This is a genomic window from Arthrobacter sp. Y3223151, from assembly GCF_059091125.1.
On record NZ_JBNHGI010000005.1, the window covers coordinates 169,739 to 226,085 of the forward strand.

The following is a 56,347-nucleotide window of genomic DNA, read 5'->3' on the forward strand; positions in this document are numbered from 1 at the left end:
GGCGCTTGAGCGGGGTGAACCGCCAGTCTTCCTCGCGTCCCGTCAGCGTGCCGAAGTCCTCGGCCTTGTACGAGGTCAGGCGGCCGGCGCGGGAGCTGTCCGGAACGCCGACGCCGCCTCCGTGGCTGTGGCTCTTGGCGCTGTCGCCGGCCAGCGGGCCGGCGGCGGCGTTGGCCGGGGAGAGATTTTCGCCTTCCTCCGTGAATCCGTCGATGGCCGGAGCACCGATACGTGCCTTCTCAGTGATCTCAGTCATTAACCTACGGATCCTTCCATCTGCAGTTCAATCAAGCGGTTCAGCTCGAGGGCGTATTCCATCGGCAGCTCGCGGGCGATCGGTTCGATGAAGCCGCGCACGATCATCGCCATGGCTTCGTCTTCGGCCATGCCTCGCGTCATCAGGTAGAACAGCTGCTCTTCGCTGACCCGGGACACGGTCGCCTCGTGGCCCATGGTGACGTCGTCCTCGCGGACGTCGATGTACGGGTAGGTGTCCGAGCGCGAGATGGTGTCCACCAGCAGGGCGTCGCAGACCACACTGTTCTTGGTGTTCTTCGCGCCCTCGCGCACCTGGACCAGGCCGCGGTAGGCCGAGCGGCCGCCGCCGCGGGCCACGGACTTGGCCACGATCGCGCTGGACGTGTTCGGCGCAATGTGGACCATCTTCGAGCCGGTGTCCTGGTGCTGGCCCGCGCCGGCGAAGGCGATGGACAGCGTTTCGCCCTTGGCGTGCTCACCGGTGAGGTAGACCGCCGGGTACTTCATGGTGACCTTGGAGCCGATGTTGCCGTCGACCCACTCCATGGTGGCGCCCTCGTGGGCGATGGCCCGCTTGGTCACCAGGTTGTACACGTTGTTCGACCAGTTCTGAATCGTCGTGTACCGGACGCGCGCGCCCTTCTTCACGATGATCTCGACGACGGCGGAGTGCAGCGAGTCCGAGCTGTAGATCGGCGCCGTGCAGCCCTCGATGTAATGCACGTAGGAGTCTTCGTCGGCGATGATCAGCGTGCGCTCGAACTGGCCCATGTTCTCGGTGTTGATCCGGAAGTAGGCCTGCAGCGGGATATCGACGTGGACGCCCTTGGGGACGTAGACGAAGGAGCCGCCGGACCAGACGGCGGTGTTCAGCGAGGCGAACTTGTTGTCGCCCACCGGGATGACCGAGCCGAAGTACTCCTGGAAGATCTCCGGGTGTTCCTTCAGGCCGGTGTCGGTGTCCAGGAAGATCACGCCCTGGGCTTCCAGGTCTTCGCGCAGCTGGTGGTAGACGACCTCGGACTCGTACTGGGCGGCGACGCCGGAAACCAGGCGCTCACGCTCGGCCTCGGGGATGCCCAGCTTTTCGTAGGTGACCCGGATGTCCTCGGGCAGGTCCTCCCACGTCTTGGCCTGCTTCTCCGTGGACCGGACAAAGTACTTGATGTTGTCGAAGTCGATGCCGGACAGGTCGGCGCCCCAGGTGGGCATCGGCTTGCGGTCGAAGTACTTCAAGCCCTTCAAACGCAGGTCCAGCATCCACTGCGGCTCGCCCTTCTTGGCGGAGATGTCGCGGACCACTTCTTCATTCAGGCCGCGGCGTGCGTTGGCGCCGGCGGTGTCGGCGTCGGACCAGCCGTATTCGTAGGTCCCGATGCCATGCAGCTCGGGGTTCTTTTCCAGGATTTCGGAAATGGTGGTGTCGGCTACGTCGGTCGTCCCGACCGCGTTCCTCATGCTCTGATCCACTTGGTCCGTCATCACGGCCTCTCTTGCAGATTGATGGATACTCGTCTCGTGCCTGTCGCCGGTTCGACGGGTCGAACCTCAGACCTTGTTCGACCCACCGGGATGTGGGTCGTACACACATGTCCCCCGCTGGCCAGCGTGGACAGTCGCCTGACATCCACCCCGAGCAGCCGGGAGAAAACTTCGGTTTCGCTGTCGCAGAAGTCAGGGAAGTCTGCGGCCAGCTGCTGCACCGGGCAGTGCCCCTGGCACAGCTGAACGGCCAGCATGGTGCTGTGCGGCGCCTGGGTTCCCACCACGTTGGTGGATCCGACGAAGCCGTCGGCGCTCAGCGCCTCCGCCAGCGCCTTGGCCCGCTCTTCGATTCCGGGCCCTGCGGCCTCTACCACCGGGCGGTAGCGTTCTTCCATGTCCCGGTAGCGGTTCCGCGCGAACTCGGCGACCGCCTCGCGGCCGGCGGCCTCGCCCAGGGCCGCCAAAGCGGTACGCGCGATATCCAGGTAGTCGTTGCCGAGCCGGGTCTGGCCCTGCCGGCTCAGCACATACTTGCGGGCCGGGCGGCCGGCACCGGTGGCCGAATTCGCGGTGAGCTTGACCTCGATCAGGCCCTTGCGGGACAGGGCGTCCAGATGGCGCCGCACGGCGGCGGGAGTGAAGCCCAGGATCTCGCCGAGCCCGGCGGCGCTGACGGGTCCGTGTTCCAAAACGGCATTCAACACCCGGTCCCGGGTCCGCTCCTCGGACTCCGGTGCCTGGGCACGCAAAGAAGCACTACTGGTCATGGAATACACAACACAATCATGACGTATTCTATTCCGCGCTACCAGTAAGGCAGGCCTTAGCGGAGCGTGCTCTGCGTCGACCGCTCTACGTCCCGTAGAATGTTCGGGTGCCTACCTCCGAACCCTGCCTGGATATCCAGGGACTCGTGAAAGATCTGGGACCGGTGGAGGCCCTGGACAACAAGATGATCCGCGTGATCGACGGGGTCCACCTGCGCGCCTATCCCGGGCAGGTCACGGCACTGCTCGGGCCCAACGGCGCGGGCAAGACCACCACCTTAGCCTGCGCGCAGGGCCTGATGCGCCCCAACGGCGGGACGGTCCGCCTGCTCGGCCAGGACCCCTACCAGGCGGGAGCCGAGCTGCGCAGCCGGGTCGGCGTCATGCTGCAGGAAGGCGGCCTGCCGCAGGCCATCCGGCCGCTGGCCCTGCTCCAGCACGTTGCCGGGATGTACCAGGACCCCCGCAGCGTGGACGAACTGGCGGAGCGGCTGGGCATCAACGGTTTCGCCAACACACCCATCCGCAGGCTCTCCGGCGGGCAGAAACAGCGGGTCGCGCTGGCCGCCGCCCTGATCGGCGATCCGGAGGTCCTCTTCCTGGACGAACCGAGCGCTGGCCTGGATCCGCAGTCCCGGGCCGTGGTGTTCGAGCTGATCCAGGAACTCCGGGCCGAGGGCCTGGCAATCATCCTCACCACGCATCTCATGGACGACGCCCAGCGGCTGGCCGACTACGTCTTCATCATCGATGCCGGCAGGACCGTGGTGCATGGCACGGTGGCCGAACTCACGGCAGCCACGGATGAGAGCGCCGGCGTCGAACGCCTGCTGACCTTCGATGCCGCTCCGGGCCTGTCCTTCGCCCTGCCCGAGCCGTTCTCCGCCGTCGAGAACGTTCCCGGCCGCTACATGGTGGCCGGCCACATAACCCCCGCGGTGCTGGCCGCCCTGGCGGCGGAGTGGGCGGCCCACAATGTCATGCCGGCGTCCATCCACATGGCACCGCGGTCACTGGAAGATGTCTTCCTCGATATTTCCGGGAAGGACCTGCGATGAGCGCACCCGCCGCCTTGATCCGCCGGATCGCCCTGCAGGGCCGCTACGAGACGTTGGGCATGCTGCGCAACGGCGAGCAGTTGCTGATCGCCATCATCCTGCCGCTCCTGGCGCTCATCGGCCTGACCGTCACGCCGCTGCTGGACACCTTCACGGACAACAGGATCGCCATGGCCGCCCCGGGCGTCCTGGCCTTGTGCACGGTATCCACGGCCCTGACCGGCCAGGGAATCGCCACCGGCTTCGACCGCCGCTACGGCGTCCTGCGCTTCCTGTCCACCACCCCGTTGGGACAGAGCGGCCTGATCGTGGGAAAGATCCTCGCCGTGCTGGCCATCATGGTTATCCAAGTGGTGGTGGTGGGCGGGACAGCCCTCCTCTTCCTCGGATGGCAGCCCGCGCTCGGCGGCCTCCTGCCGGCGGCCGCGCAGCTGGTGCTCGGTGCCGCGGCTTTCACCTCGCTGGGCCTCCTGATCGCCGGTACCGTCCGGCCGGAAGCCACGCTGGCGATCACCAACCTGCTGTGGGTGCTGTTGGCGGCGGCCGGCGGTATCCTCTTTCCGGTGGCCAGTTGGCCCGACGTTTTCGAGCCGGCCGCCCACGTGCTGCCTTCGACCGCCTTGGGCGACGCCCTGCGCAGCGCGCTGATCGACGCGCAGTTCAATCTCACCGCCTCAATCGTGCTGCTGGCCTGGACCGTAGTGGCCAGCCTTGCCGCCATCCGCTGGTTTAAATGGAGCTAAGTCAATGACCACCGCCACCCCGAAGTCCCGCGACCTCAAGGATCGGCTGCCCGTCTCGGTCACTCGAACCGTGCACGGGCTGGCCATCGCCTCGCTGGTATCGCAGATGGGCATCATCATCACCGGCGGCGCCGTGCGGTTGACCAAGTCCGGCCTGGGCTGCTCCGAGTGGCCCAACTGCGTGCCCGGTTCGATGACGCCGACGCCGGAGATGGGCATCCACGGGCTGATCGAGTTCGGCAACCGCACGCTGACGTTCATCCTGGTCATCATCGCCGTGGCCATGCTCGTGTCGCTGTGGCGGATGCGCCGTTCACACCGCACCCTGTTCGGCCTGGCGGTTGCCCTGCTGTGCGTCATTCCGGTGCAGGCCCTGATCGGCGGCATCACCGTGTGGACCGACCTTAATCCGTGGGTGGTGAGCCTGCACTTCCTGGCCTCGGCGGCACTGGTGGCCGTCGCCACGCTGCTGGTGAACCGCACCGGCATGTACCTGCGCGGCCGCTCCGCCGTGGCTGTCGCCCCGGTCCCGCGGATCCAGGCGACCCTGGGCTGGACCATCGCCGCTACCTCCGCTGCCTCCATCGTGCTGGGCACGATCGTGACCGGCACCGGCCCGCATGCCGGCGACGCCAGTGCCCCGCGGCACGACTTCAGCGCGGACCTGGTCACGCGGATCCACGTGGTGCCGGTCTACCTGCTGGTCGCGGCCGTCGTGCTGGCGCTGGTGCTCGCCTACCGCCGCGCCACTTCCGCGCAACTGCGTACCGCCCTGTGGTGGCTGGCCGCCGTGGTCGTGCTGCAAGGCGGCATCGGTTACCTCCAGCACTTCACCGGCCTGCCCGTCGGCCTCGTGCTGCTGCACATGCTCGGTTCCGCCCTGCTGACCGTCGCAGCCACGAACGTCTGGGACCGTTCGACGGGCAAGTTCCCGCTCTAGTCCGGCCGTGCGGCGGGCAAGTTCCCGCTCCAGTCCGGCCGTGGCGGCGGGCAAGTTCCCGCTCCAGTCCGGCCGGGCGGCGGCGCCGGCGCTACTGTCCGGCCGGCGCCCGGTGAGCCGGGCGGAACGCCTCGATCTCCTCCAGGAGGCGCGCGAGTTCGCGGCGGCTGCTCCCGGGCAACGGGTGCAGCGGCAGCCGCGGATCGCCCGCGTCGATCCCGGCGGCCCTCGCCAATGAGTAGAGATTGCTGAGCGGTCGCAACGACCCGAAATAGGCCATCAGCGGAGCCAACGCGGCGCGTGCCGCGGCCGCGGTTTCCTCATCGCCGGCCAGCACGGCGTCGCGCAGCACCCGGTAATGCGCCGGCAGCACGGCAATCGGCCCGCCGTGCCAGGCATCGGCCGCGAAGCCGGCGTCGGCGATCAGCGCGTCGCCGCTCATGCCGTGGCTGAAGTCGCCGGCCTCGACCGGCAGCAGGCCCCGGAGTCCTTCATATCGGCCCCGGAATACTTCGACGGAGGGTGCCGATTCTTTCACGGCCACGATGTTGGGTTCCGCGGCCAGCTCGGCCACGAGGTCCAGGCTGAAGCTGAACTGCGTGGTCCGGGGATTGCTGTACAGGCAGACGGGGAGGCCGGACCGGCGGGCGGCCGCAACGCACTGGGCCGCCACTTCCTCGTCCGTCAGGGGATAGTAGGACACCGTGGAAACCAGGAGGCCGTCGGCACCGGCCGCGTTGGCGTCGTCGATGTTCTGCAGGAGTTCACGGGTGCCCACCGCACTCACGCCGACGCACACCGGCAGCCCGGGCCGGACCGCCTTCACCGCCTCCACCGCCGCCGTGACGACTTCCCGTCGTTCCGTGCGGTCCAGATACGCGAAGTTGCCCGAACTGCCCAGCACCGTGATCGCGTCGACGGGCGCCTCGCTCACGGCCGCGATATGGCGGATCAGCTCCGGAAGGTTGACGCCGCCGTCGTGATGGAAGGGGGTCACCGGATAGGCAATCAGGCCGCGGAAGGGATTCATGCCGCAATCTTAGGGCAGCGCGGGCAGCAGAGCCGCCGCTTAGGGCGGCCCGGGCAGCAGGGAACGCTTCCCCGGCGGCTCCGCCGGGAGGCCGCAGGCCGGCGTCGGGCGGGTTGCGCCTAGCCGAAGACGGGACCGCCGATAAAGGGATCCAGGGCCAGGGCCAGGAACAGCACCGTGAGGTAGCTGATGGAACCATGGAACACGCGCATGGCGCTCTTGTTCGTGACGGCGGTGCTTTCGGTTCCGCGCTTGGTCAGCGCGTAGAGCCGGTGCGATTCGTAGACGAACCAGGAACCGCTGAGCAGTGCCACGATGGTGTAGACCCAGCCGGCCCCGCCGACCGGAGCCAGCAGCAGCGAGCAGACCAGGGTGGCCCAGGCATAGAGGACAACCTGGACGGAGACCTGCCGTGCGCTGGCGATCGCGCCGAGCATCGGCACGTTGGCCGCGTTGTAGTCGTCGCTGTATTTCATGGACAGCGGCCAGTAGTGCGGGGGCGTCCACAGGAAGATGACCATGAACAGGATCACCGCCGGCCAGGCCACCGTGTTGGTCACCGCTGCCCAGGCGATGAGCACGGGGAAGCACCCGGCGGCGCCGCCCCAGACGATGTTCTGCGAGGTGCGGCGCTTGAGGATCAGGGTGTAGATCACGACGTAGAAGAAGATCGCGCCGACGCCCAGCATGCCGGCCAGCGGATTCGCCCCGAACCAGAGGAGCGCCACGGCCACCACGGCGAGCACCCAGGAGAACACCAGCGCCTCGCGGGGAGTCAGTTCCCCGGTCACGAGCGGGCGGTTCTCGGTCCGGTGCATGAGCTTGTCCATGTCCCGGTCGATGTAGCAGTTGAAGGAGCCGGCCGCGCCGGCGGCGAGGGCACCGCCGACCATCGTGGCAGCCATTAGCCAGAGGTCGGGGAACCCGCCCTGGGCGAAGATCATGGTGGGCAGGGTGGTCACCAGCAGAAGTTCCATCACGCGGGGCTTCGTGAGCGACAGGTAGGCCTTGGCCTTGCGCGAGAAGCCGGGCTTGGCCGGAACGGCCAACGCCTGGTCCGGAACGGTCTGGATATTCAAGGAAAAACCACTCAGTTCTGCTGGAGTTCGTCTGACACACGAAAGCGCCCAGCCGTTAAGGACGGGCCAAGGTGCACCTACATCATACTCCTTCTATGTCTCGTAGAAACCGGTTTCCTGCTCGGGGAAACCGGTTTCGCCCGCCCGCGCCGAAACCCGCCCGGGCGCGAGGCGTCCGCCGCCGTCTGACGGTGCCCGTCTGTGACTGCGGGCACTGCACAGCGTCCTGCGCATTGCAGACGCAACGGATAGAGTGGGGAAGGAGCGCCAATCCGCGGTTATCGGCGCAACAAGCTTGAGGCAGTAACAACGGCGAATGGCCCAATCGGTCCGCGGCTGCGGCTACTTACCGGACCGTCGGCTGCCGCCTAGACGCAGATCAGAAAGGGGCCCACCCGGTGCCACACATGGAAGATCAGGAATTGTCCTGGACATCGCTGGACCAGCGGGCGGTGGACACGGTGCGTGTCCTCGCGGCCGATGCAGTGGAGAAGGTCGGCAACGGCCACCCCGGCACCGCCATGAGCCTGGCCCCGGCCGCGTACCTGATCTTCCAGAAGTTCATGCGCCACGACCCCACCGATCCGCAGTGGGTGGGCCGCGACCGGTTCGTCCTCTCCCCCGGCCACACCTCGCTGACGCTGTACATCCAGCTGTTCCTCTCCGGCTACGGCCTGGAACTGGAGGATCTGAAGGCGCTGCGGACCTGGGGATCGCTCACGCCGGGCCACCCCGAGTACAAGCACACCCCGGGTGTCGAAATCACCACCGGTCCGCTGGGCCAGGGACTCGCCTCCGCCGTCGGCTTCGCCTACGCGCAGCGCCGCACCCGCGGTTTGTACGACGCCGATGCTGCCGCCGGCGAGAGCCCGTTCGACCACACCGTCTGGGTGATCGCGTCCGACGGCGACCTGCAGGAGGGCGTCACCTCGGAGGCCTCCTCCCTGGCCGGCCACCAGGAGCTGGGCAACCTGGTGGTGCTCTACGACGACAACAAGATCTCCATCGAAGACGACACCGACATCGCCTTCAGCGAAGACGTGCTCAAGCGGTACGAGGCGTACGGCTGGCACACCCAGCGGGTCGACTGGACCGCGACCGGCGAGTACGTCGAAGACGTCCCGGCCCTGTTCGAGGCCTTGAAGGCCGCGAAGGCCGAGACCTCCCGCCCCTCGATCATCTCGCTGCGCACCATCATCGGCTGGCCCGCCCCCAAGAAGCAGAACACCGGCAAGATCCACGGCTCCGCCCTGGGCGCCGAGGAGGTCGCCGCCGTCAAGGAGGTGCTCGGCTTCGATCCGGAGCAGAATTTCGCGGTCGAGCCGGAGGTCCTGGATCACGCCCGGCAGGTGGCCGTGCGCGGCAAGCAGGCCCGCGCGGACTGGGAGACCGGCTACCAGGCCTGGCGCGAGGCCAACCCGGAGAACGCCGCGCTGCTGGACCGTGTGCAGGCGTCCGAGTTGCCGGACGGCTGGGAGTCGGCGCTGCCCGAGTTCCCGGCCGGCAAGGACGTCTCGACCCGGGCCGCCTCCGGCAAGGTGCTCAACGCCATCGGCCCGGTGCTGCCGGAGCTGTGGGGCGGTTCGGCGGACCTGGCCGAGTCCAACAACACCACGATCGAAGGCTCCCCGTCGTTCGTTCCCGAGTCGCGGCAGACCGACATGTGGTCCGGCGGGCCGTACGGCAGGGTGCTGCACTTCGGCATCCGCGAGCATGCGGCCGCCTCCATCGTGAACGGGATTGTGCTCAGCTCCAACACCCGCGCCTTCTCGGGCACGTTCCTGATCTTCAGCGACTACCAGCGGCCGGCCATCCGGCTGGGCGCCCTGATGGGCGTTCCCTCGATCTACGTGTGGACCCACGATTCCATCGGGCTGGGTGAAGACGGACCGACCCACCAGCCGGTGGAGCAGCTGGCGAGCCTGCGTGCCATTCCGGGCCTCGACGTCGTCCGCCCGGCCGATGCCAACGAGGTGGCTCAGGCCTGGAAGGCGGTGCTGGAGAACCACAGCAACCCGGCCGGCATTGTCCTCACCCGGCAGAACCTGCCCGTCTACGAGCGCGGCGAGAACGGTTTCGCCTCCGCCGAGAACGTGGCGAAGGGCGCCTACGTGCTGGCCGAGGCGCAGTCCGACGGCGCGGACACGACGCCGCAGGTGATCCTGCTCGCCACCGGTTCCGAGGTGCAGCTGGCCGTCCAGGCCCGCGAGACGCTGCAGGCCGACGGCATCGCCACCCGTGTGGTCTCCGTCCCCTGCCTCGAGTGGTTCAACCGGCAGGACCCCGCCTACCGCGAGTCCGTGCTCCCGGCCGGCATCAAGGCCCGCGTGTCGGTGGAAGCCGGCATCGCGCAGTGCTGGGACGGCCTGGTCGGCGACGCCGGCCGCAGCGTGTCCCTGGAGCACTACGGCGCCTCTGCCGACTACAAGACCCTGTTCCGCGAATTCGGACTCACGGCCGAGGCTGTTGTCGAGGCCGCCCGCGATTCGCTCTCCCAGACCACCGATTCCTAAGGAGGACGCAATGTCCAACCCGAATACCCAGGCACTCTCCGATGCGGGCGTTTCCATCTGGCTCGACGACCTTTCGCGGGAGCGGATCAACTCCGGGACCCTGAAGGCCCTGATCGACGAACGGAACGTGGTGGGCGTCACCACCAACCCCTCCATCTTCGCCGCCGCCCTGCAGGACGGCCGCAGCTACGAAGCGCAGGTCCAGCAACTGGCCGCCGACGGCGCGGACGTGGATACGGCGGTCTTCGCCATCACCACGTCCGACGTGGCCGAGGCCTGCGACCTGTTCTCCCCGCTCGCCGCCGATACGGAGGGCGTGGACGGCCGCGTGTCGATCGAGGTGGATCCGCGGCTGGCCCGTGACGCGCACGGCACGGCCGCCGAGGCGCAGCATCTGCACAAGGCCGTGGGCCGCACCAATGCCTTCATCAAGATCCCGGCCACCAGCGAAGGCCTGGAGGCCATCACCGAGACACTCGCGCTCGGCATCAGCGTCAACGTGACGCTGATCTTCTCGCTGCAGCGCTACCGCGAAGTGATCAACGCCTTCATGCTGGGCCTGGAGCAGGCCAAGGAAAACGGCAAGGACCTGTCGACCATCCACTCGGTGGCTTCGTTCTTCGTCTCCCGCGTCGATACCGAGATCGACAAGCGCCTGGACGCCGCCGGGTCCGCGGAGGCCGCCGCGTTGAAGGGCAAGGCCGGCGTCGCCAACGCCCGCCTGGCGTACCAGATCTACGAGGAGCAGTTCGCAACAGAACGGTGGCAGGTGCTGGCCGCCGCCGGCGGCCGGCCGCAGCGGCCGCTGTGGGCCTCCACCGGCGTGAAGAACCCGGACTACCCGGACACCCTGTACGTCACCGAACTGGTGGCCCCGAACGTGGTCAACACCATGCCGGAGCCGACGCTGGAAGCCCTCGCCGACCACGGGAAGGTCGAGGGAGACCGGGTCACCGGCACCTACGCGGAAGCGAACAAGGTGCTCGACGACATCGCGCAGGCCGGCATCTCCTACAACGAGGTGGTGGAACTGCTCGAGGAGGAGGGCCTGGAGAAGTTCGTGGCCAGTTGGCAGCAGTTGCGGGAGACCGTCCAGAACGCCCTCGACTCGGTGCACGGAGCCCGGCAGTCATGAGCTCGCTGGCTTTCGAGGCGTCGGGAGCCGCACTGGCCGCCGTCCGCCGCCATATCGACACGCTGGTGGAGGACCGCGTCGCTTCCCGCATCGCGACCCAGGACAACACCCTGTGGGGCCCGGAGGCGGAAGCCGAGGCGGCCGTCCGCCTCGGCTGGGTCGATGCGGCGGCGCTGTCCCGGCCGCTGGTTCCGGAAATCCTGGAGTTGCGCAAGGAGCTTGCGGCCGAGGGCGTGACGCGCTTTGTGCTGGCCGGCATGGGCGGCTCCTCGCTGGCACCGGAAGTGATCGCCAATACCGCCGGCGTGGAACTCACCGTGCTCGACAGCACGGACCCCCAGCAGGTGGGTGCCGCGCTGGCCGAACGGCTGGCCGACACCGCCATCATCGTGTCCTCCAAGTCCGGTTCCACGCTGGAAACCGATTCCCAGCGCCGCGTCTTCGAGCAGGCGTTCACCGACGCCGGGTTGGACGCCGCCTCGCGCATCATCGTGGTCACCGATCCCGGCTCCCCGCTGGATGAGGCGGCGCGGGAAGCCGGGTACCGTGCGGTGTTCAACGCCGACCCCAACGTCGGCGGACGGTACTCCGCGCTGACCGCGTTCGGGCTGGTCCCTGCCGGACTGGCCGGCGTGGACATCGAGAGGCTGCTCGACGACGCCGAAGAGGCCGCCGAGGTGCTCTCCGAGGATTCCGCCGACAACATGGCCCTGGCCCTGGGCGCGGCGCTGGCCGGCACCGAGCCGCTGCGCAACAAGATAGCCATCGCCGACGACGGTTCCGGGATCGTCGGCTTCGCCGACTGGGCCGAGCAGTTGGTGGCCGAGTCCACCGGCAAGCTGGGAACCGGACTGCTGCCGGTGGTGGTCAACGCCGGCGATCCGGAGACCGTCTCCGGAGCCAAGGATGTGCTCGTGGTCCGGCTGGTCTCCCCCGATCACGAGGTGACGGTCGGAGCCGACGAGGTTGCCGTGGGCGGGAGCCTGGGCAGCCAACTGCTGCTGTGGGAATACGCCACGGCCGTGGCCGGCCGCCTGCTGGGCATCAACCCCTTCGACCAGCCGGACGTCGAGGCGGCGAAGGTCGCGGCACGCGGGCTGCTGGACGAACGCCCGGCCGCGGCGCTGCCCGACTTCACCGACGGCGCCGTCCAGGTGCGCGGCAGCGGCCTGGCCATGGGTGCGTCGCTGGACGACGCGCTGCGCGGCCTGCTGGGCCAACTGGGGCCGGACGGCTACGTGAGCGTGCAGGCCTACCTTGACCGCTTCGGCCAGGCCGAGTTGGAACGCGTCCGGCCCCTGCTGGCCGAGGCGACCGGACGGCCCGTGACATTCGGCTGGGGCCCGCGGTTCCTGCACTCCACCGGGCAGTTCCACAAGGGCGGACCGGGCATTGGCGTCTACCTGCAGCTGACCGGCGAGGCCGCGACGGACATCCCCATCCCGGGACGCGAGTTCAGCTTCGGCGAACTGATCGATGCCCAGGCCGCCGGCGACGCCAACGTGCTGCGGGAGGGCGGCCGCCCCGTCCTGCGCCTGCATCTGGCTGACCGGGCCGCCGGCGTGCGCCAGGTGATGGACGCGGTGTCCCGACTGGCTGGAAAGCAGTAATGGCCCCTTCCGAACGACGGCGGCGTCCGGCCAACCCGCTCCGGGATCCGCGCGACCGCCGGCTCGACCGCATTGCCGGCCCCTGTTCGCTGGTGCTGTTCGGGGTCACCGGAGACCTTGCCCGCAAAAAGCTCATGCCGGCGGTCTACGACCTGGCCAATCGCGGGCTGCTGCCGCCGAGCTTCGCGCTGGTCGGTTTTGCCCGCAGGCCATGGGACGACGACGAGTTCGCGGCCCAGGTGAAGGAATCCGTGCAGCGGCATGCCCGCACCCCGTTCCGCGAGGACATCTGGACCCACCTGGCGGCGGGCATCCGGTTCGTCCAGGGTGCCTTCGACGACGAGGATGCCTTTGAGCAGCTCCGCGGCACCCTGGAAGAGCTCGACGAGCAGCGCGGGACGCAGGGCAACCACGCGTTCTACCTCTCGATTCCGCCCAAGGCCTTCGAGCAGGTGTGCAAGATGCTCTCCTCGCACGGCCTGGCCCAGGCACCCGAGGAAGCTGACGGCACGCCCTGGCGGCGGGTTGTCATCGAGAAGCCCTTCGGGCATGACCTGCAGTCCGCACGCGAACTGAACAACATCGTCGAATCGGTCTTCCCGCCGGACGCGGTGTTCAGGATCGACCACTATCTGGGCAAGGAGACCGTCCAGAACATCCTGGCCCTGCGCTTCGCCAACCAGCTGTTTGAGCCGCTCTGGAACGCGAACTACGTGGACCACGTGCAGATCACCATGGCGGAAGACATCGGGATCGGCGGCCGCGCAGGCTATTACGACGGCGTCGGGGCGGCGCGCGACGTCATCCAGAACCACCTGCTCCAGTTGCTCGCCCTGACCGCCATGGAGGAACCCATTTCCTTCAACGCGGAGGACCTGCGGACGGAGAAGGAAAAGGTGCTGGCCGCCGTCAAGCTCCCCGAGGACCTGTCAGCCCATTCGGCCCGCGGCCAGTACACCGGCGGGTGGCAGGGCGGTGAGAGAGTGGCCGGCTATCTGGAGGAAGAAGGCTTCAACCCGGACTCGGTCACCGAGACCTATGCGGCGCTGCGGCTGGACATCCACACCCGCCGCTGGGCCGGCGTGCCGTTCTACCTGCGTGCCGGCAAGCGCCTGGGCCGCCGGGTCACGGAGATTGCGGTGGTGTTCAAACGCGCGCCGAACCTGCTGTTCCCCAACCACCACGAGGACGACTTCGGCCAAAACGCAGTGGTGATCCGTGTCCAGCCGGACGAAGGAGTCACCATGCGCTTCGGGTCCAAGGTGCCCGGCACGCAAATGGAGGTCCGGGACGTCACCATGGACTTCGGCTACGGGCACGCGTTCACCGAGTCCAGTCCGGAGGCCTACGAACGGCTGATCCTGGACGTACTGCTCGGCGAGCCGCCGCTGTTCCCCCGCCACCAGGAAGTCGAGCTGTCCTGGAAGATCCTGGACCCGTTCGAGGAGTACTGGGCCAACAGCCGCACCCGGCCGGAGCCCTACTCCCCCGGCAGCTGGGGACCGGCGTCGGCCGACGAGCTGCTGGCCCGCGACGGACGCACTTGGAGAAGGCCGTGATTAAAGAGCTCAAGGACACCACCACGTCGAAGGTCTCGAAGGAAATCGTGGCCATGCGGGAGCAAGGCGGCGTTGTGGCTCTGGGGCGGGTGCTGACCCTGGTGGTCGTGACCTCGCTCGGTTACGAAGAAGAGGCCATCTTCGCCGCCAACGCCGCGAGCCGGGAACATCCCTGCCGGATCATCGCCCTGGTGGATGCCGGGTCGGAGGCGGAGACCAAGCTGGATGCCCAGATCCGGGTCGGCGGCGATGCCGGAGCGGCCGAAGTGGTGGTGCTGTACGGCTACGGCCAGCTGGCAGCCGAGAGCGAGTCCCTTGTGGCCGCGCTGCTGCTGCCCGACGCCCCGATCGTGGCCTGGTGGCCGCACGGCATGCCGAAGGATGCTTCGCGCACGTCCATCGGCCGGATTGCGCACCGCCGCATCACGGATTCAGACAAGGAGCCGGACCCGCAGCAGGCGCTGTTCAGCCTGCGCGAGACCCATACCGCCGGCGACACGGACCTGGCCTGGACGCGGCTGACCAGTTGGCGCGTCCAGCTGGCCGCCGTCTTTGACCAGCTGGAACCTGCCCCGGTCACCTCGGTTGCCGTGGAGGGCGCCTCGGACTCCCCCAGCACCGTCCTCTTGGCGGCGTGGCTGACGCTGGCCCTGAACGCGCCGGTGACCATCGTGGAGGACACGGCGGGGACCGGCATCAGGGGCGTGCGCATTTCACGGACGACCGGCGACATCCAGATCCTGCGTCCCGGCCCGTCGGTGGCCGAACTGATCATGCCCGGCCTGCCGGTGCAGCGTATTACGCTGCCGCGCCGCCCCCTGGAGGAATGCCTGGCCGAGGAACTGCGCCGGCTGGACCCGGACGAAGTGTTCGGCGAGGTGCTGATTCACGGATTGCCCCGAACCAATTTGAGGAGCGTGCGCCGCAGTGACCGCTGAACCACACGTCATAGTCCACTCCGACACCGCCGCCGTCGCCGGCTCGGTGGCCCGGAGGCTGGTAGAGCGCCTGGCGGCGGCCCAGGCCGGCCGCGGCGAGGCCACCGTGGTGCTCACGGGCGGCAGCCTGGGCATCAACACCTTGAAGGCGGTAGCCGCCGTCGACGCCCCCGCCGGCTTCGATTGGTCCAAGGTGAACATCTGGTGGGGCGACGAGCGGTTCGTCCCCAAGGACAGCCCGGACCGCAACGAACGGCAGGCACGCGAAGCGCTGCTGGACGCGCTCCCCCTTGACCCGGCCCGGGTACACCCCTTCGGTGTACCCGGCGAACACGCCGACCCGAACGCGGCGGCCGTGGCCTATTCCGCGGCGCTGCGGCAGGCCGCGGCCGAAGAGGGCACCAGCGGCCCGGTGCCGAAATTCGACGTGCTGTTGCTGGGCGTGGGGCCGGATGCGCACATCGCATCGCTGTTCCCCGAGATGGGCGGCATCCGCGAGGAAGAGCGGTCCGTGATCGGCGAGACCGATGCGCCGAAACCACCTCCGGAGCGCGTGTCCCTGACGCTCCCGACGATCAACTCCGCGGACGAGGTCTGGCTGGTGGTGGGCGGCCAGGACAAGGCCGGCGCCGTGGGACTCGCCCTGGCCGGCGCCAACCCGGTGCAGGTTCCCGCCGCCGGTGCCCGCGGGCGCAAGCGCACCGTGTGGCTGCTGGACCGGGACGCCGCGTCCAAGCTGCCCGACTCGCTGCTGTCCGCGGCCGAAAGAGGCGAAGGCTGACAGCGGCTGCTCCGGGCGGCGGCCGGCCCGGCCGGTTCGACCGCTAGCGCGCCTCCCGACGCCGTCGCCGCAACTTCTCGAGCGCCTGTTCCACCACGGCCTCCGCCTCGTCCGGGCTGCGCCGTTCCTTCGCGTACTCCAGGTGGCTCTTGTAGGGCTCGTCGCTGCTGCGGGCTTCGGTGATGTACCCGCCCGGTTCCCTGGCCGCCGTCTGGCCGCAGTGCGGGCAGTCCCACGACGGCGGGATGTCGGCTTCGCTCAGATTGGCGAACACCGGCGTGGTCTCGTGTCCCCTCGGACACCAATACGTGACGGGAACCTTGGTCACCGGAACTACCGTCCGCCCGGTCACGGCCTGCCAGCCTGCGAGCCCGGCACCCGACTCGGAACCCACCCGGACCGCGCGGAAAGAATTCGACGGATCAACCATGTTTGCTCCCCCGCTGAGAAGAATCGATGCCCCCTGCATCGGGCACCAGTCTACGGGTCGAACAGCGAAGGGTTAAGGGGTCGGGCGAAGTCGTCGGCCCGTCGAACCCAGAGAGCGGAGCCCCAGGCGGTGCCGGGCCCCGAAAGCGTCGGTCAGGATTCCGCGCTGAAACGCATCATGAGGCCCAGGGCCACGATGACCGCGCCCCAGACGAGCCCCAGGACGACCGTGAACCGGTTGAGGTTGCGCTCCGCCACGCCGGACGATCCCAGGCTGGTGGTCATGCCGCCGCCGAACATGTCGGACATGCCGCCGCCGCGCCCCTTGTGGAGCAGGATGAGCAGGGTCAGCAGCAGGCTCGTGATGCCGAGCAGGATTTGCAGCGTGATCTTCAGAGCTTCCACAGTGGCCTTTCGTCAGCTGTCGGGATATCCCAGTGGCGGGCAGACATCACTTTGTCAGCAGGTGTTGTTCGAACCTGACAATATTAGCAAATTCGCCTGCGTCCAGGCTGGCGCCACCGACCAACACGCCGTCCACGTCGCGCTCGTTCAGGATCGCGGCCGCGTTTGACGCCTTCACGGAGCCGCCGTAGAGCAAACGCACCCCGGCCGCCACGCTGTCGTCGAAGAGGACGGCCATTTCCGCGCGGATGGCGGCGCACATCTCCTGGGCGTCCTCGGGGCCGGCCACTTCCCCGGTGCCGATCGCCCACACCGGCTCATAGGCGATGACCAGCCGGGCGGCCTGCCCGGCGTCCAGGCCTGCCACATCCGCCCGCAGCTGGCCCAGCGTATGCTCCACGTGGTTCCCGGCCTGGCGCACCGCGAGGCCTTCGCCGACGCACAGCACCGGGGTCAGCTTGTGCCGGTAGGCCGCCTTGAGCTTCCCGTTCAGCAGCGCGTCGTCTTCGCCGTGGATCTCGCGCCGCTCGGAATGCCCGACCAGCACATACCGGCAGCCCAGCTTGGCCAGGAACTGTCCGGAGATGTCACCGGTGTAGGCGCCGGCATCGTGCGGCGAGAGGTCCTGGGCGCCGTAGACGAGCTTCAGGTCGTCGCCGTTGACCAGCGTCTGCACGCCGCGCAGATCGGTGAACGGCGGGAAGACGGCGACCTCGACCCGGGCATAGTCGTGCCGGGCATCGCTGAGCGTCCATTCCAGTTTCTGCAAGAGGGTGATGCCCTGGACATGGTCCATGTTCATCTTCCAGTTGCCGGCGATCAGCGGGGTGCGGTCGAACTTTCCGTTGGTCGAGCTGGTCACTGAGGTCTCCATCTGTCGGGGGCGCCGCGGTGGACGCCGTGCTGAGCGGTGGGGCGGGGCCGTGCGGAGGCGCCCGGTGGCGCCTTGCGGCGGCGCCGTGGGCCTGGGTGATGCCGGCATCTCCTGCCGCCCGGGGGCGGCAGGAGATGCCGCTCGATCAGTTCTCCAGTGCCGCCAGGCCGGGCAGGGTCTTGCCCTCGAGATATTCGAGGCTGGCGCCGCCGCCGGTGGAAATGTGTCCGAAGGCGCCGTCGTCAAAGCCGAGGGCGCGGACGGCGGCGGCGGAATCGCCTCCGCCGACGACGGTGAAGCCGTCGCTCCCGGTGAGGGCCTTGGCCACCGTGCGGGTGCCGTTGGCGAACGCGGCGAACTCGAACACGCCCATCGGCCCGTTCCAGAAGACGGTGTTCGCCGAGTGGATCTGGTGGGCGAAGGCCTCGGCCGACTCCGGGCCGATGTCCAGGCCGATGCCGGCGGAGCCGAACGATGCCGACTCGATGCTGTCTGCCGGAACCACTTCCCAGGCCGCATCGGCGGCGAACTTCTCGGCGACCACGATGTCGGTCGGCAGGATGAACGTGCACCCCAGTTCCTTGGCGCGTGCCAGGTAGCCGCGCACGGTGTCCAGCTGGTCCTGCTCCAGCAGGCTGGAGCCGACCTTGTAGCCTTGGGCCGCCAGGAAGGTGAAGACCATGCCGCCGCCGACCAGCAGGTAGTCGGCCTTGCCCAGCAGGTTCTCGATCACGGCCAGCTTGTCCGAGACCTTGGAACCGCCCAGGACCACCACGTACGGCCGCTGCGGCGCCTCGGTGAGCTTGTTCAGGACCTGGAGCTCCGTCCGCACGAGGTCGCCCTGGTAGGCCGGAAGCCGGCGGGCAATGTCGAAGACCGAAGCATGCTTGCGGTGGACGGCACCGAAGGCGTCGTCCACGTAGGCTCCGTCGTCGCCGGTCAGGGCGGCGAGTTCGGCGGCAAAGGCCTCCCGTTCAGCGTCGTCCTTGCTGGTTTCCCGGGGATCGAACCGCACGTTCTCCACCACCAGCACTTCCCCGTCCTGCAGGCCGGCGGCCGCCTCCCGGGCGGCCGGGCCCACCGTGTCTCCCGCGAACTTGACCGTGACCGGTGCCAGTTCCTTCAGCCGGGCGACGGCGGGGCGCAGCGAGAACTTCTCCTCGGGGGCGCCCTTGGGGCGGCCGAGATGGGCCGTCACGACCACCCGCGCCCCGGCCTGCGCGAGCTTGACGATGACCGGCAGGGACGCCCGGATCCGCCCGTCGTCGGAGACCGCCAGGTCCGGGAGTTCGCCCTCCAACGGGACATTCAGGTCCGAGCGGACCAACACGTGGCGTCCGCGGACCCCGGCGGCCAGCAGGGCATCAAGAGAATGTGCAGTCATTTCTTCCTTCGTGCGGAGGACGGGACGGGCGGGACCTAGGACAGCTTCGAGGCGATCAGAGCGGTCAGGTCCACCAGGCGGTTGGAGTAGCCCCACTCGTTGTCGTACCAGCCGACAACTTTCACCTGATTACCCATTACCTTAGTCAGTCCCGAGTCGAAGATCGAAGACGCCGGGTCTGTGACGATGTCGGAGGACACGATGGGGTCCTCCGTGTACGTGATGATCCCGGCCCAGTGCGGGTCGCCGGCGGCCTCCTTGAACGCCGCGTTGACCTCTTCCACATCGGTTTCGCGGGACACGGTGACGGTCAGGTCGGTCATCGAGCCGGTCGGCACCGGCACACGGACCGCGAAACCGTCCAACTTGCCCTGCAGTTCCGGCAGGACCTGCCCGATGGCCTTCGCCGCGCCGGTCGATGTCGGCACCAGATTGATGGCCGCCGCCCGGGCGCGCCGCAAGTCCCGGTGCGGCCCGTCCTGCAGGTTCTGGTCGGCGGTGTAGGCGTGGATGGTGGTCATGAGTCCGTGCTCGATGCCGAACTTCTCGTGCAGCACCTTCGCCATGGGCGCGAGGCAGTTCGTGGTGCAGGAGGCGTTCGAAACCAAGTGGTGGGAACCGGCGTCGTACTCGCTGTCATTGACGCCCATCACGATGGTGATGTCCTCGTCCTTCGCCGGGGCCGAGATCAGGACTTTCTTCGCCCCGGCGTCGAGGTGCTTCCGGGCGCCGCCGCCCTTGTTGAACCTGCCGGTGGATTCGATCACGATGTCGACGCCGAGGTCGCTCCACGGCAGCGCGGCCGGTTCCTTCTCGGACAGCACGCTGACCTTCCGGCCGCCGACGATCAGGTTGCCGGCATCCACCTCGACCGTTTCCGCCAGCACCCCCATCACGCTGTCGTATTTGAGCAGGTGGGCCAGGGTATGCGCATCGGTCAGGTCGTTGACCGCCACGATCTCCAGATCCGTCTCTTTCGCCAGGACGGCGCGGAAGTAGCTGCGGCCGATCCGGCCGAATCCATTGATTCCAACTCGAGTAGTCATGAGCCTCTACCTCGTGGATGGGCCGTGACCGGAAGGGCTCCCCCGGTCCGTGCCATGTTGTTGGCCAGCTGGCCGGGTGGTCAGCGCGGAAGCGCCGGTACGGGCGGCGACGAAGCGGGCGGCGACGTCGGCCCGGTGGACGGTACCGGCGCGGTGTCCGCGCCGGCCCCGCAGGTGGCATGGTGCATGGAGTCGTTCAGTTCCATGATCCTCGCCGGGACGCGCGGTTCCAAGGCCGCGCAACCGTGGCCGGGGTGCAGTTCGTGCGTGCCCATGCTTCCCTCCGTCTTCCCCGGGCAGGGCCCGGCAGGCTGCCGGGCCCTGCCTAGTCGTCCAGCATCTCCGGCGTCACGTTGGCTTCGGTCCCCGGGATGCGCAGCTCCAGCGCCCGCTTGTCCGCCATGGCCAGCAGGCGGCGGATCCGGCCGGCGATGGCGTCCTTGGTCATCGGCGGGTCCGCCAAGCGACCCAGTTCGTCCAGGGAGGCCTGCTTGTGCGCCACCCGGAGCTCACCGGCGTACCGCAGGTGCTCCGGCACCTCGTCGTCGAGGATCTCGAGGGCACGCTCCACGCGGGCGCCCGCCGCGACGGCGGCCTGGGCCGAGCGCCGCAGGTTGGCGTCGTCGAAATTGGCCAGCCGGTTTGCGGTGGCCCGCACTTCCTTGCGCATCCGGCGTTCTTCCCACACCATCAGCGCATCATGGGCACCCATCCGGGTCAAGAGCGCGGCGATGCTGTCGCCGTCGCGGATGACAACCCGGTCCACGCCGCGGACCTCCCGGGCCTTGGCCGCGATCCCGAGCCGGCGGGCCGCGCCCACCAGCGCCAGCGCGGCTTCGGGGCCGGGGCAGGTGACCTCCAGGGCGGACGAGCGGCCGGGTTCGGTCAGCGAACCGTGCGCCAGGAAGGCGCCGCGCCAGACCGCCTCGGCATCGGCGGCCGAACCGTTGACGACCACGGACGGCAGGCCGCGGACCGGCCGGCCGCGGCCGTCCAGCAGGCCGGTCTGCCGGGCGAGGGACTCCCCGTCCCTGACCACGCGCACCACGTAGCGGTTCCCGCGGCGCAGCGCACCGCCGGAGACCACGATGATGTCGCCGGTGTGGCCGTACACTTCCGAGATGGCGGTGCGCAGCCGCCGGGCGGTCGCAGCCAGATCAACTTCGGCCTCGATGACGATGCGGCCGGAAATGATGTGGAGTCCGCCGGCGAAACGGAGCGTCGACGAGACCTCAGCCTTCCGGACCTGGGACTTCTTGATGTCAAGGCGAGCGAGCTCATCCTTGACTGCTGCGGTCAGCGCCATGCACCTTGTCCTTACTTAATCCTTGTGGCCTTCGAAAATGTCGTGGTAGGCACTCGCCAGTCTCAACGGATCGTGTACGGGGCGTCCGCCTGAACTTCCTACTCTACCGAAGACCACGCGTGCACCCAGCGCGGCCGCGGCATCCTCGAAACGCCCCTTGTCGTCAATCACGGCCGGATCGGCCAAGACCACGTCGAAACGCATCCCGGGGGCGCAGCGCCTCACCGCGGCCAGGTGGTCGGAGGCCGTCATCCCGGACGTTTCCTTGGTGTCCACGGACAGGTTCATGGTCAGGCAGCGGCGCGCCGGGGTGTCGCAGAGCGCCTCGCGCATCTCCCTCAGCATCAGGTGCGGCAACACCGAGGTGTACCAGGAGCCGGGCCCAAGGATCACCCAGTCGGCATATTCGACGGCGTTCAGCGCCTCGACGCAGGCCGGGGCGTCGTCGGGCAGCAGGCGCACGTCGTGGACGTGGCTGTTCCGACCGGCCGCCGCCAGCCGGGACTGGCCGGAGATCAGCGCGGTGCGCAGCCGCCCGTCCTCGCCCTCCACCAGCACGTCGCCCTCGATGGTCAGCGGCACGGTGGCCATCGGCAGCACCTCACCGCGGGCCCCCAGCAGGGCGCCGGCCCACTTCAGGCCGGCAACGGGGTCGCCGAGCAACTCCCACAGGGTCACAATCAGCAGGTTGCCGAGGGCGTGGTTGTCCAGCGACGGCTCGGAGCCCGGGGACGACTTGAAGCGATGCTGCATCACGTCGCGCCAGGTCCGCCCCCAGTCGGTGTCATCGCACAGCGCTGCGAGGGCCATCCGCAGGTCCCCCGGCGGGAGCACGCCGAACTCCTTGCGCAGGCGGCCGGAGGATCCGCCGTCGTCGGCCACCGTGACGATGGCGGTGAGTTCCGTGGTGAGCAGCCGCAGCGCGCCCAGCGAGGCAGAGAGCCCGTGCCCGCCGCCCAAAGCCACCACGGAGGGAGGCGCGCCGCTCTTCCCGGTCCGGCTGCGGGAGGTGCCCGGGGCGGGTACCAGCGGCATCGGTCCGGTCAGGATCGCCACTATTCGCGCCCCAGGTCCCGGTGCTGGACGGTGACTTTGACGCTCGGCAGCTGGGCCAGCCGCTTCCCGATTTCCTCGGCGACCGCCACGGAGCGGTGCTTGCCGCCGGTACACCCGATGGCGATGGTGCCGTAGTGCTTGTTCTCGCGGCGGTAGCCCTCCAGCACCGGCTCCAGCGCGTCCACATAGCGGTTGACGAACTCGTCGGCACCGGAGTCCACCAGCACGTAGTCGCGGACCTTCTCGTCCAGCCCGGTGTGCGGGCGCAGCGCGGGGACCCAGTGCGGGTTGGGAATGAAGCGGGCGTCGGCGACGAAGTTGGCGTCCACCGGCAGCCCGTACTTGAAGCCGAAGCTGACCACGTTGATGCGCAGCACGATCGGACCGGATTCGGTGAAGAGTTCCGTGATGGCGGTGGCCAGGGCGTGGACGTTCATCTCGGTGGTATCCACCACCAGGTCGGCCGAGTCCTTGAGGCTGCTCAACAGTTCCCGTTCGGCGGTGATGCCGTCGGATATGCGGCCGTCACCCTGCAGCGGGTGCGGCCGGCGGCCCTGTTCGAAGCGGCGGACCAGGACGTCGCCGGAGGCGTCGAGGAACAGCACTCGGTAGTGGATGCCGCTGGCCGCCAGGGCATGCAGCGCCTCACGGATGTCGCGGAAGAGGCTCTGGCTGCGCACGTCCACGACCACGGCAAGCTTGGGCAGCGACTGCGGCATCCGCGAAACCAGTTCGGCCAGCGTGCCCAGCATCTGCGGCGGCAGGTTGTCCACCACGTACCAGCCGTGGTCTTCGAGGGCATGCGCCGCCGTGGTCCGGCCGGCCCCGGACATGCCGGTGACCACCAGGAGCTCGGATTCCACCGGCTTTTCCGGCGTCAAGTCCTCGTCCACCGTCATCGTCATTCCATCCATCCCGACCCCCACTCCTCGATTCCAGCTCTAGCCTAACTAAGATTCGATGATTTCGCCGGTCGCCATATTTACGGCCGGCGCGGGCTCCTCCGCGGCACCGGCAGCCAGCTGGCGCTTCAAGGAAGCCGCCAGTGCCGGGCCGATGCCCGGCACCTGCTGCAGCTCTTCGGCGCTGGCCGCCTTGAGTTTCTTCGCCGAGCCGAAATGTTTCAGCAGTGCCTTGCGTTTCGCCGGCCCGAGGCCCTGGATGCCGTCCAGCACCGAGACCGTCATCGCCTTGCCGCGCTTCTGCCGGTGGTAGGCAATCGCGAAGCGGTGGGCCTCGTCGCGGATCCGCTGCAGCAGGAACAGGCCCTCGGACGAGCGCGGCAGGATCACGGGGAAATCGTCGTCGGGCAGCCAGACTTCCTCCAGCCGCTTGGCCAGGCCGACCACGAACACGTCGGTAATGCCCAGGTCCGACAGCGCGCGGGAAGCGGCGGCCACCTGGGGCGGCCCGCCGTCCACCACCACCAGGTTGGGCGGGTAGGCGAACTTGGTTTTGGGTGCCGGCGTCAGGGTCTCTTCCAGCACGACGGCGGTGTCCGCGCCGTCCCCGGCGGTGGTTTCGCCTGCATCGGCTGCCGCCGGGATGCCCTGGTGGCCCTGTTCCGCCAGGTAGTTCCGGAAGCGCCGGCTGATCACGTCATACATCGCCGAGGTATCGTCCCGGGCGGCCTCGCCGGTGATCGCGAAGCGGCGGTAGTCGGACTTCTTGGGCAGCCCGTCTTCCACCACCACCATGGAGGCCACCACGTTGGTGCCCTGCACGTGGGAGATGTCGTAGCACTCGATCCGCAGCAGCGCCACGGGCAGATCCAGGGCCTCCTGCAGCTGCTGGAGGCCGGCCGAGCGGGTGGTGATGTCGCCGGCGCGCCGGCTCTTGTGCAGGGCCAGGGCCTGCTCGGCGTTCTCCCTCACGGTGGCCAGCAAGGCGGCCTTGTCACCGCGTTTGGGCACGTGGATCTGCACCCTGCTGCCGCGGAGTCCGCTGAGCCAGGCCTGCAGTTCGGCGGCGTTCTCAGGTTCCTGCGGCAGCATGACCTGGCGCGGGATCCGGTCCGGCCCGTCGGCGTCCCCGTAAACCTGCTGCAACAGGTGTTCGGCAAGGTCGGCGTCGCTCTGGTCCTCGACCTTTTCCACCACCCAGCCGCGCTGGCCGCGGATCCTGCCGCCGCGGACGTGGAACACCTGGACGGCCGCCTCCAGTTCGTCCTGGGCCAGGGCGAACACGTCGGCGTCGGTGTCTTCGCTGAGCACCACGGCGTTGCGTTCGAAGACGCGGCGCAGCGCGGCGATGTCGTCCCGGTGACGCGCCGCCGTCTCGTAGTCGAGTTCGGCCACCGCCGCGGCCATCTTCTTTTCGAGGGCGCGGATAAACCGGTCGGCTTCCCCGCCCATGAACGCGCAAAACTCGGCGGCCAGGGCCTTGTGGTCCTCGGGCGAGATCCGCCCCACACAGGGCGCCGAGCACTTGTCGATGTAGCCCAGCAGGCACGGCCGGCCGGTGCGCTGGGCGCGGTTGAAGACGCCGGTGCTGCAGGTGCGGACCGGGAAAACCCGCAGCAGGGTGTCCACGGTCTCGCGGATCGCTTTCGCCGGATAGTACGGACCGAAGTACTTGACGCCCTTGCGCCGCTCGCCGCGCATCACCTGCACGCGCGGGAACTTCTCCGCCATGGTCACGGCCAGGTAGGGATAGGACTTGTCGTCCCGGAACATGATGTTGAAGCGCGGTGTGAACTCTTTGATCCACGTGTACTCGAGCTGGATGGCCTCCAGTTCGCTGCCCACGATGGTCCACTCCACCGAAGCCGCCGTATGCACCATCGCATGCGTCTTGGGCGGCAGGTTCTTGGGGCTGGCGAAGTAGCTGTTGAGCCGGGACCGCAGGTTCTTCGCCTTGCCGACGTAGATCACGCGCCGGTGCTCGTCCCGGAAACGGTAGACGCCGGGATTGGTCGGGATCTCCCCCGTCCGCGGACGGTAGGAAGCAGGATTAGCCATGGCCGGTCACTCCCTTCCTCGCCTGGGCCCTGGGTGCCGTCCGGCCGGTTAAGCCGACGGCGTCTTGTTGTAGCTGTTCGAGCGATCCTGGCCGGTCAGGTCGGCGATCGCGTCCATGATCTGGTCGGTGGCCGACCGGCGCGCCGGCAGCGAGTGCTCCGGCCCCGTCCGCTTGAAGTACAGCGGCTTGCCGATCCGGACCGTGAAGTGGCTCGGCCGGATCATCATCCTCCCGGCGGGCTGCAGCTGTTCGGTGCCGATCAGCCCTACCGGCAGCACCGGCGCCCCGGTCGTGAGGGCCAGCCACCCCACGCCGGTGCGGCCCCGGTAGAGCTTGCCGTCACGGGACCGTGTTCCTTCAGGATAGATCCCGAAAGCCTCGTTGCGTTCCAGTACGTCCAGGGCGCTCCGCAGCGCGGCCACGCTGGCGGCCTGTTCGCCCCGCTCCACCGGTATCGAGCCGACGCTGTGGAAAAACCACCGCATCGCAGCGCCCTTGGGACCGCGGGTGGTGAAGTATTCGGCTTTGGCGAAGAAGGCCACCTTGCGCGGCATCATCGCCTGGATGATGACGCTGTCGAGGAAGGACAGGTGGTTCGGTGCCACAATCACCGGGCCGGTCGCGGGAAAGTTCGCGATGCCTTCAATCGTCGGCCGGCAGCTGAGCCGCAGCCCGGCCCGGAACGAGGCGCGCGTCGCTTCGAACGTCCTCATGCGGCCGGTCCCCGGCGGCCGGCCAGGGCGCCCTCGGGCTCGGCGGCGGTCAGCCGCCCAATAGCGGCCTCAAGTTCTTCGGCGGTATCCACGACGACGGCCGCGCCGGCGGCTTCCAGTTCCCCGGGGGCGGCGAAGCCCCAGCCGACCCCGACGGCGGGGATGCCGAGCCGGAGAGCTGCGGCGGCGTCGTAGAGCCGGTCGCCCACCATGACCACCGGGCCGCAGGAGTCGCTGAAAGCATCCAGCGCGGCCTGCAGGATCGACACCTTGCCCAGCCCGGGTTCCGCCGCCGGGGCGGGATCGTCGCCCTCGGCTCCGTAAATCCCCGCGAAGTACTGCTCCAGGCCCTGCAGCCGCAGCAGCTCCCGCGCCAGCGCTGTCGGCTTCTGCGTGGCGACGGCGAGGACCGCGCCGGTGGAGAGGAGCCGCTCCAGCAGGCCGGTGATGCCCGGGTACACGCGGCTTGCCGCCATCCCGGACCGGCGGTAGCCCGCCCTGTACAACGCGATCACCTCGCCGAGCCGGTGCTCCGGCACTCCGGCCCCGCGCAGGGATTCACCCAGCGGCGGCCCGACCAGGGATCCGAGTTCTTCCTGCGGCGGGACCGGCAGGCCGGCCGCCGCGAGGGCGCCGGCTATTCCGGTGGTGATGGCACCTGCGGGGTCAACCAGGGTTCCGTCGAGGTCGAAAAGTACCAGCGCAGGCAATTGAGTCACCCGGGCATTTTCCCACAGATCCGCGGATCCGCCGGAATCCATTCCTGCTGGGGAATACCTTATTCCGTCCGGCAGGCTCACTGGTGGCCGAGCGCCTCCGCCAGGAAGCGGCCGGTGTGGCTTCCCTCGACTGCCGCCACCTGCTCGGGAGTGCCGCTGGCGATGATCTGGCCGCCGCCGGAACCGCCCTCGGGCCCCATGTCCACAACCCAGTCGGCGTTCTTGATCACGTCGAGGTTGTGTTCGATGGTGATTACCGTGTTGCCCTTGTCCACCAGCCCCTGCAGCACCTGCAGCAGCTTGCGGATGTCCTCAAAGTGCAGGCCGGTGGTCGGCTCGTCCAGCACGTAGATGCTCCGCCCGTTCGAACGGCGCTGCAGTTCGCTGGCGAGCTTGACGCGCTGGGCTTCCCCGCCCGACAACGTGGTGGCGGGCTGTCCGAGCCGGACGTACCCCAGCCCGACGTCCACCAGGGTCCGCAAGTGGCGCGCGATCGGGGTGAACGCGGCAAAGAATTCCGCTGCTTCCTCGATCGGCATGTCCAGGACTTCGGCAATTGTTTTGCCCTTGTAGTGGACTTCCAGCGTCTCGCGGTTGTACCGTGCGCCGTGGCAGACCTCGCACGGGACGTAGACGTCCGGCAGGAAGTTCATCTCAATCTTCAGCGTGCCGTCGCCGGAGCAGGCCTCGCAGCGCCCGCCCTTGACGTTGAACGAGAACCGGCCGGGCAGGTAGCCCCGGAGCTTCGCCTCGTTGGTCTCGGCGAACAGCTTCCGGATGTTGTCGAAGACTCCCGTGTAGGTGGCCGGGTTGGACCGGGGCGTGCGGCCGATCGGGCTCTGGTCCACGTGGATGACCTTGTCCAGCTGGTCCACGCCTTCCACCCTGGTGTGCCGGCCGGCAACATGCTTGGCTCCGTTGAGCTTGTTCGCCAGCACCTTGTAGAGGATGTCGTTGACCAGGGTCGACTTCCCGGAGCCGCTGACGCCGGTGACCGCGGTGAAGATTCCCAGCGGGAACGAGGCATCGATGCCGCGGAGATTGTTTTCCCGGGCGCCCACCACCTTGATCTGGCGCTTCTTGTCCATCTTCCGGCGCTTGGCCGGCAGTTCGATCCGGCGCCGGCCGGACAGGTAATCACCGGTGATGGAACGCGTGTTGTCCAACAGCTCCTGCAGCGAGCCGGAGTGAACCACTTCGCCGCCGTGCTCCCCGGCGCCCGGTCCGATGTCCACTATCCAGTCGGCCTCGGCGATGGTGTCCTCGTCGTGCTCCACCACAATCAGGGTGTTGCCGAGGTCGCGCAGCCGTGTGAGGGTCTCGATCAACCGGCGGTTGTCCCGCTGGTGCAGGCCGATGGAGGGCTCGTCCAGCACGTAGAGCACGCCGACCAGGCCGGAGCCGATCTGCGTTGCCAGCCGGATGCGCTGGGCCTCCCCGCCGGACAACGTGCCGGCGGCACGCTCCAGGTTCAGGTATTCCAAGCCCACGTCCAAGAGGAACCGCAGCCGCGCCTGGATCTCGATGAGTACCTGGTGGGCGATCTGGGTTTCGCGGGCCGAGAGCTCCAGGCCGGCGAGGAACGAACTCGCCTCGCGCAGCGGCAGGGCAGACACATCCGCGATGGACTTCCCGTTGATCAGCACGGACAGGGACGCGGGGTTCAGCCGCGCGCCGTTGCATTCCGGGCACGGGACCTCGCGCATGTACTCCTTGTAACGGTCCCTCGCCCACTCGGACTCGGTTTCCTCATGCTTTCGGTGGATGTACTGGAACGCGCCTTCGAACCCGGTGCTGTATTTCCGTTCCCGGCCGAAGCGGTTGCGGTACTGCACCACGACCTTGAAGTCCTTGCCGTGCAGTACGGCCTCCCGGACCTTCTTCGGCAGGTTCTTCCACGGCTCGTCCATGGAGAACCCCAGCTCATGCGAGAGCCCTTCGAGCAACCGCGTCCAGTACTCCTGGGTAGCTTTGCCCAAGGACCACGGAGCAATGGCGCCCTCGGACAGGCTCCGGTCGGGATCCGGGACCACCAAGTCCACGTCGACTTCAAGCTTGCTGCCGATACCGGTACAGGCCGGACAGGCGCCGAACGGGTTGTTGAACGAGAACGAGCGCGGCTCGATCTCGTCGATGGCGAGAGGGTGTTCGTTCGGGCAGGCCAGGTGCTCGGAGAAGGCACGCGTGCGGCCCGGCTCGTCCTCGGCAAGGTCGACGAAATCGGCCAGCACCCGGCCCTCCGCGAGGGCCAGGGCGGTTTCCACCGAGTCGGTCAGGCGCTGGTGGATGCCTTCTTTGGCCACCAACCGGTCCACCACTACCTCAATGGTGTGCTTGTACTGCTTCCCCAGCTTCGGCGGTTCGCTTAGCTGCACCAGCTTGCCGTCCACCTTGGCGCGGGAAAAGCCCTTGGTGCTCAGTTCCTTGAACAGGTCGACGAACTCGCCCTTGCGCCCGCGCACTACCGGGGCCAGGATCTGGAACCGGGTCCCTTCGGGAAGCTCTTGCAACTGGTCCACGATCTGCTGCGGGGTCTGCTTCTCCACCGGTTCACCGCACTGCGGGCAAAAGGGGCGGCCGACGCGGGCCCACAGCAGGCGCAGGTAATCGTAGATCTCGGTGATTGTTCCCACGGTGGAGCGCGGGTTGCGGCTGGTCGACTTCTGATCGATCGACACCGCCGGCGACAGGCCCTCGATGAAGTCCACATCAGGCTTGTCCACCTGCCCCAAGAACATCCGCGCATAGGAAGAGAGCGATTCCACGTACCGGCGCTGGCCCTCGGCGAAGATCGTATCGAAGGCCAACGACGACTTGCCCGAGCCGGACAGTCCCGTGAAGACGATCATGGCGTCGCGGGGCAGGTCCACGCTGACGTTCTGCAGATTATGCTCGCGGGCGCCCTTGACGACCAGTCTGGACATGTCCGCGGAGCGGGAAACGGGGGTGGCAGACTCGGAATCGGTCGCCGGGACGGACGTTTCGCTTGCTTTTAGCACGGTATCTACTCTAATCGAAAATTCGTTCGAACTTGTATTACATCGGTCACGGCGGACAACCCCTGCGGACAGCAGACGTCCGCAAATGCGGCCTCCGCTGGCTGCCGCCAGCCCGCCGCTTCACCTACTGGATGCGGCCTACTTGATGCCGTGGCGCTCCAACGCGGCCTTGGCGGCGGCGAGTGCTTCCTTGCCGCCGATCCCTTGACCGTGAACGGCACGGGCGAACGCTTCGGCGGCATCGCCCAGTTGTTGGCGGGCCTTGCCGGCTCCGGCGCTGACCACGGTACCGGCCCGGCCGTGGGTTTCCACCCGCCCGGCAGTTTCAAGCTCCCGGTAGGCGCGTGCCACGGTATTCGGGACCACACCCAGATGATCGGCCAACCGCCTGACGGGCGGCAGCTTCGTACCCACCGGGAGTTCGCCGGCGTCGGCCGCTTCAATGATCCGCAGCCTCAGCTGCTCGAAGAGCGGCACGGCGCTGTCGCGGTTCATCCGCCAGTCAAACTCACTCGCTTCCATCGCCTGCGCCCGCTCCTCGTCGTGTCCGCAGCACCGCGCTGCCTGTCCGCTGCTACAACCAGAATGACATCCTGAGCCGTCCGGGTCGACTGTCGGTAGGCTGGGAAGCATGTTGCTTCACGAAGATCCTGCAGTCACAATCCGCGGTATTTCCGTTTCCGAGATGGACAACAACGTCTATCTGCTGACGGACAAGGCTTCCGGCACCCAGGTGTTGATTGATGCCGCCGATGACTTTCCGGCCATCCGGCAACTGCTGCGCGAGGGCGCCGCGGATGCCGGGCGGCCGGCCGAGGTTGCCCTGATCGTGACCACGCACAGCCACTGGGACCATGTCCGGGCCCTGCCGGAGGCGGTGGCCGCTACCGGCGCCAAAACGGCGGCCGGCGTGGAGGATATTCCGCAGATCGAGGTGCGGACCGATGTTGCCCTCGAGCATCAGGACGTCGGCCGGTTCGACGGATTCTCGTTGGAAGCCATCAAGCTGCGCGGGCACACGCCGGGATCCGTGGCGCTGCTCTACCGCGCACCGGAGGGTCCCCCGCACCTGTTCACCGGAGATTCCTTGTTTCCGGGCGGGCTGGGCAACACGCAGCAGGACCCGGAGCGGTTTGCCACCCTCTTCAACGATGTAACCGAACGGGTGTTCAACTACCTGCCCGACGACACGGTGGTCCATCCGGGCCATGGCGCCGGGACCACCCTCGGGGCAGAGCGGCCCCATCTGGACGAGTGGAAATCCCGCGGCTGGTAAACGCATCAACCCCGACAGACGTGGACGTTGGGGGGAATCCCGCCTGCCGGGGCTCTCTAATTCTAGCGCCGCGGGCTGCTTTAGCTCCCTTGTCACCCGACGAAGGATGGCAGGCTGCCCCTGTCAGGCCAGGAAGGACGGCAGGCTGCGTTCCGCCGCGGAGTAGGTTGCGGCGTCCGGGATCTGTCCCGCCATGAAGCGGTCCACGAGCCGCGGATCCACGTACGACTTGCGGGCCACGGCGGGCGTATTGCCCAACCGCTCCGAGACGGCGTGCATGGCTGCGACCACGGCCTTGCGCCGGCCGGTGAGATTCGGCTTGCCGTTGTAGCCGGCCAGTGCCACGGCGGCCGTTACCGTTCCCTGCCACGTCCGGAAATCCTTGGCACTGAACTCGGGCCCGCAGAGTTCGTGAATAAACTCGTTCAACTCCGACGCGGAAAGCCCCGACCAGTCTCCGGTGCCGTTGCGGTAACCGATGGCCGGATCGTCGGCCTTCAGGGTCCGCACCGCCGCCAACTGGACGGCAATGTCCGGATCCTTCAGTTCCACGTCCCACTGCAGCCCGCTCTTTCCGGGAAAATGCAGCCGGACGGTCTCTTCCCGCACCTGCACGTGGCGAACCAACAACGTCGTCACCCCGTAGGAACCGTTGTCTTCGGCGTAGACTTCCGAGCCGATCCGCAACGACGCGCTGTCCAGCAGGCGGAAGGCAACGGCACAGGCCACCTGGCGGGTACGTTCGCCGGACCTCAGCAGCCTCGTCACCTTACGGCGCGCGGTGGTCAGGGTGGCTCCGAACGCCAGGGAGCGGTCGAACTTTTCCCGATCCCTCAGTTCCCGCCAACGGGCATGGTAGATGTATTGCCGCCGCCCGGCGTCGTCGGTTCCCGCGGCCTGGATATGCCCATTGGGTGCCGGGCAAATCCACACATCCGACCACGCGGGCGGAACCGCCAACGCCTTGATCCTTCGGAGCTCGTCCCCGGCAGGCCTCGAACCGTCCGGGTTGCGGTAGGAGAACCCCGCCCCGTGGCGCCGGCGGGTGATGCCGGGTGCACGGACGTTGCTGCGCCTTAGCCTCAGATGGGCACCTCCATCTTGAATCCGCAGCTGCAGCGAAGGATTTCAACGTTGACCCGCACGGTCGGGAGCGGCCCGGTTTCCGGGGAGCCGGCATCCACGGGATCAACGATGGAGTGGTCGATGCGTTCCACCGGCTGCATCGGCTCCCCGCAGTGCATGTAGCCATCGGCGCCGAAATCGATTCCCACGCTCTCGGATTCCGTGGCCGGTACCTTGAAGGTTTCGTGCCCGTAATAGCCGTCGCAGCGGCTGCACCAGTAGCTGACGTCCCATCGCGGCAGTGCGGGCGCCCCGGCCTGCGGCGGCAGCAGCGTTACGGCATCGAAGACCAGGTACTCGTCGGTGCTGCAGGCGGTGCACGAGGGGTCGGGCAACGCGCTTCCCGGTTCCCGGTCCTTGTCCTGGCCGGCATGGGCACTTGAACTGTCATTGGCAATCATGATCGTCTGCCCTTCCAATCTGCATCCCACTATTGATAAGCATACTGTTTGTAACCCATCATACTGAGGTTGGAAGAGCAGCATAAGCGCCGCGGCGGCGTCCCCGGAAGGGTGTACGGCCGCCCGCGGCACGGCCCGCTTGGATCAGCCGGCAAGGGAGTCGCCCCGGGCAGACCTAGCTGGTGCCGTCGTACAGCGAGTCCGGCGGTTCGCCCCCTGGTTTGCCGTACAGGCCGCGGACCCGCCGCTTGCTGGCCTGCAGCGCGTCCCTGCTGTCGCGCCGGTCGAGTTCGACGCGCAGCTCCTCCAGGCGGAACTCGGTCTCGGGATCGGCCGCGCCGAACTGGATGCTTTCCCGCTCGAGCTGGCGCATGGCCCTCCCGTACAGCGCCAGCAGTTCGGGGTCGCCGAGGGGAGCCAGATCCATGGGAAATTCGTCGGCGGGTGACAGATGGCGGTGCCGCATCAGTTCCGCCCCAACCCAATAGAACCCCCTGCATACCGACCGGCATCGGACCTGTCCATGCGCAGCCTCCAGATAGCCCGGGAGCCGATTCGGCCCCAACTGCTGCGAGCTTACAAGCGCTTCCCCCCTCCGGCAACGAATGACTTTATTATCGCGCCGGCACGATTAATTTTACGCCTGAGTCTTGACAGGCGGCAGCCCGGGATGGCGTTGGCACCCCGGGCACCCGTCCGCCGGCGCGGCAGGATGATTATTCGTCGTAGCGTTCTTCCCGGATGGTTCCGAACGGGACCTCCTCGGTCGCCATGGCTTGCACTTCATTGGGGAGGAAGCGCACCAGCACGCCGCGATCGCCCTCGGCAGCCGATTGCTTCAGCACCGGCAGGATCGCGTCGGCCTGGGTGGGCTCACATCCGGCCAGGTACTTGGCATACGCCTCCGGCAACTGCTCCGACATCTCGGCCGCCGGGATCAGTAGGAGATGAACTCGACCAGTTCACCCACCCGGTCTTCCGGATAGTTGCGGGCGACATCGGCCTGGCTGAGTATTCCCACTAGATCATGTCCATCGATCACCGGCAGCCGGCGCACCTGATGGTCCTGCATGGTTTTAATGGCCTCTTCGATGCTGTCATCCGCGCCGATCGTCACCGGCTTGCCCTGGCCCAGTTCGCCCGCTTTCACCTCGCGCGGATCCCGCCCGTCGGCCAGGCACTTGACCACAATGTCGCGGTCGGTGACCATTCCCTTAAGCCTGTTGTCCTCACCGCATATGGGCAACGACCCCACGTCGAGGTCGCGCATTTTTTGCGCCGCCAGCTCCAGCGTCTCGTTCTCTCCGATGCATTCAACACCACCGGTCATGATTTCCCTTGCGGTTGTCACGGATATCAGTCCCTTCAGGTAGTTCGAGCCGCTTCGCGCACCGTCCAGCCAGCAGGGACGAGCACGCCAAGCCGATTTATAAGGTTACTTACAATTACCACAGGGGGCGGGGGAATTGAAGGGCGGCCGGCGCCTCCCCCGCCTCGGACGTCGGATTTGCGCCCATCCCCTTGGCCGCCGGGCACCGCTTTAAGCCACGGAGCCCCCGTGAACCAGCGGCTCACGGGGGCTCTGTGACAAAGGAACCGGATCAGCGCCTGGCGCCGCCTTCGGTGTCGTCGGCAACACGGTCGGCGTCCTCATTCAGGTGGGCCTTCGCGTCGGCCATCTTGTCCTTGGCCTCGCCCTCGACCTGCTGGCCCTTGCCCTTCAGCTGCTGGGACTTATCATCCCTTGCCTCGCCGACGGCTTCGTTGACCTTGCCGGTCACCTTGTCCTTCGCAGCATCGAACTTGTCGCCCATACCCATATCAGCACCTCTTTCGGTTCAGGTTTTCCTACAGGTCCAGTCAGACTACCCCGCCGCGGGCCAAGTAGAAAGCTTGCTGACCTTAGGGTCTCGGTTCGCCGTCGGCTGACCCTTCGAGCTTCGGAATCCTCACGGGAGGACCGACAGTTGCCCGGCTGTACGACCCGATGCGCGACAGCGTAGGGTGGCAATACGATCAGCATACTGACCATACCGGCCGCCCCGGCCTCGCCTTCCATCGAGTGGAGCACCAAGTGTTGGCGGAGCCTTCGCAGCGGCCGCTAGAAGGGAGCCAGACATGACGGATCAGTACACCTTCCAGAATCCGGTAGACCGATTTCCCAGCATCTCGCCGCCCAAACAGAGCCAGCCGGAGCCCGGGCTGGACCAAGAGCTGGAGCCCGAGACCGACCGGGGCGAAGAGTCGTACCGCGGCACCGGCAGGCTGACCGGCCGCAAGGCCCTGATCACGGGAGCGGACTCCGGCATCGGCGCCGCCGTCGCCATCGGATTCGCCCGCGAGGGAGCCGACGTCGCCCTCTCCTACCTCCCGGACGAGGAATCCGACGCGCGACACGTCGCCTCGGTCATCGAGCAGGATGGCCGGAAGGCGGTGCTGCTTCCGGGCGATATCTCCGATGCCGAGGCGTCCCGCGAACTGGTCGCCAAGGCGGTGGAACAGTTGGGCGGGCTGGACATCCTGGTCAACAACGCGGGGCGCCAGATCGCTGTCGAGAAGATCGAAGACATCAGCGACGAACAGTTCGAGGACACGTTCCGCACGAATGTCTTTGCCATGTTTTGGATCACCAAGGCCGCCGTGCCGCACATGCCGCCCGGCTCGACGATCATCAACACGACGTCGGTCCAGGCCTACAACCCCTCGCCGGTCCTGCTGGACTACGCCTCCACCAAGGCGGCCATCAACAACTTCACCAAGGGTCTGGCGCAGCAGCTGGCAAGCCGCGGCATACGGGTCAACGCCGTAGCCCCCGGCCCCTTCTGGACCCCGCTGCAGGTCAGCGCGGGACAGCCGAAGGAAAAGCTGCCGGAGTTCGGCAAGAACGTGCCGCTCGGCCGCGCGGGGCAGCCCACCGAACTGGCGCCGGCCTACGTCTACCTGGCCTCGCCGGAGTCGAGCTACGTTTCCGGCGAGACGCTGAACGTCAACGGCGGAACGCCCACGCCCTGAGGCGGGGTACGTCCAGCGCGCAACCGGCGGCCAGGTTCAGCCGAGCTTGCGCCCCACCGCGAAGATCCGGCGGAATCCGAACACGGTTCCGTCTTCGGATTCCGGGTAGGCGTCGCGCAGCAGCGTTGCGTACTCGGCTTCGAACTTGGCCGCTTCTGCCGCCGGCAGGGCGGCCAGGACGGGGCGCAAGCCGGTCCCCCTGACCCACTCCAGCACCGGATCCGGCCCGTGGAGCAACTGCTGGTAGGTCGTTTCCCAGACGTCCGGGTCACAGCCTTCGTCCGATAACAGCTTGAGGTAGTCCTCGGGTTCGGAGACCGCGTCCTCGTGGCGAAGCACCCCGTCCAGCCGGCGGTGCCACCGCGGCGAGCCGGCGAGCGCACGCATGAGCGCGTGCGACGGCGCGGCAAAGTTGCCGGGTACCTGCACGGCGAGCCAACTGCCGGGCTTCATGGCGCGCAGCCAGGAACGCATGAGGTCCTGGTGCCCGGGCACCCACTGCAGCGCGGCGTTGGACACCAGCACATCCAGCTCCGCCGGAGGGGTCCAGGTCCGGATATCCCCGGTCACGAACGATAACCTGGCTGAGGTGTGCTGCTGCTGCGCCTGCCGAATCATCTCGGGCGAGGAATCCACCCCGGTGACGCTGGCGGCGGGCCAGCGGTCGGCGAGCGCCGCCGTCAGGCCGCCCGGGCCGCAGCCCAGATCCACCACCACCGCGGGATCGTCGGCGGCGATCCTTCCGGTCAGGTCAAAGAACGGCCGGTCGCGGTAGCCGGCGAATTCCACATACTTCTGCGGGTCCCAGTGCATGGGCAGTACGTTACGCCACGCTCCCGCCGGGGCTGCGCACCGCTGGGTGCCCGCACGGCGCGGCTCGCCCACCGCATAAGCTGGAAACAACATGAATCTTCTCCAGCTCCTGCCGGGCACCGGCACTGCCTCAGATCCCGACGACGTCTACACCTGGTTCACCGAGTGGGTCGAATCCCGTGGCATGTCGCTCTACCCTGCCCAGGACGAGGCCGTCATGGAACTGGTCACCGGCAACAACGTCATCCTGGCCACCCCCACCGGGTCGGGGAAGTCGTTGGTCGCGATCGCGGCCCACTTCCACGCCATGTCCACCGGGACGGTCAGCTATTACACGGCACCCATCAAGGCGCTCGTGTCGGAGAAGTTCTTCGCCCTGTGCGACATCTTCGGACCGGAGAACGTCGGCATGGTCACCGGCGACTCGGCGGTCAACCAGGACGCCCCGATTATCTGCTGCACCGCCGAGATCCTGGCCAACATCGCATTGCGCGAGGGCTCCGCCGCGGACCTTGGCACGGTGGTCATGGACGAGTTCCACTACTACTCCGACCCGCAGCGCGGCTGGGCCTGGCAGGTGCCGCTGCTGGAACTGCCGCAGGCGCAGTTCCTGCTGATGTCCGCGACGCTGGGCGACGTGACCCGGTTCGAAAAGGAACTCACCGACCTCACCGACAGGGCGACGGTCACCGTCAGTTCGGCCGAACGCCCCATTCCGCTGCATTACTACTATGTGCAGACCAGCGTGCAGGAGTCGCTGGAGGAACTGCTCACCACCAGGCAGGTTCCCGTCTACGTGGTGCACTTCAGCCAGTTGGAAGCCATAGAGCGTGCCCAGAACCTCATGAGCATCAACGTCTGCACCCGCGAGGAGAAGGACCGAATCGCGGAACTGATCTCCGGTTTCCGGTTCGCGGCCGGCTTCGGCAAGACCCTTAACCGCCTGGTCCGGCACGGCATTGGTGTCCACCACGCGGGCATGCTGCCCAAATACCGCCGGCTCGTGGAGCAGTTGGCGCAGGCCGGCCTGCTGAAGGTCATCTGCGGCACCGACACCCTGGGGGTGGGCATCAACGTGCCCATCCGCACCGTGCTGCTGACCGCCCTGAGCAAGTACGACGGCGTGCGCACCCGCCTGCTCAATGCTCGCGAATTCCATCAGATCGCCGGTCGCGCGGGCCGGGCCGGCTATGACACGGCGGGTACCGTCGTCGTGCAGGCCCCGGAACACGTGGTGGAGAACACCAAGGCCATGGCCAAGGCGGTGGCCAAGTTCGGCGATGACCAGAAAAAGCTGCGCCAGGTGGTGAAGAAGAAGCCGCCGACCGGCTTCGTGAGCTGGGGCGAACCCACCTTCCACAAGCTGGTGGAGAGCGAACCCGAACCGCTGACGTCCAGCTTCACCATCAGCCACGCGATGCTGCTGAACATTCTGGAGCGCCCCGGGGACCCGTTCGCCGCCGCCAAACGGCTGCTGACGCGCAACCACGAAACACGCTCGTCCCAGCTGAAGCTGATCAAGAAGGCACTGGGCATTTACCGGGAACTGGTGGTTTCCGGCCTGGTGGAACGCCTGGACGCGCCGGACGAGAACGGGCACCTCGTCCGGCTGAAGGTGGAGCTGCAGCCGAATTTCGCGCTGAACCAACCGCTTTCCCCGTTCGCCGTGGCCAGCCTGGACCTGCTGGACCCCGAAGACGGCGGCTACGCACTGGACGTGGTCTCCATCATCGAGGCCACGCTCGAGAAGCCCCGCCAGATCCTGTCCGCGCAGGAGAAGAAGGCACGCGGCGAAGCCGTGGCTGCGATGAAGGCCGACGGCATCGAATACGACCAGCGGATGGCCCTGCTGGACGAGGTCACCTACCCGCAGCCGCTGGCCGAACTGCTCGAGGCCGCGTTCGAGACCTACCGCCACGGTGCGCCCTGGCTGGGCGACTTCGAACTCGCGCCGAAGTCGGTGATCCGTGACATGTACGAGCGGGCGATGAATTTCGGCGAGTTCGTGCAGTTTTACGGGCTGGCCCGCAGCGAGGGCATAGTGCTCCGCTATCTCACCGACGGCTACAAGGCGCTGCGGCAGACCGTCCCGGCCGAGGCCCTGCGCGAGGATCTGGCCGACATCATCGCCTGGCTGGGCGAGCTGGTGCGGCAGGTCGACTCCAGCCTGCTGGACGAGTGGGAAGAACTCGCCGCGGGCAAGGGCGCCGCGGATCTGGCGGCCGAGCACGCCGCCGAGTCGGTGTTCACGCAGGAGCCGCCGAAGCTGACCGACAACATCCGGGCCTTCCGTGTCATGGTGCGCAACGAGTTGTTCCGCCGGGTGGAGCTGTTCGCCGAGGAGCAGGAAGAGGAACTCGGTGCTCTGGATGCCGATGCGGGCTGGGACGCCGACCGCTGGGCGGACGCGATGGATGCCTACTACGAGGAGTACGACGACCTCGGCATCGGGCCCGATGCGCGCGGACCGGCGCTGCTGATCATCGAGGAGCAGCCGGCCGTCTGGAAGGTGCGGCAGATCTTCGATGACCCCGCCGGCAACCGGGACTGGGGCATCAGCGCCGAGGTGGACCTGGCCGCCAGCAACGAGACGGGAGCGGCCGCGGTCCGGATTCTCGACGTCGGCCCGGCCGGCGGCTGACGCCGGCGGCGTCCGCTTGCGGGCGGTTGGCAGCAACCCTAGGGTGGTAAGCACACTTACCTTCCGCGGGGCGCGGCCTGCGCTCCCCCGGGCGGCGCGACAGGGGGGACAATCGTGAAAGCACTGACCTGGCAAGGCAAACGGAAGCTGAGCGTCGAGCAGGTCCCGGACCCGGTGCTGCGGGAACCCACCGACGCCATCATCAGGGTCACCTCCACCGCCATCTGCGGGTCCGACCTGCACCTCTACGAGCTGTTCGGCCCGTTCCTGGCGCCCGGCGACGTCCTGGGCCATGAACCCATGGGGATCGTCGAGGAGACCGGCAGCGCCGTGCCGGGGCTCAAGCCCGGCGACCGGGTGGTGGTCCCCTTCAACATCGCGTGCGGGCGCTGCCATATGTGCAGCCGGGGGTTGCAGTCGCAGTGCGAAACCACGCAGGTCAGGGACAAGGGTTCAGGCGCCGCACTGTTCGGCTACACCGAGCTCTACGGCTCGGTTCCGGGCGGGCAGGCCGAGTTCCTGCGCGTCCCGCACGCGGACTACGGCCCCATCAAGATCGAGGACAGCCAGGCGCCGGACGAGCAATACCTGTTCCTCTCCGACATCCTCCCGACCGCGTGGCAGGCAGTGGCCTACGCCCAGGTTCCCGACGGCGGCACGCTGGCAGTTTTCGGGCTCGGGCCGGTCGGCCAGTTCGCCGCCCGCATCGGCCGCCACCTGGGCCACCGCGTGATCGGGATCGACCTCGTTCCGGAGCGGCTGGACATGGCCCGCAGGCACGGCATCGAGACCTTGGTGTGGGGACCAAAGATCGCCGACGAACTGCGCGACGCGACCCAAGGCCGCGGTCCGGAGTCGGTGGTCGACGCCGTCGGCATGGAGGCGCACGGCGCGACCGCGGCGGCCACCGCACAATTCGCCGTCGGGCTCCTCCCCGACCCCGTGGCCAGGAAGCTGATGTCGACGGCAGGGCTCGACCGCCTCTCCGTCCTGCACGCGGCGATCGACGCCGTGGCCCGCGGCGGCACCATCTCGCTGTCCGGGGTCTACGCCGGCCAGGCGGACCCCATGCCGATGCTTACGCTCTTCGACAAGCAGGTGACGCTGCGGATGGGCCAGTGCAACGTCCGGCGCTGGATCGACGACGTGCTGCCGCTGGCGGCCGATCCGGCAGATCCGCTCGGCGTCGGCGACCTGGTCACGCACACGGCCCCGCTGGACCAGGCCCCGGAGATGTACGAGAAATTCCAGAAGAAGGACGACGGCTGCATCAAGGTGGTGCTCAAGCCGTAGCGCGCGCTCCGGGACGCTAGGCTTTTGTCATGTCTGTGATCCGCCCGGCCGACGAAGCCGATGTCCCCGTCATCCTCGACCTGATCCGCGACCTGGCCGTGTACGAGAAGGAACCGGACGCGGTCAAAACCACGCCGGAACAGCTGCAGGACGCCCTGTTTTCCGCCCGGCCGTCGGTCTTCGCGCACGTCGCGGAAGACGACGGCGGCGTGCAGGGTTTCGCCCTCTGGTTCCGGAACTTTTCCACGTGGGAGGGTGTGCACGGCATCTACTTGGAGGACCTGTATGTCCGGCCCGAGGCCCGCGGACGGGGGTACGGCAAGGCCCTGCTGCAGACGCTGGCCAGCCACGCGGTGGCGTCCGGGTACGCCCGGGTGGAGTGGGCGGTACTGAACTGGAACCGCCCGTCCATCGACTTCTACCGCAGCCTCGGCGCCCGCCCCCAGGAGGAATGGTCGACGTTCCGGCTGGCCGGCGACGCCCTCGCCTCGTTCGGCTCGGGTGCCGGCCGGGTGAACCCGTGACCGGACACCGGGTGACCGGAACGCACCGCATCCGCGGCATGAGGACGGCCGGGTATTTCTTCGACGTGCCGCTCGACCATGCGGATCCGGACGGCGAAACCCTCGAAATTTTCGCCCGCGAGTATTCCTCGCTGGAACACGACGACGGCGCCGCGGCACGGCTGCCGTGGCTGCTGTTCCTGCAGGGCGGGCCAGGCGGCCGCGGCAACCGGGTGACGTCGTTGTCCGGCTGGATGAAGGAGGCGGCCAAGACCTTCCGCATCCTCATGCTGGACCAGCGCGGCACCGGCCTCTCCTCCCCCGTGAACCGACAGACGCTGCCGATGCGCGGCGACGCGGCGGCGCAGGCGGCGTTCCTGGCACATTTCCGTGCGGACTCGATCGTGCGCGATGCCGAGCTGATCCGGCAGGAACTCGGCAGCGGACCGTGGAGCGTCTTCGGGCAGAGCTACGGCGGCTTCTGTGCGCTGACCTACCTCTCCCTCGCACCCGAGGGGCTGCGGGAAGTGCTGATCACCGGCGGCCTGGCCCCGCTGGCGGGAGGAGCCGAGCAGGTCTACCGGGCCACGTTTCCCCGGGTGGAAGCACGCAACCGCGAATACTTCGCCCGCTACCCGGAAGACCGGGCCCGGGTCACCGCCGTCGCACGGCACCTTGAAGCGGTGCCCGAATACCTGCCGTCCGGCGAGCGCCTGACCACCGGCCGGTTCCAGATGGCCGGGTCGTTTTTGGGCGGCAACACCCGGATCGACGCCCTGCACTACCTGCTGGAGGACGCCTTCGTCCCGACACCGTCCGGCCAGCGGCTCTCGGATGCCTTCCTGGAGCAGGTCTCCGCGCTGGCGAGCCGTGCGTCCAACCCGCTCTATGCCCTGATGCACGAATCCATCTATGCCCAGGGCGAAGCGACCGGCTGGGCCGCGTGGCGCGTGCTCCGGGACTTCCCGCAGTTCGCCCCGGAGGCGGACGAGCCGCTGCTCACCGGCGAGATGGTCTATCCCTGGTACTTCGAGCAGGACCCGGCCCTGGTTCCGCTGCGGGAGGTGGCCGAGCTGCTGGCGGCGAAGTCGGATTGGCCGGCCCTCTACGACCCCGACCGGCTGGCGGGGAACAGTGTCCCCGCCGCCGCGGCCGTCTACCGCGACGATATCTATGTGGAGCGCGGCCTGTCGCTGGAAACGGCCGCGCAGGTGAAGGGGCTGCAGGTCTGGGAAACCGGTGAGTTCCATCATGACGGCATTGCCGACGACGGCGAGGCCGTCTTCCGACGCCTGCTCGGCATGATCCGGGACTAGCCGCCCACCATCACGGCTCCGCAAGGCGCGGAAAGGGTTTACCCGATCGTCTGTACGTAAAAGTTTTCGCTCCGCAGGCATCCCTCGGGCGCGCTCTCGGTGAGACGGTCGAGTTGGTCCTGCCGGAGGGTTCCCCCGCCGAAGAATACCGGTCCGCCGATCGCCAGAGACCGGCCTTCGACTTCCACGGTCAGCAGTTCCCGCCCCTGGCCGAAGGCGGCGTCGGCCGGAAACACCAGCATGACCTCCCGGTCCGAGGTGTCCCTACCGATGACGCAATTCTCCGCCGACAGCTCGACGGTGCCCTCGAAGCCGGCCTCCATCTCGAAGTTCTCCCGGCCGCTGTCGGGATTCACCAGCAGGACCGCGTTACCCGGACCCGTTTTGACGGCACCGAAGGATGCGGGGACGCCCTCGTCACCGCAGCCCGACAGGAGGATCGACACCACGGCTCCTGCGGCCAAGACCTGCCGGCGGCTCACGACGGGCTCCTGCCGCCGGCACCCACGCCTGCCGGGACGCCCCCGCCGCGGGCGGCGAAAGCCATCGCCAGCAAGATGCCCGCAACGACGGCGGCCGCCGCGTTCAGGCCGGCGAACCCCAGGGCGGCCAGCAGCGGACCCGACAGGGCTGCCCCCAGGGCCCCCGCGGCGCCCATGAGTGTGTCGGACAGGCCCTGCGCCGGCACGCGGCCGGATTCCGGCACCGACTCGGCCAAAAGTGTGGAGCCGGCAATCACCGAGGCCGACCACCCCAGGCCCAGCAACACCAGACCGGCACCCACCAGCCACGTGTCCTGCTGTCCCAACCCGGCCAGCGCCGTCGCGGCCAGGAGGACCAGCTGACCGGCCACGATGGTTCGGGTGCGTCCCAGCCGGTCGGTCAGCCAGCCCATCAGCGGCGACAGTGCGTACATGCCGGCCAGATGCAGCGAGATGGTAAAGCCGATGATGGCGAACGTGTCCGTCTGGCTGTGCTGGTGCCCGCCCGCATGGTCCAGCGCCTGCAGGTGCACCGGCGTCATGGACATCACCGCTACCATCACCAGTTGGGCGCCCACCACGGCCGCCAATCCGAGCGCGGCCATAGGTTGGTGCCGGATCGCCGCCACGCCCGTCCGCAGGGTTCCGCGGCGGTTGACCGGCAGGGCGCCCCCGCTGCCGCGTGCACGCGCATAGCCCAACGGGTCCGGCCGCAGGCCCACCAGCAGCAGCGCGGCGCCGATGGCCATGCCCGCCATCGAGAACAGGAAGGGTCCGGAGGACTCGGGCAACCCGAGCGCGGCACCCAATTCGGCGCCCGGGCGGATCAGGTTGGGGCCGGTCACGGCACCGACCGTGATGGACCAGACCACGAAGGCCAGGTCCCGGCCGCGATGCTGTGGCACGGCCAGGTCCACCGCCGCGAAACGGGCCTGCAGGTTGGCCGCGTTGCCGACCCCCAGGAGGGCGGAGCCTACCAGCAGCACCGCAAATGATCCGGTGACCGGTGCCAGCGCCATCAGCGCCGAACCCAGCAGGGCCAGCAGCAGGCCGGTGACCAGCGCCCGCCGGCGTCCGGAACGGGCGGCGACACTGGCCAACGGCAGGGCCGCCAGCGCGCCCGCCAAGGCTATCGCCATCGTAGACGTTCCCGCCAGGGCCTCGCTGCCGGTGAGTTCCACGGCCAGCAGCGAGCCGATGGCCAGCCCGGCGCCGTGGCCCAAGCCGCTGAACAGCTGGGCCAGGGACAGGGAAACAACGACGCGGCGCTGAACGGCCCTCGTGCGAGGGTCTGCGTTCAGCGCCGCGTCTGGTTGCTGGGTCACACGCCGAGCCTAGTCGACCTGCAACCGGTTAAACCGCCGTTACTCGGTGTCGGACTTGCCGCGCTCGGCATCCGACTGGACGCGCCCGGCGTCCGAGCGTGCCGGCTCGGCCTCCGCCTGGACGCGCTCCGCGTTCGACCGGGCGGGCTCGGCGTCGGACTCGGCGGCCTCGCCGTCGGCCCTGGCGCGCTCGGCGTCCTTTGCCAGCCGCGCATCGATGGCTGCCTGGCGGCCCGCCGGGCTGAGCAGGCTGGCCACCGTGGCGACCACCAGGGTGCCGATGATCACGCCGAGCGACAGCTGGGTGCTGATCTCCGGGACCCACTCGACGTGCTGGCCGCCGTTGATGAACGGCAACTCGTTCTCGTGCAGCGCGTGGAAGATCAGCTTCACGCCGATGAAGGCCAGGATGACCGACAGCCCGTGCTTGAGGTAGACCAGGCGGTCCATCAGGCCGCCCAGCAGGAAGTACAGCTGGCGCAGGCCCATCAGCGCGAAGATGTTTGCCGTGAAGACGATGAACGCGCTCTGGGTGAGGCCGAAGATCGCCGGGATGGAGTCAACCGCGAACAACAGGTCGGTCATGCCGATGGTGATGAAAACCATGACCATGGGGGTGAACAGACGCTTGCCGTCCACCGTGGTGCGCAGCTTGTTGCCGTCGTAGTGCTCGCTGACCGGCAGCTTCTTGGTCAGCCGGGAAATCAGCCCGGACTCGGAGCCCTCTTCTTCGTCCTCGCCCGAGTCTGTTGCCTGCTTCCAGGCGGTCCAGAGCAGGAACGCTCCGAAGATGTAGAACACCCAGCTGAACTGGGCGATCAGCGTCGCGCCCAGCAGGATGAAGATGCCCCGCAGGATCAGCGCGATGATAATGCCGAACATCAGCACTTCCTGCTGGTACTTCCTCGGCACGGAGAACCTGGCCATGATGATGATGAAGACGAACAGGTTGTCCACGCTGAGGCTGTACTCGGTGATCCAGCCGGCCACGAATTCCTGGCCGTAGTCGGGGCCGGCCTGCCAGAACAGCACGCCTGCGAAGATCAGCGCCAGTGTGACGTAGAATCCGACCCAGAGGCCGGCCTCTTTCATCGACGGCTCGTGCGGCCGCTTAACCACGTACAGCAGGTCAAACAGCAGGATGACGCCCAGGACCACGAAGGACGTGATCTCAAAGGGCAGCGATAATTGGTCCGACACGGAACCTTGCCTTTCACAGAAGATGCCGCGCGGGTGCGGTGCGCGGGTGCGAGTGTTCGCCGCAAGTCTCTCCGCCTGCCGCTCTGCGGCCAGGCCACTGTGCCCGGCGGGGCGTCGATGCCCCGCGTGTTGACGTCCACAGTGTTCGGGATACTCCCCTACGCTCGGTCAAGTGTAGCGTAGGTGCGCCCGACGACGGCGGGCGCGCACCGCCGTCGTCGTTTCACCGCCGGAAGTCCGTGCGGCAGCTGCGGAGGGCTTAGGCGTGGCCCGCGGCGCGCATCTGCCGCAGGTCCTTCTTCAGGTCCGAAACCTCATCGCGCAGCCGGGCAGCCAGCTCGAACTGCAGCTCCGCCGCGGCGGCGTGCATCTGCTCCGTCATCTGGGCGATCAGCTCGCCCAAATCCTCGGCCGGCGCCGCAGCCAGTCCGTCGCGGCGGATCTTGTCCTTGGGCACGGCGGCGGACAACCCCCGCTTGCCCTTGCCGTAGTCGAACTCCTTCAGCAGTTGCTGGGTGTCGGCGTCCTCGCGGGCCAGTTGGTCGGTGATGTCGGCGATCCGCTTCCGCAGCGGCTGCGGGTCCACCCCGTGTTTCTTGTTGTGCGCGACCTGGATCTCCCGGCGGCGGTTCGTTTCCTCGATCGCCTTGGCCATGGAGTCGGTGATCTTGTCCGCGTACATGTGCACCTGCCCCGACACGTTGCGGGCGGCACGGCCGATGGTCTGGATCAGCGAGGTGCTGCTGCGCAGGAAGCCTTCCTTGTCCGCGTCCAGGATGGCGACCAGCGAGACCTCCGGCAGGTCCAGGCCCTCGCGCAGCAGGTTGATGCCCACCAGCACGTCGAACGTGCCCATCCGCAGCTCGCGGAGCAGTTCCACCCGGCGAAGGGTGTCCACGTCGGAGTGCAGGTACTGGACCTTCACGCCGTGCTCGTTCAGGTAGTCGGTGAGGTCCTCGGCCATCCGCTTGGTCAGCGTGGTGACCAGGACGCGTTCGTTGCGTTCCACGCGCGCGTTGATCTCGCCCAGCAGGTCGTCGATCTGGCCCTTGGTCGGCTTGACGATGACCTCGGGGTCCACCAGGCCCGTGGGCCGGATGATCTGCTGGACATAGCCGTCGGACTTGGACAGCTCGTACTTGCCCGGCGTGGCGGAGAGGTAGACGGTCTGGCCGATCCGCTCCAGGAACTCGTCCCACTTCAGCGGCCGGTTGTCCATCGCGGACGGCAGCCGGAAACCGTAGTCCACCAGGTTGCGCTTGCGGGACATGTCACCCTCGTACATCGCGCCGATCTGAGGCACGGTCACGTGCGATTCGTCGATCACCAGCAGGAAATCGTCCGGGAAGTAATCCAGCAGGCAGTGCGGCGCGGTGCCCGGACCGCGGCCGTCGATATGCCGCGAGTAATTCTCGATGCCGTTGCAGAACCCCATCTGCTGCATCATTTCGAGGTCATAGGTGGTACGCATCCGGAGCCGTTGCGCCTCCACCAGCTTGTTCTGCGACTCAAGGACCTGCAGCCGGTCGCGCAGTTCGTCCTCGATGTCCCTGATCGCCCGGCTCATCCGGTCCTCACCGGCCACATAGTGCGACGCCGGGAAGACGTACATTTCAGTCTCTTCGCGGATGATCTCCCCGGTAACGGGATGCAGCGTCTGGATATTCTCGATTTCGTCCCCGAAGAACTCGATCCGCACGGCCAGTTCCTCGTACATCGGAATGATCTCCACGGTATCGCCCCGGACCCGGAACGTGCCCCGGTGGAAGTCGATGTCGTTGCGGGCATATTGCATGGCGACGAACCGGCGCAGCATGTCATCCCGGTTCATTTCCGCGCCCTTACGGAGCGTGACCATGCCCGCGATGTATTCTTCCGGCGTGCCCAGACCGTAGATGCAGGACACGGTGGCCACCACGATGACGTCGCGCCGGGTCAGCAGCGCGTTGGTGGCAGAGTGGCGCAAACGTTCGACTTCCTCATTGATGGAGGAGTCCTTCTCGATAAAAGTATCCGTCTGTGCCACGTAGGCTTCCGGCTGGTAGTAGTCGTAATAGGAGACGAAGTACTCCACGGCGTTGTTGGGCAGCAGCTCGCGGAACTCGTTGGCCAGCTGCGCGGCCAGGGTCTTGTTTTGCACCAGCACCAGGGTGGGCCGCTGCACCTTTTCTACCAGCCAGGCGGTGGTCGCGGACTTGCCGGTGCCGGTGGCACCGAGCAGCACGACGTCCTTCTCGCCCGCCTGGATCCGTTCGGTCAGTTCCGCGATGGCGGCCGGCTGGTCGCCGGCGGGCTGGAATTCGCTGACGACTTCGAAGGGCGCCACAACGCGTTTGATGTCCTGCGCAAGACTCATGACGTTAACGGTAGACCCGATTGCGGTCAGGGTGGGTCCGGAATCGCTCTGGGCCTAACGTCGGTAGCGGATCGGCCCGCCCCTTGCCCGCTGACCGTTGCCCGGTACCCGCCGCGTGCGGTAGATGTGTGGATGCAGCCGGCGACGAACGGAAGGCACGCCATGGACCTGGTCCGAACCTATCCCGAGGGTGTGACGTCGTGGATCGACGTCGAACACCGCGACCTTGAGGCGGCCAAGGACTTCTACGGCGGGATCTTTGGCTGGACCTTCGCCGAGGCCACTCCGCCGGGGGTATCTCCGCGCTATGTGATCGCCAGGCTCGACGGCCGGGACGTTGCCGGCCTTGGCGAGGGCACTGCGGGCGCCACCCCCGCGTGGAACACGTACGTCGCCGTCCTGGACTCGGAGGCGGCGGCGGAGAGGATCCGCTCCGCGGGCGGTCAGGTGCTCTCCGGCCCGGCCGACGCCGGTGACGGCGGCCGGGCGACGCTGTGTGCGGATCCGGCCGGCGTCCCGTTCCGGCTTTGGCAGGCGCGGAACCGGCCGGGCGCCCAGGCGGTCAACATGCCCGGCGCCTGGAACTTCAGCGACCTGCACGCCGCCGATCCCGCCGCAGCGTCGGCCTTCTACGGAGAGGTCTTCGGCTGGCAGTTCGACGACGTCGGTTTCGGCAGCATGATTCGCGTCCCCGGCTATGGCGACCACCTGCAGGCGACCAGTGATCCCGGCATCCACGAGCGCCAGTCGGGCATCAACGTCCCGCCGGAATTCGCCGATGCCATCGGGTGGCTCACGGGCCTGCAGCCCGGCGAGACGGCACACTGGCACGTGGCGTTCACGGTCGCCGACCGCGACGAGACCGCCGCCGACGTTGAACGCCGGGGCGGGACGGTGCTCGGCCACACCACGTCCGACTGGACCCGGGATGCCCTGGTCCGGGACCCGCAGGGCGCCGTGTTCACCGCGAGCCAGTTCGCCCCGTCCGCGGGGTGAGGCCGCCGGCGCTAGCTGCCGACGGCGGGCGGTTTCCACCCGGTGTCCCGGGCCCACTCGTTCATCTGCGGATCGGCCGTCCGGCTGAACCAGTCTTCCTTCGCACGGGCGTAGCCGCCGGTCGAGGGGTCGGACGCATGCAGGCCGGCGAGCCGACGTTTCTCGGCCAGATACGCCGCGGCCGCACCGGGGTTGGCCCGCAGCCAGTCCCGGAACAGCAGGGCGTAGCGCCACCCCGGGGAACCGGCTTCCCGGATGTGGACGTTGACGGCACGGCCCGGGTCGGCGTTGCCGTGCAGTCTTTTCTGCCAGTCCCCCGGCTCCGGATGCTGTGGCCTCGGGGTGTCCCGCCAGGTACCCGGCCAGCGCGGGAAGCCGGCGGCCGCCAGGGCGTCCGCGGCGCAGTCGGCGTCGTCCAGGCTCCCCACGGTCACCTGCAGGTCCAGCACGTCCTTGGCCGGCAGCCCCGGAACGGCGGTCGAACCCACGTGGTCGACGGCAAGGATGCGCGGGTCGGCGCGGCTGAGCCGCGCCGCGAGCAGGGCTGCCTGCGCCGGCCACTCCGGCTGGGGGTCGAGCAGGACGGGCGGGCCGGTGCGCGGAGCCAGCCGTCCGGCCAAGAGGTTCCGGTTGAAGGGCAGCAGGCGTTCCGCCCAGAGCGCCTCCAGCGCCGCTAACAATTCCTCCCGGGTGCCGTTGTTTTCCAGCACGACGTCGGCGGCGGCCCGGCGTTCCGCCGTGGAGGCCTGGGCGGCGACACGGGAGCGGGCGTCGGTTTCGCTCATGCCGCGGTCCTCGACCATGCGCCGCAGCCGCTCGTCTTCGGGCGCATCGATCACCAGCACCAGATGGAAGGAGGGGCTCTGCCCGGTTTCCACCAGCAGCGGGATGTCTTGGACCAGGATGGCGCCCTTGCCCGCCGCGGCCGCCCGCGCCGCCGCCGTGGCGCGCACCAGCGGGTGCACGATCCCATTCAGGCGCTCGCGGTGCGCGGGATCGTTGAAGACCAGGGCGCCGAGCGCCGGCCGGTCAAGCCGGCCGTCGGCCGTGAGGATGCCGGGGCCGAACGCGTCGACGACGGCTCGCAGGCCGTCGGTGCCGGGCTCTACCACTTCCCGGGCGATGGCGTCGGCGTCGATGAGGGTGGCGCCGAGCTCGGCCAGCCGCCGGGCAGCCAGCGATTTTCCGGCGGCGATGCCGCCGGTGAGTCCGATTCTGAGCACGGCCTTAGTCTAGCCAGCACGCGGACAGGCACCGTGCCACCGCGTGCCCGGCGGCGCTGCGGGCTTTGGTGCCCGGGCCCGCTACTCCTCGTGCCCTTGGTCGGCGCTCATCTGGTCTTCGGCGGGCGGAGTTTCTCCGGGCGGAACGCCACCGCCTGGTTCCAGCCCGGTGATGTTCTGGCTTTCGGGATCAGGGTTGGCCGAGTCGCCTTGGTCGGCCGATGCCCGGCCTTCGTTGACGCCCTCAGGCGCGGCCGGGCCGTGGCCCTTGCCGCCTGAAACGCGCGGGTCGAATTCCGGTTGGTTTTTCGCCATGGTTCCGCCGTTCGTTGCGTTCTCCGGCCGCCCCGCGGGCGCGGCCCTGTGCCACCCAGACTAGGCACGCTCGCGCCCGCCGGACAAGGGACCCCGGGCGGCACACTAGGCTGGAACCTATGGTTCCCCCGTTCCCCGGCAGCAGCTACACCACCGTAGCCGGCGAGCACCGGCACGAGATCGAAATCAAACGCTCGAGGTTCATCACGGTGCTGCGGCGGGTGGAAACGGAGCAAGAGGCCCGCGGCCTGGTCGCGGAGCTGCGCCGCGAATTCCACGACGCCCGGCACCACTGCAGTGCCTTCCTGCTGGGGCCGGACCGGGGCGTCCAGCGCTCCAACGACGACGGCGAGCCCGCCGGTACGGCTGGGGCTCCCATGCTGGAGGCCCTGCTCAAACGCGAGACGGCGCCCGGGGTGACGGACCTCAGCGACGTCGAAGCCGTCGTCGTCCGCTATTTCGGGGGGATCCTGCTGGGAGCCGGAGGACTGGTGCGGGCCTATTCGGAGTCGGTGTCGCAGGCCGTGGCGGCCGCGCCGCTGGTCCGGCGGCGCCGGATGCGCCTGTTCGCGGTGCCGGCGGCGCATGCCCACGCCGGGCGTTTGGAAAATGACCTGCGCGCGGGCGGCACGGTGGTGCTTGGCAGCGAGTACGGAGCCGACGGGGTCCGGATCAGCCTGGCGATCGACGACGAACCGGCGGTCATTTCCCGGTTTGAGGAGCAGCTTGCCGCGCTGACCTCGGGTGGTCCGGCCGCGGAACCGCTGGGCACGGAATGGGTGGACCTTGACTGAGCGGCCCGCGTTCGATTTTTCGGAGCTCCGGCGCTGGCCGGATGTGGAGGCGGACAACCTCTTCGCCTACGACGCGGCGGACAGGTTGCTGCTGGACACCGCCGCGCCCCTGTTGGACGGCGTGGACGGCAGCCGGATCACGGTCGTCAACGACCACTACGGGGCGCTCACGCTGGCCCTCGCGGCGGCCGGCAAGCAGGGCATGCGCGTGGTCCAGGACCCGCTCAGTTCCGAGCGGGCCCTGGCCCACAACGCCGCGCGGATGGGACTGGCGGGCTACCGGAATTGCCTGCTGGAACCGGCGGCGTTCGACGGCGCAGGGCTCGTGCTGCTGCAGTTGCCCCGCGCGCTCGATGCGCTGGAGGAGATCGCCGGCTGCATCGCGGCGGCCGCCTCGCCGGGCGTCACTGTTCTGGCCGGCGGGCGCGTCAAGCACATGACAACGGCGATGAACTCCGTGCTCGGCGCCTCCTTCTCCTCCGTGACTGCGGGGCTGGCGCGGCAGAAGGCACGCGTGCTGACGGCCACGGGTCCCTTGCCGGCGACGGGCGGGCGCTTTCCCCTGGCGGAAGAGCACGACGTCGGGCTGCCGGTTCCGCTGCGGCTGCTTGCCTTCGGCGGCACCTTCGGCGGGCCCAAGCTGGATCCCGGGACCCGGTTCCTGCTGCCCTTGCTGGCGGGCGCCCGGCCGGCGGACCGCGCCGTCGATCTCGGTTGCGGCAACGGATCCATCGCCGCCTATCTGGCACTCGCGCGCCCGGGCATGCGGGTCCTGGCGAGCGACCAGTCGGCCTCTGCCGTCGCGTCGGCACGTGCCACGGCGGCAGCAAACGGCGTGGCGGGCCGCGTGCAGGTCCACCGGGACGATGCGCTGTCCTCCCTGCCGGCGGCCTCCGAGCAGCTGGTGGTGCTCAACCCGCCGTTCCACATCGGCAACGCCGTGCACGCGGGCATCGCGCTGAAACTCTTCGCCGACGCCGGGCGGGTGCTGGGGCCGGCCGGGGAATTGTGGACTGTCTGGAACAGCCACCTGGCCTACAAACCGGCGCTAAACCGGCTGGTGGGGCCTACCCGGCAGGTGGCGAGGAACTCCAAGTTCACGGTCACCGTCAGCACCCGGCGCTGAGGGGCGGCTCTCGCGTGCCCGGCGACTACTCCCGTGCCCGGGCCTAGGCGGCTCTAAGTGCCGTAGTACCTGCGCAACTCGGCCTCTTCCTCCGGGGTCAGGCTGTCGGATGCGTCCGGCGAGGGCGAGTCCTTGATGGTGTCATGGCTGTAGGCGACGTACACGTCGCGTGATTCGATGCGGGCTCCGGCGACCGGGACGAACTTTTCGCGGCTGTCGGCCAGGCCCAGGCCAACGGTGAGCCAGGTGATGGTTCCGGTCACCGGATCCTGGTGGACCTGCCCCACCACGCCCAGTTTCTGCTGCTCGCTGTCCCACACTGTGGATTGCTGCAAGGCGTGAATGTCGACTTTTTCTGCCATGTTCTCTCCATTCCGGCCAATGGCCTGCGTGGGTGTCCGTACGTTCCTCACCCTAAATCCCACGCCTGCACCGGGCAAGGACCGCAGCGGCCCCCGAACGGACACCGGCCGCGCGGCGACGGCCCTGCCGGCGCTCCGGAAAAGGCGCCGGAGACAGCAGGAACCCCCGCACCCTGGGGTGCGGGGGTTCCTCAATCAGCGATGCCGGGTTGCCCCGGCGCCGAGAACCGTTGTTACTGGCCGGTCAGCTTCTCACGCAGTGCAGCCAGGGCTTCGTCGGAAGCCAGGGTGCCGCCGCTGGAGGCCGGAGCTGCCGGGGCGTCGGAGGAGTAGCTGGTCGGAGCGGCCTCGGACTCGCTCGGAGCCTCGGCTTCCTCTGCCATGGAGGCAGCAACCTGCTTCTTGTGGGCTTCCCACCGCGCCTGGGCGTCGGCGTACTGCTGCTCCCACGCGGCGCGCTGCGCCTCGTAGCCTTCGAGCCACTCGTTGGTCTCCGGGTCGAAGCCCTCCGGGTACTTGTAGTTGCCCTGCTCGTCGTACTCGGCAGCCATGCCGTAGAGGGCCGGGTCGAACTCGGAGCCCTCCGGGTCGACGCCCTCGTTGGCCTGCTTCAGGGACAGCGAGATGCGGCGGCGTTCCAGGTCGATGTCGATGACCTTGACGAAGACCTCGTCGTTGACGGACACAACCTGCTCGGCCAGCTCCACGTGGCGCACGGCCAGCTCGGAGATGTGGACCAGGCCCTCGATGCCGTCTTCGACGCGGACGAACGCACCGAACGGAACCAGCTTGGTGACCTTGCCCGGGACGATCTGGCCCAGGGCATGGGTGCGGGCGAAGGTCTGCCACGGGTCTTCCTGGGTGGCCTTCAGGGACAGGGACACGCGCTCGCGGTCCAGGTCCACCTCGAGCACCTCGACGGTGACTTCCTGGCCAACCTCGACGACCTCGGACGGGTGGTCGATGTGCTTCCAGGACAGCTCGGAGACGTGCACCAGGCCGTCGACGCCGCCCAGGTCCACGAAGGCACCGAAGTTGACGATGGAGGAGACGACGCCCGGACGGACCTGGCCCTTCTCCAGCTTGTTGAGGAAGGTGGAGCGGACCTCGGACTGGGTCTGCTCGAGCCATGCACGGCGGGACAGCACAACGTTGTTGCGGTTCTTGTCCAGCTCGATGATCTTCGCTTCGATCTGCTGGCCGATGTACGGAGCCAGGTCGCGCACGCGGCGCATCTCGACGAGGGAGGCGGGCAGGAAGCCGCGCAGGCCGATGTCGAGGATCAGGCCACCCTTAACAACCTCGATGACGGTGCCGGTAACAACGCCGTCCTCTTCCTTGACCTTCTCGATGTCGCCCCAGGCGCGCTCGTACTGAGCACGCTTCTTGGACAGGATCAGGCGGCCTTCCTTGTCTTCCTTGGTCAGCACCAGGGCTTCGACCTCGTCACCGACGGAGACAACTTCGCCCGGGTCGACGTCGTGCTTGATGGAAAGCTCGCGGGAGGGGATGACACCTTCGGTCTTGTAACCGATGTCGAGCAGGACTTCGTCGCGGTCAACCTTGACGACAGTGCCTTCGACCAGATCGCCATCATTGAAGTACTTGATGGTCGCGTCGACGGCTGCGAGGAAGTCTTCAGCGGTACCGATGTCGTTGATGGCGACCTGCGGGGTACCGGGCTTCTCGGTGGAGGTGATGGTCATGTAGTAGGGGCTCCGATGTGGATAGTTTTCTGAGTTCCGCTGCTGCCCTGCGTCCCGGCGCGCAGCAGCATTGGCCAGCTGCAGCACACGGGATGCATTGCCGTTTACGGAAACGGACTGATGTGTTTTGGTGAAGCTCATGGAGCCTGCCTTCGGCGAAGGGCTCTCCATACGCATTACGCGCCCAATAAGTCTAACTGGTCGCGCCAATCCCGGCAAAGCGACGCGCCCGGTCAAGGCGCAGGTGCACGCCGAAACTGTGCCCGCGGCCCCCTTCCCGGAAGGGTCAAAAATGCGTGATGCAATACGGAGCGGTGTCCGTGGCGAACAGTCGGTCCATCCGGGACACCGCCTCCGCTGACGTACCCGAGAAGTGGCCGCCCGCCGCCAGGGTCCGCGCCTGGACTCCGCCCAGATACAGCGAACCGAGGGAATCCACGGGCACTGTGGCGTCGACGTCCGCGTCCTCCGGCAGCACGTCGACCACTCCCCGGCCGTCCTTGACGGTCAGCCGGTAAGCGCCGCCGCATATGTCCAGCGGATCGGTGATCCGCAGGGTGCACGAGCCGTCGTGCAGGTACGGCCTGGCTTGGAGGGCCGCTACCGGGTCCAGCACGCGCAGCCACAACACATCTTCGACCGCCGCCACCTCGTAGCCGCGGCTGTCGGCCAGGCCCCACGCCAGCGGATCCTCCACCGGCCCGAGCGGGAACTTGATCCGTTCCACCAGGTCCAGCGACCCGAGGTAACGCCACAACTCCAGGTACGCATCCTGCCCGGCGGCAACCAGGTCAGCCACCTTCACGGTGTAGGGCTTGCTGTCCCAGCCGGCAAAGCGGTAGCTGACATAGCCGTCCGGCCGGCCGTCGCCGTCGTAATGGACGGCCGCCCGCAGCGACTTGTCTTCCGACGCCTTGTCCTCGCTCCAGCGGCCCGAGACCCGGAAGGCGTAACTGGCCTGGCGCCCGACGGAGCCAAGGGTCCGGGTGTGGAACCCGCTGAATATTTCCGGCGCCAGGTTTTGGAGCGAAGCCGGGTCGGCCAACTCCATCGTCCCCGTCGCGGCGGCGCGCAGCCCGAACCGTTCGCGGGCATCGATTTCCACTTCGCGGATGAACGTCGCCGCGCCAAACCCGAAGCGTCCGTAGATGGTGGCCTCGGAAGCGGTGAGCGCCGCCATCGCGAGTCCCCGGCCGGCCGCCTGCTTCAGGTCGTCGGTGATCATCCGCCGCAGCAGGCCGCGGCGCCGATGCGTCGCCCGGACCGTCACCGCGGTGATCAGGTGGGTGTCCAGCAGCCGCCCGCCGCCCACGTTGAGGGTGTTGACCATGGTGGCGTAGGTAGCGACAGGCACTTCGGGGTCCCACACGCCCGGCCGCTGCGTGTCGTCGTAGGCGCCCCAAAGGATCCGCTGGTCGTTGCCGTAGACCCGGGCGTAGGCGGCGATGTCGGAGGCATCGGGCTTGCCGTCGTGGAACCCGAACCTGACCGCTTCGAACCAGCCGAGGGTCCTGGCGTCCGGCCGGTCGCCGTCGAGCCCGGCGGCAAACCGGTCAATGCGGATGTCCTGGCGGGTTTCCTGGGTGTGCGTGGTCACGATCTTCGAGCCTAGCGGCACCTCCCCCGGTCCGCCAGAGGGAGCCGCAGCCATCGCACAGAACCGTCACCGCCTCCGCGTGCCGGGGACGCCGGAGGCGGGACGTGCCTAGTGTCCGGCTTCCTGCCAGTTGGCGCCGACGCCCACGGACACGTCCAACGGCACCGTCAGTTCCGCGGCGCCGCCCATCTGGGCACGCACCAACTTTTCCACCTGTTCCCGCTCCCCCGCCGCTACTTCAAGCACGAGTTCGTCGTGGACCTGCAGCAGCATCCGGGACTTCAGCCCCTGGTGGCGCAGCTCCTCCGAGACGCCGAGCATGGCCTTCTTGATGATGTCGGCCGCCGATCCCTGGATGGGCGCGTTCAGGGCGGCCCGCTCCGACATCTCGCGCAGCTGGCGGTTGTCGCTGGCCAGGTCCGGCAGGTAGCGGCGGCGGCCTTCGATGGTCGACGTAAACCCGTCCACCCTGGCCTTGTCCACAACTCCGCGCAGGTAGTCGCGGACAGCGCCGAACCGGGAGAAGTATTCCTTCATCAGGGTCCGCGCCTCGTCCACGGAGATGTTCAGCTGCTTGGACAGCCCGAAGGAACTCAGCCCGTACACCAGGCCGTAGGACATGGCCTTGACCTTGGCGCGCATCTCGCTGGTGACATCCTCCGGGGCGACGCCGAAGATGTGCGAACCGACGAACCGG

General features: G+C 68.1%; 54 protein-coding genes (2 of these 54 cut by a window edge). 18 read left to right on the plus strand and 36 right to left on the minus strand.

Annotated elements, in window-relative coordinates:
• The 3 genes in view from sufD to AC5RUP_RS09780 are tightly spaced (each overlapping or abutting the next) and all read right to left on the minus strand, a layout consistent with a single transcriptional unit that may run on beyond the window.
• Positions 1-256 carry the beginning of a Fe-S cluster assembly protein SufD gene (gene sufD / locus AC5RUP_RS09770; RefSeq protein ID WP_494158500.1) on the minus strand. 1,028 nt of this gene lie to the left of the window's left edge, so the window shows 256 of its 1,284 coding nt (coding positions 1-256); it begins with the start codon at positions 254-256; its stop codon lies beyond the left edge, outside the window.
• A complete protein-coding gene (gene sufB, locus AC5RUP_RS09775; RefSeq protein WP_493987285.1) occupies positions 256-1,740 on the minus strand; it encodes a Fe-S cluster assembly protein SufB in 1,485 nt (494 codons plus the stop codon). Before sufB ends, sufD begins: the two co-directional genes overlap by 1 nt.
• Complete coding sequence (locus AC5RUP_RS09780; protein WP_494149218.1) at positions 1,740-2,510, minus strand: helix-turn-helix transcriptional regulator; 771 nt, start codon at positions 2,508-2,510, stop codon at positions 1,740-1,742. Before AC5RUP_RS09780 ends, sufB begins: the two co-directional genes overlap by 1 nt.
• A 185-nt stretch (positions 2,511-2,695) precedes the next feature.
• On the opposite strand from AC5RUP_RS09780, the gene AC5RUP_RS09785 reads away from it, so the two are divergent.
• From AC5RUP_RS09785 to AC5RUP_RS09795, 3 genes are read left to right on the plus strand one after another with little or no spacing between them, the layout of a single operon-like run.
• Complete coding sequence (locus AC5RUP_RS09785) at positions 2,696-3,568, plus strand: ABC transporter ATP-binding protein (protein ID WP_494154559.1); 873 nt, start codon at positions 2,696-2,698, stop codon at positions 3,566-3,568.
• Positions 3,565-4,311, plus strand: coding sequence for an ABC transporter permease (locus AC5RUP_RS09790; protein WP_494154558.1), 747 nt, complete (start codon positions 3,565-3,567; stop codon positions 4,309-4,311). The genes AC5RUP_RS09785 and AC5RUP_RS09790 overlap by 4 nt, the downstream gene beginning before the upstream one ends.
• A gap of 4 nt (positions 4,312-4,315) precedes the next feature.
• Positions 4,316-5,251 (plus strand): COX15/CtaA family protein, encoded by a 936-nt coding sequence (locus AC5RUP_RS09795; RefSeq protein ID WP_494131455.1) that lies wholly within the window; start codon positions 4,316-4,318, stop codon positions 5,249-5,251.
• 91 nt (positions 5,252-5,342) lie between these two features.
• Here AC5RUP_RS09795 and AC5RUP_RS09800 read toward each other — a convergent pair whose 3' ends face one another.
• Both AC5RUP_RS09800 and AC5RUP_RS09805 read right to left on the minus strand, forming a co-directional pair.
• Positions 5,343-6,281, minus strand: coding sequence for a dihydrodipicolinate synthase family protein (locus AC5RUP_RS09800; protein ID WP_494158501.1), 939 nt, complete (start codon positions 6,279-6,281; stop codon positions 5,343-5,345).
• A 119-nt stretch (positions 6,282-6,400) separates the two neighbouring features.
• Positions 6,401-7,360 (minus strand): heme o synthase, encoded by a 960-nt coding sequence (locus tag AC5RUP_RS09805; protein WP_493978526.1) that lies wholly within the window; start codon positions 7,358-7,360, stop codon positions 6,401-6,403.
• A gap of 407 nt (positions 7,361-7,767) precedes the next feature.
• On the opposite strand from AC5RUP_RS09805, the gene tkt reads away from it, so the two are divergent.
• The 6 genes from tkt to pgl are packed head-to-tail and all read left to right on the plus strand — an operon-like array spanning position 7,768 to position 15,896.
• Positions 7,768-9,873 (plus strand): transketolase, encoded by a 2,106-nt coding sequence (gene tkt, locus AC5RUP_RS09810; RefSeq protein ID WP_494154423.1) that lies wholly within the window; start codon positions 7,768-7,770, stop codon positions 9,871-9,873.
• A 10-nt stretch (positions 9,874-9,883) separates the two neighbouring features.
• Positions 9,884-11,008: a transaldolase gene (tal, locus tag AC5RUP_RS09815; RefSeq protein ID WP_494023136.1), complete on the plus strand. Its 1,125-nt coding sequence runs from the start codon at positions 9,884-9,886 to the stop codon at positions 11,006-11,008.
• Positions 11,005-12,618 (plus strand): phosphoglucose isomerase-related protein, encoded by a 1,614-nt coding sequence (locus AC5RUP_RS09820; RefSeq protein ID WP_494158502.1) that lies wholly within the window; start codon positions 11,005-11,007, stop codon positions 12,616-12,618. Before tal ends, AC5RUP_RS09820 begins: the two co-directional genes overlap by 4 nt.
• Complete coding sequence (gene zwf, locus AC5RUP_RS09825) at positions 12,618-14,177, plus strand: glucose-6-phosphate dehydrogenase (RefSeq protein ID WP_494092847.1); 1,560 nt, start codon at positions 12,618-12,620, stop codon at positions 14,175-14,177. The genes AC5RUP_RS09820 and zwf overlap by 1 nt, the downstream gene beginning before the upstream one ends.
• A 53-nt stretch (positions 14,178-14,230) precedes the next feature.
• A complete protein-coding gene (locus tag AC5RUP_RS09830; protein ID WP_494014129.1) occupies positions 14,231-15,115 on the plus strand; it encodes a glucose-6-phosphate dehydrogenase assembly protein OpcA in 885 nt (294 codons plus the stop codon).
• Positions 15,105-15,896, plus strand: coding sequence for a 6-phosphogluconolactonase (gene pgl / locus AC5RUP_RS09835; RefSeq protein ID WP_494158503.1), 792 nt, complete (start codon positions 15,105-15,107; stop codon positions 15,894-15,896). The genes AC5RUP_RS09830 and pgl overlap by 11 nt, the downstream gene beginning before the upstream one ends.
• Positions 15,897-15,939: 43 nt before the next feature.
• Here the strand turns inward: pgl and AC5RUP_RS09840 are convergent, their stop codons facing one another.
• From AC5RUP_RS09840 to AC5RUP_RS09905, 14 genes are all read right to left on the minus strand, one after another.
• Complete coding sequence (locus tag AC5RUP_RS09840) at positions 15,940-16,326, minus strand: RNA polymerase-binding protein RbpA (protein WP_494131449.1); 387 nt, start codon at positions 16,324-16,326, stop codon at positions 15,940-15,942.
• A gap of 152 nt (positions 16,327-16,478) precedes the next feature.
• The gene (gene secG, locus AC5RUP_RS09845; RefSeq protein ID WP_493938941.1) at positions 16,479-16,730 is read right to left on the minus strand and encodes a preprotein translocase subunit SecG; all 252 of its coding nucleotides are present in this window, start codon (positions 16,728-16,730) and stop codon (positions 16,479-16,481) included.
• Positions 16,731-16,776: 46 nt separating this feature from the next.
• Positions 16,777-17,592 carry a triose-phosphate isomerase gene (gene tpiA / locus AC5RUP_RS09850; RefSeq protein WP_494155126.1) on the minus strand — a complete coding sequence of 272 codons (816 nt, stop codon included), beginning with the start codon at positions 17,590-17,592 and terminating at the stop codon, positions 16,777-16,779.
• A 157-nt stretch (positions 17,593-17,749) separates the two neighbouring features.
• Positions 17,750-18,988 (minus strand): phosphoglycerate kinase, encoded by a 1,239-nt coding sequence (locus AC5RUP_RS09855; RefSeq protein WP_494154876.1) that lies wholly within the window; start codon positions 18,986-18,988, stop codon positions 17,750-17,752.
• A gap of 35 nt (positions 18,989-19,023) precedes the next feature.
• Complete coding sequence (gap, locus tag AC5RUP_RS09860) at positions 19,024-20,034, minus strand: type I glyceraldehyde-3-phosphate dehydrogenase (protein WP_494154875.1); 1,011 nt, start codon at positions 20,032-20,034, stop codon at positions 19,024-19,026.
• An 80-nt stretch (positions 20,035-20,114) separates the two neighbouring features.
• On the minus strand, positions 20,115-20,309 hold the full coding sequence (locus AC5RUP_RS09865) for a hypothetical protein (protein WP_494154874.1): 195 nt from the start codon (positions 20,307-20,309) through the stop codon (positions 20,115-20,117).
• A gap of 50 nt (positions 20,310-20,359) precedes the next feature.
• Positions 20,360-21,340, minus strand: a complete 981-nt coding sequence (gene whiA, locus AC5RUP_RS09870; protein WP_494149229.1) for a DNA-binding protein WhiA — start codon at positions 21,338-21,340, stop codon at positions 20,360-20,362.
• A 15-nt stretch (positions 21,341-21,355) separates the two neighbouring features.
• Positions 21,356-22,396 carry a gluconeogenesis factor YvcK family protein gene (locus AC5RUP_RS09875; RefSeq protein ID WP_494149230.1) on the minus strand — a complete coding sequence of 347 codons (1,041 nt, stop codon included), beginning with the start codon at positions 22,394-22,396 and terminating at the stop codon, positions 21,356-21,358.
• The gene (gene rapZ / locus AC5RUP_RS09880) at positions 22,396-23,310 is read right to left on the minus strand and encodes an RNase adapter RapZ (RefSeq protein WP_493978538.1); all 915 of its coding nucleotides are present in this window, start codon (positions 23,308-23,310) and stop codon (positions 22,396-22,398) included. The genes AC5RUP_RS09875 and rapZ overlap by 1 nt, the downstream gene beginning before the upstream one ends.
• 36 nt (positions 23,311-23,346) lie before the next feature.
• A complete protein-coding gene (uvrC, locus tag AC5RUP_RS09885; RefSeq protein WP_494154609.1) occupies positions 23,347-25,356 on the minus strand; it encodes an excinuclease ABC subunit UvrC in 2,010 nt (669 codons plus the stop codon).
• A gap of 48 nt (positions 25,357-25,404) precedes the next feature.
• A complete protein-coding gene (locus AC5RUP_RS09890) occupies positions 25,405-26,070 on the minus strand; it encodes a lysophospholipid acyltransferase family protein (RefSeq protein ID WP_494154608.1) in 666 nt (221 codons plus the stop codon).
• Positions 26,067-26,789 carry an HAD hydrolase-like protein gene (locus AC5RUP_RS09895; RefSeq protein ID WP_494158504.1) on the minus strand — a complete coding sequence of 241 codons (723 nt, stop codon included), beginning with the start codon at positions 26,787-26,789 and terminating at the stop codon, positions 26,067-26,069. The genes AC5RUP_RS09890 and AC5RUP_RS09895 overlap by 4 nt, the downstream gene beginning before the upstream one ends.
• A gap of 77 nt (positions 26,790-26,866) precedes the next feature.
• Positions 26,867-29,713 (minus strand): excinuclease ABC subunit UvrA, encoded by a 2,847-nt coding sequence (gene uvrA / locus AC5RUP_RS09900; protein WP_494067926.1) that lies wholly within the window; start codon positions 29,711-29,713, stop codon positions 26,867-26,869.
• A gap of 213 nt (positions 29,714-29,926) precedes the next feature.
• Positions 29,927-30,310 carry a GntR family transcriptional regulator gene (locus tag AC5RUP_RS09905; protein ID WP_493978542.1) on the minus strand — a complete coding sequence of 128 codons (384 nt, stop codon included), beginning with the start codon at positions 30,308-30,310 and terminating at the stop codon, positions 29,927-29,929.
• A gap of 109 nt (positions 30,311-30,419) precedes the next feature.
• Here AC5RUP_RS09905 and AC5RUP_RS09910 point away from each other — a divergent pair, with 109 nt between their 5' ends.
• A complete protein-coding gene (locus AC5RUP_RS09910) occupies positions 30,420-31,064 on the plus strand; it encodes an MBL fold metallo-hydrolase (RefSeq protein ID WP_494153696.1) in 645 nt (214 codons plus the stop codon).
• A gap of 123 nt (positions 31,065-31,187) precedes the next feature.
• Here AC5RUP_RS09910 and AC5RUP_RS09915 read toward each other — a convergent pair whose 3' ends face one another.
• From AC5RUP_RS09915 to AC5RUP_RS09940, 6 genes are all read right to left on the minus strand, one after another.
• The gene (locus tag AC5RUP_RS09915) at positions 31,188-32,183 is read right to left on the minus strand and encodes a DNA topoisomerase IB (protein ID WP_494153703.1); all 996 of its coding nucleotides are present in this window, start codon (positions 32,181-32,183) and stop codon (positions 31,188-31,190) included.
• Positions 32,147-32,590, minus strand: coding sequence for a hypothetical protein (locus tag AC5RUP_RS09920; RefSeq protein WP_494131439.1), 444 nt, complete (start codon positions 32,588-32,590; stop codon positions 32,147-32,149). The genes AC5RUP_RS09915 and AC5RUP_RS09920 overlap by 37 nt, the downstream gene beginning before the upstream one ends.
• 175 nt (positions 32,591-32,765) lie before the next feature.
• Complete coding sequence (locus AC5RUP_RS09925; protein ID WP_493999630.1) at positions 32,766-33,017, minus strand: hypothetical protein; 252 nt, start codon at positions 33,015-33,017, stop codon at positions 32,766-32,768.
• Between the two features lie 289 nt (positions 33,018-33,306).
• A complete protein-coding gene (locus tag AC5RUP_RS09930; RefSeq protein WP_494091591.1) occupies positions 33,307-33,513 on the minus strand; it encodes a hypothetical protein in 207 nt (68 codons plus the stop codon).
• Positions 33,514-33,527: 14 nt separating this feature from the next.
• Positions 33,528-33,941, minus strand: coding sequence for a CBS domain-containing protein (locus tag AC5RUP_RS09935; protein ID WP_494067750.1), 414 nt, complete (start codon positions 33,939-33,941; stop codon positions 33,528-33,530).
• A gap of 250 nt (positions 33,942-34,191) precedes the next feature.
• Entirely contained in the window at positions 34,192-34,410 is a 219-nt protein-coding gene (locus tag AC5RUP_RS09940; protein ID WP_494153697.1) for a CsbD family protein, read from the minus strand.
• Positions 34,411-34,708: 298 nt separating this feature from the next.
• Between AC5RUP_RS09940 and AC5RUP_RS09945 the strand changes: the two genes are divergently transcribed.
• The gene (locus AC5RUP_RS09945) at positions 34,709-35,602 is read left to right on the plus strand and encodes a glucose 1-dehydrogenase (protein WP_494153698.1); all 894 of its coding nucleotides are present in this window, start codon (positions 34,709-34,711) and stop codon (positions 35,600-35,602) included.
• Positions 35,603-35,638: 36 nt separating this feature from the next.
• On the opposite strand, the gene AC5RUP_RS09950 is transcribed toward AC5RUP_RS09945, so the two are convergent.
• Positions 35,639-36,415: a trans-aconitate 2-methyltransferase gene (locus AC5RUP_RS09950; RefSeq protein ID WP_494153704.1), complete on the minus strand. Its 777-nt coding sequence runs from the start codon at positions 36,413-36,415 to the stop codon at positions 35,639-35,641.
• 91 nt (positions 36,416-36,506) lie between these two features.
• On the opposite strand from AC5RUP_RS09950, the gene AC5RUP_RS09955 reads away from it, so the two are divergent.
• The 4 genes from AC5RUP_RS09955 to AC5RUP_RS09970 all read left to right on the plus strand — a co-directional run bounded on the left by AC5RUP_RS09955 (position 36,507) and on the right by AC5RUP_RS09970 (position 42,168).
• On the plus strand, positions 36,507-39,056 hold the full coding sequence (locus AC5RUP_RS09955; protein ID WP_494153699.1) for a DEAD/DEAH box helicase: 2,550 nt from the start codon (positions 36,507-36,509) through the stop codon (positions 39,054-39,056).
• Positions 39,057-39,170: 114 nt separating this feature from the next.
• Entirely contained in the window at positions 39,171-40,349 is a 1,179-nt protein-coding gene (locus tag AC5RUP_RS09960; protein ID WP_494153700.1) for a zinc-dependent alcohol dehydrogenase, read from the plus strand.
• Between the two features lie 29 nt (positions 40,350-40,378).
• Positions 40,379-40,873 (plus strand): GNAT family N-acetyltransferase, encoded by a 495-nt coding sequence (locus tag AC5RUP_RS09965; RefSeq protein WP_494153701.1) that lies wholly within the window; start codon positions 40,379-40,381, stop codon positions 40,871-40,873.
• A gap of 38 nt (positions 40,874-40,911) precedes the next feature.
• Complete coding sequence (locus AC5RUP_RS09970; protein ID WP_494153705.1) at positions 40,912-42,168, plus strand: alpha/beta fold hydrolase; 1,257 nt, start codon at positions 40,912-40,914, stop codon at positions 42,166-42,168.
• A 38-nt stretch (positions 42,169-42,206) separates the two neighbouring features.
• Here the strand turns inward: AC5RUP_RS09970 and AC5RUP_RS09975 are convergent, their stop codons facing one another.
• From AC5RUP_RS09975 to uvrB, 4 genes are all read right to left on the minus strand, one after another.
• Positions 42,207-42,650 carry a hypothetical protein gene (locus AC5RUP_RS09975; protein WP_494153702.1) on the minus strand — a complete coding sequence of 148 codons (444 nt, stop codon included), beginning with the start codon at positions 42,648-42,650 and terminating at the stop codon, positions 42,207-42,209.
• Complete coding sequence (locus tag AC5RUP_RS09980; RefSeq protein ID WP_494158505.1) at positions 42,647-43,975, minus strand: MFS transporter; 1,329 nt, start codon at positions 43,973-43,975, stop codon at positions 42,647-42,649. Before AC5RUP_RS09980 ends, AC5RUP_RS09975 begins: the two co-directional genes overlap by 4 nt.
• Positions 43,976-44,014: 39 nt before the next feature.
• Complete coding sequence (locus AC5RUP_RS09985) at positions 44,015-45,175, minus strand: TerC family protein (RefSeq protein WP_494158506.1); 1,161 nt, start codon at positions 45,173-45,175, stop codon at positions 44,015-44,017.
• Between the two features lie 259 nt (positions 45,176-45,434).
• Complete coding sequence (gene uvrB, locus AC5RUP_RS09990) at positions 45,435-47,531, minus strand: excinuclease ABC subunit UvrB (protein ID WP_494023150.1); 2,097 nt, start codon at positions 47,529-47,531, stop codon at positions 45,435-45,437.
• Positions 47,532-47,693: 162 nt separating this feature from the next.
• On the opposite strand from uvrB, the gene AC5RUP_RS09995 reads away from it, so the two are divergent.
• Positions 47,694-48,527: a VOC family protein gene (locus tag AC5RUP_RS09995; RefSeq protein ID WP_494154126.1), complete on the plus strand. Its 834-nt coding sequence runs from the start codon at positions 47,694-47,696 to the stop codon at positions 48,525-48,527.
• Positions 48,528-48,538: 11 nt separating this feature from the next.
• On the opposite strand, the gene coaE is transcribed toward AC5RUP_RS09995, so the two are convergent.
• Together coaE and AC5RUP_RS10005 are read right to left on the minus strand one after the other, a co-directional pair.
• Complete coding sequence (gene coaE, locus AC5RUP_RS10000) at positions 48,539-49,750, minus strand: dephospho-CoA kinase (protein ID WP_494158507.1); 1,212 nt, start codon at positions 49,748-49,750, stop codon at positions 48,539-48,541.
• 81 nt (positions 49,751-49,831) lie between these two features.
• The gene (locus AC5RUP_RS10005; RefSeq protein ID WP_494154059.1) at positions 49,832-50,065 is read right to left on the minus strand and encodes a DUF6480 family protein; all 234 of its coding nucleotides are present in this window, start codon (positions 50,063-50,065) and stop codon (positions 49,832-49,834) included.
• Between the two features lie 119 nt (positions 50,066-50,184).
• On the opposite strand from AC5RUP_RS10005, the gene AC5RUP_RS10010 reads away from it, so the two are divergent.
• A complete protein-coding gene (locus tag AC5RUP_RS10010) occupies positions 50,185-50,859 on the plus strand; it encodes an IMPACT family protein (RefSeq protein ID WP_494154060.1) in 675 nt (224 codons plus the stop codon).
• Positions 50,852-51,985 (plus strand): class I SAM-dependent methyltransferase, encoded by a 1,134-nt coding sequence (locus AC5RUP_RS10015; protein ID WP_494154061.1) that lies wholly within the window; start codon positions 50,852-50,854, stop codon positions 51,983-51,985. Before AC5RUP_RS10010 ends, AC5RUP_RS10015 begins: the two co-directional genes overlap by 8 nt.
• A gap of 53 nt (positions 51,986-52,038) precedes the next feature.
• On the opposite strand, the gene AC5RUP_RS10020 is transcribed toward AC5RUP_RS10015, so the two are convergent.
• From AC5RUP_RS10020 to polA, 4 genes are all read right to left on the minus strand, one after another.
• Positions 52,039-52,347 (minus strand): PRC-barrel domain-containing protein, encoded by a 309-nt coding sequence (locus AC5RUP_RS10020; RefSeq protein WP_494154062.1) that lies wholly within the window; start codon positions 52,345-52,347, stop codon positions 52,039-52,041.
• Positions 52,348-52,580: 233 nt separating this feature from the next.
• Entirely contained in the window at positions 52,581-54,053 is a 1,473-nt protein-coding gene (rpsA, locus tag AC5RUP_RS10025; RefSeq protein ID WP_493980210.1) for a 30S ribosomal protein S1, read from the minus strand.
• 286 nt (positions 54,054-54,339) lie between these two features.
• Positions 54,340-55,650: a GNAT family N-acetyltransferase gene (locus AC5RUP_RS10030; protein WP_494154063.1), complete on the minus strand. Its 1,311-nt coding sequence runs from the start codon at positions 55,648-55,650 to the stop codon at positions 54,340-54,342.
• Positions 55,651-55,758: 108 nt separating this feature from the next.
• A protein-coding gene (polA, locus tag AC5RUP_RS10035; protein ID WP_494154064.1) for a DNA polymerase I crosses the window boundary here: on the minus strand, positions 55,759-56,347 show its end. The gene runs 2,186 nt beyond the window's last position; the window shows 589 of its 2,775 coding nt (coding positions 2,187-2,775); its start codon lies off the right edge, out of view; it ends in the stop codon at positions 55,759-55,761.

What these genes read in the sequence shown, in the direction of transcription:
- sufB (WP_493987285.1), bottom strand. Translation starts at nt 1,740, where the DNA reads ATGACGGACCAAGTGGATCAGAGCATGAGGAACGCGGTCGGGACGACC.
- AC5RUP_RS09780 (WP_494149218.1), bottom strand. Translation starts at nt 2,510, where the DNA reads ATGACCAGTAGTGCTTCTTTGCGTGCCCAGGCACCGGAGTCCGAGGAG.
- AC5RUP_RS09785 (WP_494154559.1), top strand. Translation starts at nt 2,696, where the DNA reads ATGATCCGCGTGATCGACGGGGTCCACCTGCGCGCCTATCCCGGGCAG.
- AC5RUP_RS09790 (WP_494154558.1), top strand. Translation starts at nt 3,565, where the DNA reads ATGAGCGCACCCGCCGCCTTGATCCGCCGGATCGCCCTGCAGGGCCGC.
- AC5RUP_RS09795 (WP_494131455.1), top strand. Translation starts at nt 4,316, where the DNA reads ATGACCACCGCCACCCCGAAGTCCCGCGACCTCAAGGATCGGCTGCCC.
- AC5RUP_RS09800 (WP_494158501.1), bottom strand. Translation starts at nt 6,281, where the DNA reads ATGAATCCCTTCCGCGGCCTGATTGCCTATCCGGTGACCCCCTTCCAT.
- tkt (WP_494154423.1), top strand. Translation starts at nt 7,768, where the DNA reads ATGGAAGATCAGGAATTGTCCTGGACATCGCTGGACCAGCGGGCGGTG.
- tal (WP_494023136.1), top strand. Translation starts at nt 9,884, where the DNA reads ATGTCCAACCCGAATACCCAGGCACTCTCCGATGCGGGCGTTTCCATC.
- AC5RUP_RS09820 (WP_494158502.1), top strand. Translation starts at nt 11,005, where the DNA reads ATGAGCTCGCTGGCTTTCGAGGCGTCGGGAGCCGCACTGGCCGCCGTC.
- zwf (WP_494092847.1), top strand. Translation starts at nt 12,618, where the DNA reads ATGGCCCCTTCCGAACGACGGCGGCGTCCGGCCAACCCGCTCCGGGAT.
- AC5RUP_RS09830 (WP_494014129.1), top strand. Translation starts at nt 14,231, where the DNA reads ATGCGGGAGCAAGGCGGCGTTGTGGCTCTGGGGCGGGTGCTGACCCTG.
- AC5RUP_RS09840 (WP_494131449.1), bottom strand. Translation starts at nt 16,326, where the DNA reads ATGGTTGATCCGTCGAATTCTTTCCGCGCGGTCCGGGTGGGTTCCGAG.
- AC5RUP_RS09855 (WP_494154876.1), bottom strand. Translation starts at nt 18,988, where the DNA reads ATGACTGCACATTCTCTTGATGCCCTGCTGGCCGCCGGGGTCCGCGGA.
- gap (WP_494154875.1), bottom strand. Translation starts at nt 20,034, where the DNA reads ATGACTACTCGAGTTGGAATCAATGGATTCGGCCGGATCGGCCGCAGC.
- AC5RUP_RS09865 (WP_494154874.1), bottom strand. Translation starts at nt 20,309, where the DNA reads ATGGGCACGCACGAACTGCACCCCGGCCACGGTTGCGCGGCCTTGGAA.
- whiA (WP_494149229.1), bottom strand. Translation starts at nt 21,340, where the DNA reads ATGGCGCTGACCGCAGCAGTCAAGGATGAGCTCGCTCGCCTTGACATC.
- rapZ (WP_493978538.1), bottom strand. Translation starts at nt 23,310, where the DNA reads ATGGATGGAATGACGATGACGGTGGACGAGGACTTGACGCCGGAAAAG.
- uvrC (WP_494154609.1), bottom strand. Translation starts at nt 25,356, where the DNA reads ATGGCTAATCCTGCTTCCTACCGTCCGCGGACGGGGGAGATCCCGACC.
- AC5RUP_RS09890 (WP_494154608.1), bottom strand. Translation starts at nt 26,070, where the DNA reads ATGAGGACGTTCGAAGCGACGCGCGCCTCGTTCCGGGCCGGGCTGCGG.
- uvrA (WP_494067926.1), bottom strand. Translation starts at nt 29,713, where the DNA reads ATGTCCAGACTGGTCGTCAAGGGCGCCCGCGAGCATAATCTGCAGAAC.
- AC5RUP_RS09905 (WP_493978542.1), bottom strand. Translation starts at nt 30,310, where the DNA reads ATGGAAGCGAGTGAGTTTGACTGGCGGATGAACCGCGACAGCGCCGTG.
- AC5RUP_RS09910 (WP_494153696.1), top strand. Translation starts at nt 30,420, where the DNA reads ATGTTGCTTCACGAAGATCCTGCAGTCACAATCCGCGGTATTTCCGTT.
- AC5RUP_RS09920 (WP_494131439.1), bottom strand. Translation starts at nt 32,590, where the DNA reads ATGATTGCCAATGACAGTTCAAGTGCCCATGCCGGCCAGGACAAGGAC.
- AC5RUP_RS09925 (WP_493999630.1), bottom strand. Translation starts at nt 33,017, where the DNA reads ATGGATCTGGCTCCCCTCGGCGACCCCGAACTGCTGGCGCTGTACGGG.
- AC5RUP_RS09930 (WP_494091591.1), bottom strand. Translation starts at nt 33,513, where the DNA reads ATGTCGGAGCAGTTGCCGGAGGCGTATGCCAAGTACCTGGCCGGATGT.
- AC5RUP_RS09940 (WP_494153697.1), bottom strand. Translation starts at nt 34,410, where the DNA reads ATGGGTATGGGCGACAAGTTCGATGCTGCGAAGGACAAGGTGACCGGC.
- AC5RUP_RS09945 (WP_494153698.1), top strand. Translation starts at nt 34,709, where the DNA reads ATGACGGATCAGTACACCTTCCAGAATCCGGTAGACCGATTTCCCAGC.
- AC5RUP_RS09950 (WP_494153704.1), bottom strand. Translation starts at nt 36,415, where the DNA reads ATGCACTGGGACCCGCAGAAGTATGTGGAATTCGCCGGCTACCGCGAC.
- AC5RUP_RS09955 (WP_494153699.1), top strand. Translation starts at nt 36,507, where the DNA reads ATGAATCTTCTCCAGCTCCTGCCGGGCACCGGCACTGCCTCAGATCCC.
- AC5RUP_RS09965 (WP_494153701.1), top strand. Translation starts at nt 40,379, where the DNA reads ATGTCTGTGATCCGCCCGGCCGACGAAGCCGATGTCCCCGTCATCCTC.
- AC5RUP_RS09970 (WP_494153705.1), top strand. Translation starts at nt 40,912, where the DNA reads ATGAGGACGGCCGGGTATTTCTTCGACGTGCCGCTCGACCATGCGGAT.
- uvrB (WP_494023150.1), bottom strand. Translation starts at nt 47,531, where the DNA reads ATGAGTCTTGCGCAGGACATCAAACGCGTTGTGGCGCCCTTCGAAGTC.
- AC5RUP_RS09995 (WP_494154126.1), top strand. Translation starts at nt 47,694, where the DNA reads ATGGACCTGGTCCGAACCTATCCCGAGGGTGTGACGTCGTGGATCGAC.
- AC5RUP_RS10005 (WP_494154059.1), bottom strand. Translation starts at nt 50,065, where the DNA reads ATGGCGAAAAACCAACCGGAATTCGACCCGCGCGTTTCAGGCGGCAAG.
- AC5RUP_RS10010 (WP_494154060.1), top strand. Translation starts at nt 50,185, where the DNA reads ATGGTTCCCCCGTTCCCCGGCAGCAGCTACACCACCGTAGCCGGCGAG.
- AC5RUP_RS10020 (WP_494154062.1), bottom strand. Translation starts at nt 52,347, where the DNA reads ATGGCAGAAAAAGTCGACATTCACGCCTTGCAGCAATCCACAGTGTGG.
- rpsA (WP_493980210.1), bottom strand. Translation starts at nt 54,053, where the DNA reads ATGACCATCACCTCCACCGAGAAGCCCGGTACCCCGCAGGTCGCCATC.